This is a genomic window from Collinsella sp. TF12-2AT, from assembly GCF_003436735.1.
Classification (GTDB): Bacteria; Actinomycetota; Coriobacteriia; order Coriobacteriales; family Coriobacteriaceae; genus Collinsella.
In genome coordinates this window covers 1-57,671 of the sequence record NZ_QSQK01000013.1, presented here as the reverse complement: position 1 = coordinate 57,671, position 57,671 = coordinate 1, and the positions used below count along the sequence as shown (strand labels likewise).

The 57,671-nt window shown below is 60.7% G+C and carries 45 protein-coding genes and 2 tRNA genes; 15 read left to right on the top strand and 32 right to left on the bottom strand.

The features are described from left to right. Positions 1–216 precede the first annotated feature (216 nt). A complete protein-coding gene (locus tag DXD24_RS08675) occupies positions 217–918 on the bottom strand; it encodes a 4Fe-4S dicluster domain-containing protein (RefSeq protein WP_233502373.1) in 702 nt (233 codons plus the stop codon). Between the two features lie 682 nt (positions 919–1,600). Further along, a complete protein-coding gene (locus DXD24_RS08670; RefSeq protein ID WP_117646548.1) occupies positions 1,601–3,850 on the bottom strand; it encodes a DEAD/DEAH box helicase in 2,250 nt (749 codons plus the stop codon). A 507-nt stretch (positions 3,851–4,357) separates the two neighbouring features. Between DXD24_RS08670 and DXD24_RS08665 the strand changes: the two genes are divergently transcribed. The 6 genes from DXD24_RS08665 (at position 4,358) to DXD24_RS08640 (ending at position 11,741) form a co-directional block, all read left to right on the top strand. Further along, a complete protein-coding gene (locus DXD24_RS08665) occupies positions 4,358–5,320 on the top strand; it encodes an FHA domain-containing protein (RefSeq protein WP_117564224.1) in 963 nt (320 codons plus the stop codon). 171 nt (positions 5,321–5,491) lie between these two features. Beyond that, on the top strand, positions 5,492–7,576 hold the full coding sequence (locus DXD24_RS08660) for a DUF6273 domain-containing protein (RefSeq protein WP_158550176.1): 2,085 nt from the start codon (positions 5,492–5,494) through the stop codon (positions 7,574–7,576). A gap of 491 nt (positions 7,577–8,067) precedes the next feature. After that, positions 8,068–10,407, top strand: coding sequence for a cation-translocating P-type ATPase (locus tag DXD24_RS08655; protein ID WP_117564222.1), 2,340 nt, complete (start codon positions 8,068–8,070; stop codon positions 10,405–10,407). A gap of 147 nt (positions 10,408–10,554) precedes the next feature. Beyond that, positions 10,555–10,776, top strand: coding sequence for a heavy-metal-associated domain-containing protein (locus DXD24_RS08650; RefSeq protein ID WP_006235338.1), 222 nt, complete (start codon positions 10,555–10,557; stop codon positions 10,774–10,776). Positions 10,777–10,814: 38 nt separating this feature from the next. Continuing rightward, positions 10,815–11,087 carry a metal-sensing transcriptional repressor gene (locus tag DXD24_RS08645; RefSeq protein ID WP_006235337.1) on the top strand — a complete coding sequence of 91 codons (273 nt, stop codon included), beginning with the start codon at positions 10,815–10,817 and terminating at the stop codon, positions 11,085–11,087. Between the two features lie 180 nt (positions 11,088–11,267). Continuing rightward, positions 11,268–11,741, top strand: coding sequence for a hypothetical protein (locus DXD24_RS08640; protein ID WP_117564221.1), 474 nt, complete (start codon positions 11,268–11,270; stop codon positions 11,739–11,741). Between the two features lie 132 nt (positions 11,742–11,873). Here the strand turns inward: DXD24_RS08640 and DXD24_RS08635 are convergent, their stop codons facing one another. From DXD24_RS08635 to gltB, 5 genes are all read right to left on the bottom strand, one after another. Next, positions 11,874–13,244, bottom strand: a complete 1,371-nt coding sequence (locus tag DXD24_RS08635; protein WP_233502372.1) for an amidohydrolase family protein — start codon at positions 13,242–13,244, stop codon at positions 11,874–11,876. Between the two features lie 296 nt (positions 13,245–13,540). Further along, a complete protein-coding gene (locus DXD24_RS08630) occupies positions 13,541–14,629 on the bottom strand; it encodes a hypothetical protein (protein ID WP_147324142.1) in 1,089 nt (362 codons plus the stop codon). 267 nt (positions 14,630–14,896) lie between these two features. After that, positions 14,897–15,604 (bottom strand): hypothetical protein, encoded by a 708-nt coding sequence (locus DXD24_RS08625; RefSeq protein ID WP_117564218.1) that lies wholly within the window; start codon positions 15,602–15,604, stop codon positions 14,897–14,899. A gap of 424 nt (positions 15,605–16,028) precedes the next feature. Next, on the bottom strand, positions 16,029–17,510 hold the full coding sequence (locus DXD24_RS08620) for a glutamate synthase subunit beta (protein ID WP_117646546.1): 1,482 nt from the start codon (positions 17,508–17,510) through the stop codon (positions 16,029–16,031). A 5-nt stretch (positions 17,511–17,515) separates the two neighbouring features. Continuing rightward, positions 17,516–22,210 (bottom strand): glutamate synthase large subunit, encoded by a 4,695-nt coding sequence (gene gltB / locus DXD24_RS08615; protein WP_117564216.1) that lies wholly within the window; start codon positions 22,208–22,210, stop codon positions 17,516–17,518. Positions 22,211–22,776: 566 nt separating this feature from the next. On the opposite strand from gltB, the gene gpmA reads away from it, so the two are divergent. Together gpmA and DXD24_RS08605 are read left to right on the top strand one after the other, a co-directional pair. Further along, complete coding sequence (gpmA, locus tag DXD24_RS08610; RefSeq protein WP_199407896.1) at positions 22,777–23,523, top strand: 2,3-diphosphoglycerate-dependent phosphoglycerate mutase; 747 nt, start codon at positions 22,777–22,779, stop codon at positions 23,521–23,523. A 75-nt stretch (positions 23,524–23,598) separates the two neighbouring features. Next, entirely contained in the window at positions 23,599–24,855 is a 1,257-nt protein-coding gene (locus tag DXD24_RS08605; RefSeq protein WP_117564214.1) for an Nramp family divalent metal transporter, read from the top strand. Between the two features lie 388 nt (positions 24,856–25,243). Here DXD24_RS08605 and DXD24_RS08600 read toward each other — a convergent pair whose 3' ends face one another. The 6 genes from DXD24_RS08600 to DXD24_RS08575 form a co-directional block, all read right to left on the bottom strand. Continuing rightward, complete coding sequence (locus tag DXD24_RS08600) at positions 25,244–25,387, bottom strand: rubredoxin-like domain-containing protein (protein ID WP_055251878.1); 144 nt, start codon at positions 25,385–25,387, stop codon at positions 25,244–25,246. An 89-nt stretch (positions 25,388–25,476) separates the two neighbouring features. Continuing rightward, positions 25,477–25,980, bottom strand: coding sequence for a flavin reductase family protein (locus DXD24_RS08595; RefSeq protein WP_055251877.1), 504 nt, complete (start codon positions 25,978–25,980; stop codon positions 25,477–25,479). Positions 25,981–26,186: 206 nt separating this feature from the next. Continuing rightward, the gene (smpB, locus tag DXD24_RS08590; protein ID WP_117564213.1) at positions 26,187–26,657 is read right to left on the bottom strand and encodes an SsrA-binding protein SmpB; all 471 of its coding nucleotides are present in this window, start codon (positions 26,655–26,657) and stop codon (positions 26,187–26,189) included. Continuing rightward, complete coding sequence (locus tag DXD24_RS08585) at positions 26,647–27,564, bottom strand: hypothetical protein (protein WP_117564212.1); 918 nt, start codon at positions 27,562–27,564, stop codon at positions 26,647–26,649. The genes smpB and DXD24_RS08585 overlap by 11 nt, the downstream gene beginning before the upstream one ends. Positions 27,565–27,661: 97 nt before the next feature. After that, positions 27,662–27,738 (bottom strand) — tRNA-Glu (locus tag DXD24_RS08580). 17 nt (positions 27,739–27,755) lie between these two features. Continuing rightward, positions 27,756–27,829, bottom strand: a tRNA-Gln gene (locus DXD24_RS08575). A gap of 266 nt (positions 27,830–28,095) precedes the next feature. On the opposite strand from DXD24_RS08575, the gene DXD24_RS08570 reads away from it, so the two are divergent. Continuing rightward, on the top strand, positions 28,096–28,506 hold the full coding sequence (locus DXD24_RS08570) for a hypothetical protein (protein WP_117564211.1): 411 nt from the start codon (positions 28,096–28,098) through the stop codon (positions 28,504–28,506). Between the two features lie 134 nt (positions 28,507–28,640). On the opposite strand, the gene DXD24_RS08565 is transcribed toward DXD24_RS08570, so the two are convergent. The 19 genes from DXD24_RS08565 to DXD24_RS08475 all read right to left on the bottom strand — a co-directional run bounded on the left by DXD24_RS08565 (position 28,641) and on the right by DXD24_RS08475 (position 52,870). Further along, positions 28,641–29,000 carry an arsenate reductase family protein gene (locus DXD24_RS08565; protein ID WP_117564210.1) on the bottom strand — a complete coding sequence of 120 codons (360 nt, stop codon included), beginning with the start codon at positions 28,998–29,000 and terminating at the stop codon, positions 28,641–28,643. 92 nt (positions 29,001–29,092) lie between these two features. Beyond that, a complete protein-coding gene (locus tag DXD24_RS08560; RefSeq protein ID WP_117564209.1) occupies positions 29,093–30,145 on the bottom strand; it encodes a MupG family TIM beta-alpha barrel fold protein in 1,053 nt (350 codons plus the stop codon). 117 nt (positions 30,146–30,262) lie between these two features. Beyond that, positions 30,263–31,693 carry a PTS transporter subunit EIIC gene (locus tag DXD24_RS08555; RefSeq protein WP_117634809.1) on the bottom strand — a complete coding sequence of 477 codons (1,431 nt, stop codon included), beginning with the start codon at positions 31,691–31,693 and terminating at the stop codon, positions 30,263–30,265. Positions 31,694–31,750: 57 nt separating this feature from the next. Beyond that, complete coding sequence (gene murQ, locus DXD24_RS08550; RefSeq protein WP_117564207.1) at positions 31,751–32,674, bottom strand: N-acetylmuramic acid 6-phosphate etherase; 924 nt, start codon at positions 32,672–32,674, stop codon at positions 31,751–31,753. Positions 32,675–32,684: 10 nt separating this feature from the next. Continuing rightward, positions 32,685–33,536, bottom strand: a complete 852-nt coding sequence (locus DXD24_RS08545) for a MurR/RpiR family transcriptional regulator (RefSeq protein ID WP_117564206.1) — start codon at positions 33,534–33,536, stop codon at positions 32,685–32,687. 204 nt (positions 33,537–33,740) lie between these two features. After that, positions 33,741–34,322, bottom strand: coding sequence for a VanZ family protein (locus DXD24_RS08540; protein WP_117564205.1), 582 nt, complete (start codon positions 34,320–34,322; stop codon positions 33,741–33,743). A 105-nt stretch (positions 34,323–34,427) separates the two neighbouring features. Further along, positions 34,428–35,033 (bottom strand): recombinase family protein, encoded by a 606-nt coding sequence (locus tag DXD24_RS08535; RefSeq protein WP_117564204.1) that lies wholly within the window; start codon positions 35,031–35,033, stop codon positions 34,428–34,430. A 177-nt stretch (positions 35,034–35,210) separates the two neighbouring features. Further along, on the bottom strand, positions 35,211–37,346 hold the full coding sequence (locus DXD24_RS08530; RefSeq protein WP_117564203.1) for a ribonuclease R family protein: 2,136 nt from the start codon (positions 37,344–37,346) through the stop codon (positions 35,211–35,213). A 135-nt stretch (positions 37,347–37,481) separates the two neighbouring features. Next, on the bottom strand, positions 37,482–38,402 hold the full coding sequence (ftsX, locus tag DXD24_RS08525) for a permease-like cell division protein FtsX (RefSeq protein WP_099432018.1): 921 nt from the start codon (positions 38,400–38,402) through the stop codon (positions 37,482–37,484). Then, complete coding sequence (gene ftsE / locus DXD24_RS08520) at positions 38,389–39,609, bottom strand: cell division ATP-binding protein FtsE (protein WP_117646545.1); 1,221 nt, start codon at positions 39,607–39,609, stop codon at positions 38,389–38,391. Before ftsE ends, ftsX begins: the two co-directional genes overlap by 14 nt. 451 nt (positions 39,610–40,060) lie before the next feature. Continuing rightward, a complete protein-coding gene (locus tag DXD24_RS08515; protein WP_117564201.1) occupies positions 40,061–41,002 on the bottom strand; it encodes a transketolase family protein in 942 nt (313 codons plus the stop codon). Position 41,003: 1 nt separating this feature from the next. After that, a complete protein-coding gene (locus DXD24_RS08510) occupies positions 41,004–41,834 on the bottom strand; it encodes a transketolase (RefSeq protein WP_117646544.1) in 831 nt (276 codons plus the stop codon). A gap of 208 nt (positions 41,835–42,042) precedes the next feature. Next, positions 42,043–42,933, bottom strand: coding sequence for a YitT family protein (locus DXD24_RS08505; protein ID WP_117646543.1), 891 nt, complete (start codon positions 42,931–42,933; stop codon positions 42,043–42,045). A gap of 131 nt (positions 42,934–43,064) precedes the next feature. Continuing rightward, complete coding sequence (gene prfB, locus DXD24_RS08500) at positions 43,065–44,213, bottom strand: peptide chain release factor 2 (protein WP_117646542.1); 1,149 nt, start codon at positions 44,211–44,213, stop codon at positions 43,065–43,067. Next, a complete protein-coding gene (secA, locus tag DXD24_RS08495; protein WP_117646541.1) occupies positions 44,213–47,020 on the bottom strand; it encodes a preprotein translocase subunit SecA in 2,808 nt (935 codons plus the stop codon). Before secA ends, prfB begins: the two co-directional genes overlap by 1 nt. Positions 47,021–47,327: 307 nt before the next feature. After that, positions 47,328–47,753, bottom strand: a complete 426-nt coding sequence (gene rpmE, locus DXD24_RS08490) for a 50S ribosomal protein L31 (protein ID WP_006235303.1) — start codon at positions 47,751–47,753, stop codon at positions 47,328–47,330. A gap of 186 nt (positions 47,754–47,939) precedes the next feature. Continuing rightward, positions 47,940–49,748, bottom strand: coding sequence for an ATP-binding cassette domain-containing protein (locus DXD24_RS08485; RefSeq protein WP_117564196.1), 1,809 nt, complete (start codon positions 49,746–49,748; stop codon positions 47,940–47,942). A gap of 153 nt (positions 49,749–49,901) precedes the next feature. Beyond that, positions 49,902–50,642 carry an ATP-binding cassette domain-containing protein gene (locus tag DXD24_RS08480; protein WP_158548930.1) on the bottom strand — a complete coding sequence of 247 codons (741 nt, stop codon included), beginning with the start codon at positions 50,640–50,642 and terminating at the stop codon, positions 49,902–49,904. A 5-nt stretch (positions 50,643–50,647) separates the two neighbouring features. Beyond that, positions 50,648–52,870: a hypothetical protein gene (locus DXD24_RS08475; protein WP_117564194.1), complete on the bottom strand. Its 2,223-nt coding sequence runs from the start codon at positions 52,868–52,870 to the stop codon at positions 50,648–50,650. Between the two features lie 135 nt (positions 52,871–53,005). Here DXD24_RS08475 and DXD24_RS08470 point away from each other — a divergent pair, with 135 nt between their 5' ends. The 6 genes from DXD24_RS08470 (at position 53,006) to DXD24_RS08445 (ending at position 57,615) form a co-directional block, all read left to right on the top strand. Next, positions 53,006–53,518, top strand: coding sequence for a DUF2975 domain-containing protein (locus tag DXD24_RS08470; protein ID WP_006235293.1), 513 nt, complete (start codon positions 53,006–53,008; stop codon positions 53,516–53,518). Positions 53,519–53,527: 9 nt separating this feature from the next. Then, positions 53,528–53,779, top strand: coding sequence for a helix-turn-helix transcriptional regulator (locus DXD24_RS08465; RefSeq protein ID WP_006235292.1), 252 nt, complete (start codon positions 53,528–53,530; stop codon positions 53,777–53,779). A gap of 18 nt (positions 53,780–53,797) precedes the next feature. Continuing rightward, entirely contained in the window at positions 53,798–54,505 is a 708-nt protein-coding gene (locus DXD24_RS08460) for a site-specific integrase (protein WP_255413113.1), read from the top strand. A 396-nt stretch (positions 54,506–54,901) separates the two neighbouring features. After that, entirely contained in the window at positions 54,902–55,189 is a 288-nt protein-coding gene (locus DXD24_RS08455) for an ACT domain-containing protein (protein ID WP_006235289.1), read from the top strand. 77 nt (positions 55,190–55,266) lie between these two features. Continuing rightward, the gene (locus tag DXD24_RS08450; RefSeq protein WP_117646540.1) at positions 55,267–56,685 is read left to right on the top strand and encodes a citrate synthase; all 1,419 of its coding nucleotides are present in this window, start codon (positions 55,267–55,269) and stop codon (positions 56,683–56,685) included. 87 nt (positions 56,686–56,772) lie between these two features. After that, positions 56,773–57,615, top strand: a complete 843-nt coding sequence (locus tag DXD24_RS08445; protein ID WP_117646539.1) for a Cof-type HAD-IIB family hydrolase — start codon at positions 56,773–56,775, stop codon at positions 57,613–57,615. Positions 57,616–57,671 lie beyond the last annotated feature (56 nt).

The following is a 57,671-nucleotide window of genomic DNA, read 5'->3' as shown; positions in this document are numbered from 1 at the left end:
TACGGGAGCTATTGTAGACAAGCCCAAAGCCAGAATAGTCATTATGACCGGTGAGCGGTATTTTTTCTTCGATAAACGGTATTTAGGCAGCACTTGGGGACGTTCCTTTTCTGCCGGCACTCGGGGACACTCCTCACTCTGGTGCATTGGGGACAGGTTTGTTTGCACCAGGTTGGTGCAGATTAACCTGGCCCCATTGCACCAATTTCGTATGCGCTAGACAAAGAGCTCGCATTCCTTCCGCACGACGCAAACCTTGCTCAGCATCTGGGAAACAGCGGATAGCTTGTTGGGATCAAGCTTACGAGCGCCTCGCGGGCATACGGCAATGCAGCGCATGCAGGAGATGCACGCCTCGCCAGCTGCTCGTTTGGGGTCACCCTTGTCGATAGCACAAACGGGGCACGCCGCGGCGCATGCACCGCAGGAAACGCAATCCTCTGTTGCCTCAGGTGCCATGCGGTGACCTCTGGCTTGTTTGTAAGGACGATTGCCGGGAATAGAGGGCTCGGATGTATCCTCAGCCAACAGCTTTTGCTGAATTTGCTGCGCAAACTCTGCGAGCTGCGCCGCATCCTGCGCATCCGGTCGCCCAGCAGCAAACTGTCGCGCAATGGAATGTTCTGCAATGGCTGCAACTGCCGCGATTACCCGGAATCCCGCATGCTTCGCAACGTCCTCCAGCTCTACGAGCGTGTCCTCAAACGCGCGGTTTCCGTAGACGCACACCAGAACGGCCCGCGCTCCGTTGCCGTGAACCATGTTCAGTCGGTCGACCACCACGGCAGGGACTCTGCCGGCATACGCTGGCACGGAGATAACAGCCACGTCGTCCTTCGTCATCGAGACCTCGTGGAAATCCAACCCGCTATCGGTCAGATCGACGGTAACGGTATTCTTGTCCAGCGCTCCAGCCACAAGGCAAGACACCTTCTCCGTTCCACCCGTCGGACTAAACACAATTTCAAATACGCTCATCTAGACACCCTCCCCCTACGCTCAGCAACGCGTCAAGCCGTTTTCACATCCAGCCAGAGTATACGGCACGTGGGGTCCCCATTTTGGCGCACCAAGCACCCCAATGCACCAACCCTACGCTGCCTGCCTCTTCGTTTTGTATAAATTACGGTACAGATTGTATATATTTACGGGATGCTGCCGTGTTCTCCCAAGGTACCCCATCCTGGCCCGTGCAAAAAAACGGAGTATTCTGCAACGTGACCGCGCCAGCACCGCCGCGGGCGGGCAAAACTGTAGGGCGCTGCGTCATTTAGGGTTCCGACATAGCGAGAATGACGTACCTTTGCTTCGAAAAACGGCGAAATCTAACTCAAAACGCTCATAGGGAGTATCTGAAGGCCACCGTTGGCAATACCGAATCGTATGCAGCCAGCTAGAGCTGCTGAATACTCCAAAAAATGCACGGCGCACCCCATGGGACCCATTGCCGCATGGCAGGAAACAGGCCCACGGCATCCTCTAGATGCATTCCCGAGGAAATCACATTTGAACTAGCGATCGGATACGGCAAACAAAAAGGGCCCCGAGCGTAGTTGCTCAGGGCCCTTGGTTCACCTCGCTCTAGTGGGCGATGCGTATGCTATTTGCGCTTGCCGCCGCCGTCACCGGGACGACGGGAGCTGCCGCCGCGCTTGCCGCCACGGCTGTTGCCATAGCTGCCACGGTTATCGCGACCGCCGGCGCGGCCGCCGCGGGAGCCGGCCTGGTTGCCGCCACGCCCGCCACGATAGCCGCCACGACGCTCCTCGCGGGTATCGTCGTAGTTGCGCCAGTCATCGCGACGATCGCGGCTGGCACGCGGATCACGACGATCGCGCGACTCGTTAGAACGGCCAGCGCCGCTGCGGCCGCCATTGCCGCGAGCACCCTCGCGACGCTCGCCGCCGCGGCTACCGCGCTCTTCAAAGCACTTGCCGCCACGGGACTCACCGCCACGGGCACCTCGCTCACCGCGACCCTCGCCGCCGCGACGCTTATCACGGCCACCGCGCTCGTCATCGCGACCGGAACGACGACGGTCGCCCGAGCCGCGCTTGCCGCCACGCGAGCCACGGCCCTCGTCCTCGCGCTCGACACGACGACGGCCACCGCGGTCCTCGTCCTCGCGGCGACGGCGATGCGCCTCGCCCTGGAACTGCTTGGCACGACGCTCGGCACGGTTACCGCGCGGGGCCTGCTCGACGGCGGCAGCACCGCCGCGCTCCTCGGCAGCCACCTCGCGGGCCACGCTCTCCACAGCCTCGTCCACGCGAGCCTGAACGCCCTCGCGCACGCGGGTCTTGCCGCCGCGCTTGGGACGGCTCGGACGCTCGCCGTCGCCGCGGCGCTCGTCGCGACCGCGGTTGGAACGACCAGCCACGTCGCCGTAATCGTCGCCGTTGCGCTTGCCGTCGCGACGCGCTTGCTCGAGTTTCTTCTTGCTCTTGGACTTGCCGCGCTTGGTCTTCTTCTTCACCTTAAAGGCGGCAGGATCGCGCTCGGGGTCAACGGCGGGCGGGTTGGGACCCACGTGCAGGTCGCCCGCTTCGTAAATATCGGCCGTCTTGTCCATGAGCTTCTCAATCTCGTAGAACTCGTCGACGTCCTGCTCGGTCACAAACGTAATGGCCCAGCCCAGCTCGCCGGCGCGGCCCGTACGGCCAATGCGGTGGATATAGTCGGTCGGCTCGGCCGGCACGTCGAAGTTCACGACGTAGCGCACGTCGCTAATGTCGATGCCGCGGGCGAGAACATCGGTTGCCACCAGCACGTCGACGGTGCCGTCGCGGAAGGCAGAAAGCGCGCGCTCGCGCTGGGCCTGGCTGCGGTTGCCGTGAATCGCGGCGGCCTTGATACCCTTGCGCTCAAGGCGACGGCAGCAGCTGTCGGCGCGGTGCTTGGTGCGCATAAAGACGATGGTGCGCTCCGGGCCCTCCTTTTTGAGGAACTCAGGCAGCAGGTTGTTCTTTGCCTCGATGGACACCGGGAACACAAACTGATCGACGGTGTCGGCGGTCGACGTGGCCGGCGCGATCTCCACGCGGGCCGGGTCGCTCACCAGGTCGGTGATCTCGCCCACGGCCTCCTCGTCGAGCGTCGCCGAGAACAGCAGCGTCTGGCGCTCGGCCGGCGTCTCGCGCACAATGCGGCGGACGGCGGGCAAAAAGCCCATGTCGAGCATGCGATCGGCCTCGTCGAGCACCAGCACCTTGACCTCGTCCAGGTGGCAGGCACCCTGCTCGATCAGATCGACCAGACGGCCCGGCGTGGCGACCAGGATGTCGCAACCGCACTTGAGGGCAGCGGTCTGGGGCTTGTAGCTCACGCCGCCCACGACGGTCACGGCAACATGGCCGGTGACGTCGGCGATTTTGCTCGCGACCTCGTCGATCTGCTGGGCAAGCTCGCGCGTAGGGGTGATGACGAGCATCACGGGGCCACGGCCGTTGCCCTCGGGCTTCTTGGCACCGCGACGGCGGTTGCGGCCGCCGCGCTCACGCACGGGTTTGGGCGGAGCAATGTGCTCCAGGTTGTTCATGGTCGGCAGCAAGAAGGCGGCCGTCTTGCCGGTGCCGGTCTGGGCGGCGGCAAGCAGGTCGCGACCCTCGAGCACCACGGGGATGGAGCCGGCCTGAACGGGCGTGGGCGCCGTGTAGCCCAGATTCTCGATAGCACGGAGCATCTCGTCCGAAAGCCCCAGCTCGTCAAAGGCGGGCAGGCTCTCGGTAGCGGACTCGACGGCTTGGGCGGCATTGGCCTCATCGGCAGCATCGAAGGCAGCCTGGGTCATGGCCTCGCGGGTCTCGTCCAGAATCTCGGCGTCGGTGACGTCGGATACAGAATTACGCATATGTTGTTGTTCCTTATCTGCACGCGCAATGGGCACGGCATGCGGCCGCGCGGGCGTGCTTGGTAGTGCGCTAATACATACAAAAACGGGTGCGCACAGAGAGGACGTTGCTCAGCACGCTGGCGATCGCTTTGGCAGCCCTATCACGCGCCGTCCAGACGCAGCAGCACTAAGCGATGGAGCAGATTCGCCGCGGGTTAGTATACCCGTGCTTCGCATGCCCCCACGTAAACCACAGATGACGAGGCGGACGCGGCGGGCCCGGCTGATTGTCTCAATCTGTAACGGCTGCGAAGCAAAACCGGCCCTAAATGTTACAGAACAAGACAGAGGGGGATTTCCGTCCAGTCCAAACCAAATCTCTCAGTCTTCCTGCAATTTCGAACATGTGGCCTATAATGTTGCTTTGGTTACGCTATATATTGCGCAGCCATTTAATACGTCGCCCACCGGGGGCCATTAATTCCTATCGCCTTATTGGCTAGGAAGCAATCAAAGGAGGTATCCGTGGCAGCAGAGACGCCTTGCTCGGTCCTCTATAACGATATTCGCTCGTTCGGCGGTCTTAAACATCTCGAGATCGCCCGAATGCTCATCAATGGAAACTCTTATCTCGGCAGTACCCTGCTCGAGAAATGCTCTTCCAACCGCTCGTATCTCACCCGTTACATCGTCCATCGCGAGCCTGACCAGTGCGCGCCCGCCATCTACAGCGACTTTGCCGTCACCACGCTCAATCTTTCCGCGGCAATCTGCAGCAAGCTCGGCGGCGGCGAGTCCGCCTATCAGGCAATCGCCGAGCACTATCGCGGCCCGGCCGCCAACGAAATGATGTCGGCTCTCGCCAGCTACAAGCTGGACAGCCGCCTATATGCAAATGCCCTCAATCACATCGACAACTTTGACGGCAATGCCGTGCGCGAGAAGAGTACGCTTTACCTTATGCTCTTTGTGGCAACGGGGGCGCTCGCTGACCCCATCCAAGGCGTGGCCACCGTCGAGCGCTTTTGCAATAGCAAGACTGGCGGGCATTTTGGCACCACCGAGACCACCGTCGGCCGTGGTTTTTTGAGCAGCTTGGATCAACCGCGCACCGTCGCCCCCAACCTCGGTCTGCTCAGGACACATGCCGACAACTGCGTCGACATGCAAATCCATCCCCTCACACGCGATCCGCGCGGCACCGTGATTGGTTCTTTGCCCAAAACCTCGCCCAGCATCACCGATGTGGGCGCCGACGCATCGCGCGAGCATCTTCGCATTTGGCTTGAGGGTGAGCACTGGTACGCCCAGGGCCTTGGATCGACCAACGGCACAGTGCTCGAATCGGGCGCGGGCGACGGCTATATTGTGATTGAGCCGCCGCGCGACCAACGCGAGCCCGGCAAGATCTATCCCCCGGTTGAAATCGAAAACAGCGACAGGCTCCATCTGGGTCTCTACACGACATTCCTTGTCATTGTGGATTAGCGCGGGCGGTGATCGAAAGACGGTCGCCGTCCGTCTTTCGTCTTCTACCTTCTGCGTCGTAAACGACAATACTCAGCGGCATACGTGGACAGTGCGGTTATCATGGTATTTTACCGATATCCGCACTGCCCACGTATACGCGCGGCAACCCATGCCAGACAAAGGAACGCCATGGATACTACCGATAGCGCCTATGGCGACAAACTCATTCGTCTTGACACGTTCGACACCGCCGTGGCGGTCGACCCCAGCGCCAAGGACGACGCCAAGCGTCGGTTTATGACGCTTATTCTCCAGACGGCCCACCGCGACAACGGCAACATCGGGCACGTGCTGCGCGCGACCAACACGAGCGGCGAGGTCTTTGCCGTCAAGCTACTCAAGGACAACGCCATCCTTTCCCCCGCTGCCCCCGACCGCTCCGCCGAGCAATCGGCCGCGCACCTGGCCAACACCGCCGCGCTGTTCGAGGAGTACCGTCATCTGTGTACCGTCTCGCACCTGCGCGGATTTCCGCGCGTCTATGGCTACGGATCGTGCGAGAACAACCCGCTCATCCTCATGGAGTGGGTCGAGGGCACCTCACTCAAACAGGCGCTGCCCCTGCTTCCGCACGACGCCTTGGGCGGGCTAACCACCCAGATGGTGGCCGCCGTTGGAAACGCCGTGCTTCGTGCGCTCTTGATGACCCAAGGCCTCGTGAATCCGGTCATCCATCGCGACCTGTCGCCTGCCAATATCATGTTCCGCACCACCAGCCGAACGCTCGAGCAGCAGATTGCCGATTGCTCCTTTGACCCCTGCCTCATCGACATGGGCTCCGCGACCATGGCTCTCGGCGACGCCACAATCACCCGGCGCGCCGACATCTGGCGCTTTGCCACGCCCGCATACGCCGCGCCCGAGATGCTCACGCAGGATATCGAAGGAATCGCGGCCCTTCGCCGTTCGCCGGCAATCGACGTCTATGCGCTTTCGAGCATTCTGTACCAGCTCTACAGCGGTCGCAAACCGTTTGACTTTGAGTCGACGGACGCCGCTGCAACCGGCTCGTTCTATCTCGTAAAGACCAAGACCAATCCGGCACCGCTCGAGCCGCGCTGCGAGGGCGATGAAGCGCTCGTCCAGATCATCATGAAAGGCATCTCGGTCGAACAGGGCGATCGCCCTACCGAGCAGCAGATGCTCGAGGTGCTCTCGGCATACCTCACCGACGCCGAATCCGAGGGCCGCGAAGGCACAGGAGACGAGGCTGCAATTGATATCGATTCCGGCACGCACCTTAAGGTCGACGTCGCCGGCGAGCGAGCGCGAGAGATTCTGGAGCAGGCCCGGCACGATGCCATGACCCGCCGCCGCTTTATTATCGGTGGCGTTGTCGCAGCCGTTGCGGGGCTCGGCGTTATCGGAGCCGCAACCCATGGCTTCGGCATCCCCGACTACCTGGACGGCATCCGCGGTACGCTTGACGACTACACCTGGGATCAGCTGCAAGAGATTTCGCTCAAGATTAAGGCGGCGAAGAGCAACGCCGAAGCTCGCAAGATCGCCAAGCGTTATCATCTGCTCGACGACGACGGCCGTATTCCCTACCCGAGCACCAAGCGCGTTACGCTCACCAACGGGCTGGAGGTCGGGGCGCAACTCGTGGGCATTCTTCACGACGACCTGGCGGATACCAACGGCAAGGCCGGTCTGTCATTTATCTTTGACGCAGGTATTGCCGAGCGCGATGCCTCAGAGCACCCGCTCAACGGTGGCTGGGAAGACTGCGAGCTGCGCACATGGCTCGATGAGGACGGCATTAAGCTGCTTCCCAAGGAACTGCAATCGGTTATCAGTCCGGTCAAGAAGATCTCGAACAACGTCGGCGCCACCAAAAGCACTTCGTGCCTGAGCGAGCTGCCCGCGACCCTTTGGCTGCCCGCCATGGTCGAGCTCTGCGGCGGACAGGCGCCCAAGGACTTTAGCGAGGACTGCCATTACCTATCCGGCATCTACAACGGCGAGGGCAAGGAATACCAGCTGTTCCGCGAGCTTAAGGTGAGCCCCTTTACCACGAACAGCATGACGATTCGCCAGTGGAAGGGCAAGGATGTCTGTTGGTGGGAGCGTACGGCGAGCCCCGACACGTCGGAGAACGAGGGCACGCTCTATATGAACCGCGTGGGCGACGACGGCGATGTCTTTAATTACGCCACGTCTGCAAGCAAGCCCGATAAACGGACCTGCGTGATTCCCGGATTCTGCATCTAGGCGGCGGGCGTCTTGCCGTGACGGGACCCCTCCCCGGCAATTGTCTCGATCTGTAACATTAGCTCGGCAGATACAGGTCTAGATGTTACAGAACGAGACAAACCCCAGCCCCGCGAGACAACATCTCAATCTGTAACAGTATGGGGTCAAAAACCTCTCTTGATGTTACAGATCAAGACATTTGAGTTGGCCGCGGGCGGTCTGTCTCGATCTGTAACAGTTAGAGGTCATATTTGCTGCTAGATGTTACAGATTGAGACATTGAGTTTTCTGCCAACTGTTTGTCTTGATCTGCAACAAATACTCGGTAAAACGGGGTCTAGTTGTTACAGATCGAGACGTTTGGCAGAGACGGCCACCGATTGAGCAGCCACCCTCATCTGTAATGAAAAGTCATACATTCCAACCATTACTGGACACCCCCAGGGGGTATGGGTGTATAGTATCAGCAGGTTAACAATTCCAACAGCGAACCACAGAAAGGAGAAGCCATGGCTCAAGATAAGTTCGACGTGGGTGGCATGACATGCGCCGCCTGCCAGGCGCACGTGGATCGTGCCGTGAGCAAGCTCGACGGCGTCGAGAGCGTCGCGGTCAATCTGCTCGCCGGCTCTATGCTGGTGGACTACGACCCCGCGCAGGTCACCCCCGACGACATCTGCACCGCCGTCGATCGCGCTGGCTACTCGGCCTCACCCGTCAGCACGGGCACCGACGCCGCCCAAAGCGGCAGTACGCAAGCCAGGTCCGGCGCCGCCCATATGGAGTCGCCCACCAAAAAACTGGAGGCCGCCGCCTCTGCCATGCGCACTCGTCTCATCGTCTCGATCGTATTCCTCATCCCACTGTTCTACATAGGCATGGGGCACATGCTTGGCTGGCCGCTGCCCGGCATTTTCACCGACCATACCCACAGCATGACGCTCGCCCTCACCGAGCTCGTCCTGCTTATCCCCATCGTCTATGTCAACGACGCGTACTTTATCAACGGGTTTAAATCGCTCGCGCACGGCGCGCCCACCATGGACGCCCTTATTGCCGTGGGCGCCACCGCTTCCGTCGCCTGGTCGTTCTATGCCATGTTTATCATGGCCGACCAGCTGGCCGCCGGGCAAATCCACGAGGCCATGATGACGAGCATGGGCAACCTGTATTTTGAGAGTGCGGGCACGATCCTGTCGCTCGTCACCGTGGGCAAATACCTCGAGACACGCAGCAAATCCAAGACCGGCGGCGCCATCGAGGCGCTCATCGACCTGGCGCCCAAGAGCGCGACCGTCGTGGCAGAGGACGGCACCGAGACCACCGTCGACGTCGACAGCATCCTTCCCGGCCAGGTTCTGCGCGTACGCCCCGGAGAGTCCATCCCCGTCGATGGCGTGGTGCTCGAGGGCAGCTCGGCCGTGGACGAGAGTGCGCTCACCGGCGAGTCTATCCCCGTGGAAAAGACCGCCGGTGCTACCGTTAACGCCGCCACGGTCAACCGCACGGGCTCGTTTACCTTCCGCGCCACGCGTGTGGGTGCCGACACGTCGCTCGCCAAGATTATCCAGCTCGTCGAGGACGCCAACGCCACCAAGGCGCCCATCGCCCGCATGGCCGACAAGGTCGCCGGCGTGTTCGTGCCCGTGGTGTTTGTAATCTCGGTCGTGACCTTTGTAGTGTGGATGGCACTGACCGGCAGCATGAACGAGGCGCTCACCTCCGCCGTGGCCGTGCTGGTGATCAGCTGCCCGTGCGCACTGGGTCTGGCCACGCCCGTCGCCATTATGGTGGGTACCGGCAAGGGCGCCGAGATGGGCATTCTGTTCAAGAGTGCCGAGGCGCTGGAGAATCTGCGCAGTGTGGGCACCGTGGTGCTCGACAAGACGGGCACGGTCACCCGCGGCAAGCCTGCCGTGACCGATATCGTAGTAGCCACGCGCGCTGACGGCTCGCCCGCCATGAGCGAAAAGTCGCTGCTCAAGCTGGCCGCCGCGTTGGAGCGCTCGAGCGAGCACCCGCTGGCCGAGGCGATTATGGCCGAGTGCGAGGCACGCGGAATTGTCGCGCGCATGGTCGAGGACTTTGCCGCCGTGCCCGGTCGTGGCGTAACGGCGCGCGAGGGGCAGAATGTCATCGCCGCCGGCAACGTACGCCTGATGAACGAGTTGGGCGTTACCGTGCCCGCGGGTCTTACCGAGCAATTTGCCGCCGAGGGCAAAACACCGCTGTTCTTTGCCAAGAACGGCGAGCTTGTCGGCACCATCGCCGTGGCTGACGAGGTCAAAGAGACGAGCGCCGGGGCTATCGCCGCGCTCCGCAAGCTCGGCGTCGACGTGCGCATGCTCACCGGCGACAACCGCGTGACGGCCGAGGCTATCGCCCGCCGCGTGGGACTCACCAGCGAACAGGTCATCGCCGACGTCCTCCCCGCCGACAAGGAACGCCACGTGCGCGAACTGCAGGATGCGGGCGGCAAGGTCGCCATGGTGGGCGACGGCATCAACGACTCCCCCGCCCTGGCGCGCGCCGACGTGGGCCTTGCGATCGGCACCGGCGCCGACATCGCCAAAGAAGGGGCAGATGTGGTGCTCATGCGCAGCGACCTCATGGATGTTGCGCGCGCCATCGAGCTTTCGCGCGCCACGATCCGCAACATCAAGCAGGACCTGTTCTGGGCGCTGTTCTACAACGGCATCGGCATTCCGCTGGCGGCAGGCGTGTTCTTCCCCCTCACCGGTTGGCAGCTCTCGCCGATGTTCGGCGCCGCGGCCATGAGCCTGTCGAGCGTGTGCGTCGTAAGCAATGCGCTGCGCCTACGAACCTTTAAGCCTAAAGTGGCAAAATAGGTTCACCCTTAAGTCCATTTAGAACGGGTTTTCCAGGTGCCCGAGATTGACCTGAAAGAGGAGCGACGCGTACTTTGGTACGCGAGCGACGGCTTGAAGGTCAAGGTCGGGTGCCTGGGAAAGCCGACACAACAGAGAGGAATACCCATGCGTTACACAATCAAGACTTCCGGCCTCATGTGCGGCCACTGCGACGCTACTGTCGAGACGGCACTGCTCAACGTGGCCGGCGTGACCGACGCCGACGCCGATCACGAGACCCAGACCGTCCAGGTGGAGTGCGCCGACACCGTGACCGCCGAGCAGCTCGCCGCCGCCGTCGAGGGCGCCGGCGAGAAGTTCCACGCCCTGTCCGTAACCGCCGCGTAACGACCCACGCGCACCCCGACCAGAAACGAGGACCCGCCATGATGGCAGACCATAAATCGGTGACCCGCATGCTCAAGACGGCACGCGGTCAGATCGACGGCATCCTGCGGATGGTCGAGGAGGACCGCTACTGCGTCGATATTTCCACGCAGCTTATGGCAACGCAGGCGCTCATTGCGCGCATCAACGCCGACGTGCTCAAGGCGCATATCGAGGGCTGCGTGACTTCGGCAATCGAATCGGGCGACGAAGACCTCAAGGCCGCCAAGCTCGCCGAGATCGAACGCGTCGTCGACAAGCTCTCCAAGTAATTGGGGCATTGGGGACAGACTTCTTTGCACCATCTTGGTGTATCGGGGATAGGTACGTTTGCACCATCTTGGTGTATCGGGGATAGGTACGTTTGCACCACCTTGGTGCAGATTAACCTGTCCCCCTTGCTCTAAATCGGGTATAAAGGCGTGCAGCATATCGAACGAAAGGCAATTTGCATGAATGACTTTATGAAGGGTCGCAATGGTGCCGATGAACTCACCATCGTGATGGGTTTTGCCGGCATTGTCATCGCGATGATCGGATCGATAGCCCGAATCCAGTGGCTCAGCTGGATCGCTATCGCCGTCATCGTGATTGGCGTGCTGCGCGGCCTGTCCAAAAACATCGACGCACGTCGCAAGGAGAACGAGGCCTTTGTCGCCGCGACCGCGAACGTCCCCGGCTTGGGCAAGTTCGTCTCCAGCTTGGGCGGTGGAACTGCAGCGGCCGGCACCTCGCGCGCGGCTGGAACGAGCAAGGAAGACTTTGAGCGTGCCAAGCGCACGGCCAAGAAGATGTGGAAGGGCCGCAAGACCACGGCATACCTCAAGTGCCCCAACTGCGGCCAGATGCTCTCCGTCCCCAAGGGCAAAGGCAAGATCCGCGTCACCTGCCCCAAGTGCCACGCCAAGATGGAAACCCGCTCCTAGCGCCCGCACGCGGGACAAATTAATCAGGTTTGTTTGTCTCAAATCTTAAGTATTTGTTCGATAAAAAAGCCGAGGCCTCGTGTTGAGCCTCGGCTTTTTGTATGCGGCAACGGAGCTGCACCTTTGTCACACCTACGCCACGCCGTCGCGGGCCAGCTCCTCGGCAAGCGCTTCTGCAGGCATGGCCATAATCGTGTCGAGCTCGGCGTCCACCTCGGGAATACGTTTCACCTTGAGCTTGCGTACCAGATCACCGCGACACATCACATGCGTCGGCTCACGCAGAGCGCACAGGTCATCGAGCGGATTCTTGCGCGTCACCAGGATATCGGCGGCCTTGCCGCACTCGATCGTACCGGTCTCGCCGCCCAGCCCCAGGAGCTCGGCATTGACCTGCGTAGCCGTATGCAGCACGAAGGCGTTGCTCACGCCGACATACTTGGCAAAATAGGCCACCTCACGCCACATGTCGTACTGCGTCACGAACGGGCAGCTCGAATCTGTGCCAAGGCCCACCTTAACGCCAGCTTCCAGCGCCGCACGAGCACTCTCGATAATGCCCGAGCACACGATGTCGCCGTTCTTCTTTTGCGTGTCAGTCGAATGGGTCTTCTCCGGATCGAGCAACACAAACGGCAGCGCCGGGCTGATCGTGCAGGTAACGCTGGGCGCACGATCCTCAAGCTGCGTGCCCGCGGCGCCACGGTACAGCTCCAGGATCTCGGGCGTCATCGGGGCACCGTGCTCGATCGTGTCGACCCCGGCCTCAAGCGCGGCCTTCACGCCCTCGGTGCTCTCGACATGAGCCATAACCGGCAGGCCCACCTCGTGCGCCGCCTTGCACGCCGCCGCGGCAACATCGATCGGCATGCGCAGCACGCCCGGCTCGCCAACTTCGGTCGCGTCGAACACGCCACCCGTCACGAACAACTTGATGACGTCGGCACCACGCGCGTACAAGTCGCGCACCTGTTCGGCCGCCTCGTCGGGCGTATTGGCGACCTGCGCGAACAGCCCCGCGCCGTGGCCACCCGGCACTGTAACGCCCGTTCCCGGCGCTACCAGACGCGGACCCTGATACTTGCCGGCATCGATAGCATCGCGCACGGCGATGTCGGCAAACAGCGGGTCACCCGCACCGCGCACCGTAGTCACGCCGCTTGCCAGCTGCTGCTGGGCGCTGCCTTTGAGGATGTGGCGAACGATGGCGCGGCCCACGGGATTGTCGAGCTTCTTCATCAGCGCGCCCGCATCACCCGCCGAGACCGGCATGCCCGAACCGCACAGATGCACGTGCATATTGATGAGGCCCGGCATGAGATACGCCCCTGCCAGATCGATGACCTCGGCCCCCGCTGGAGCTTGGGCCACAGCGCTCGGTCCCATCCAGGTGATGATGCCACGCTCGACGACCACGGCCATATCGGGCTGCGGCTCCATATGCTCCGAACCATCCAGAACGGTCGCATTGATAAACAATGTGGGACGATCGGCAGATGCCATATCGAGCTCCTCCCTCACGATTAACTTGAACATTTGTCCATTATCACCTAGTCCCGCTGGATTGCTGCAGACGCATCGGTTAACGGAAGGAAGAGGGGATGTGGGGAGACGGAACACGTTGCAGTCCCACCCCAGCGACACCAGGGAAATATCTCGATCTGTAACAGCTACAGGGTTATTAGGCCCCTTGATGTTACAGATCGAGACATTCGGTCGACGTTTCACCGGCTTGTCTCGATCTGTAACAATTACGAGCTCAAACAGCCTCTAAACGTTACAGATCGAGACAAAACCTCTCAGCGCCCATACCACTGGCATCTCCACTCCTCAGCCAATTCAACCTGCCGAGGAATACCCGCCAGCCTCATTTTCTCGATCAGCTTCCCCGGATTCTTGAGCTCATCAAACGTAAACCGAAGCACCTTATGCCCGAGCATTGTCAGATGAGATTCCCGCTGACGCTCTGCCACGAATGGGTCAGCCGACTCCCGACCCTCGCCGCTCTGCAAGGTGTACTTCCCCTTTCCGTCGAGCTCGCCGATGACACACGTCCCGTCCTCGAGCCGCCAAAAATAGTCGACACGAAACACCTGGCTCGGATCGAGCGGGTCGCAAAACTCCACCTGCAGCTCCGGAACCGGAAAGCCGTACGCAATAAAGAATGCTCGGAACCGAGACTCGCCGCCGTTTTCAGACAGCCCGTCCGCATACGACGCAATCACCTGTGCCCTGCGATACCCTCGCCTGCCCTCGCAATCGGCGCGGAGGCGCTCGCACAAATCCCCACGTGATACGCCTTTCGCCCGCAGTGCAGAATCGGCAATCGCCAACCCGTAGGAGAACGGTGCACGCAGTAGGCAATCCTCCACCGTGCGCCAAAACGACGTCACCTGCACGCCGTCGACTTGTTCAAGTGCGCCCGCCGCCTGCGGACGCAACAGCCGACATCCTGCACTCAGCGGCACCGAGCAACCTGTCTTAACAAGATATCGTGGCCCAAGCAGATCATTCGGCACCTCCAGACCCCACAAAAGTGCCGCGTCATAGCCCCAAAACGCCCAATCGGGATGAAACTCCGCAAGCCCTTTGATGGCCCGCAGCGCTCGCTCCGTCGGCGTCAGCGCATCCCAATCATGTTGAAAGCAGAACAAATACGGCTCGGGTTCCGCGATATCGTCGGTTCCAACATGACGCCGCAGCCACATGAGCTCGGCATTGTCATGCGTTGCGAGCAGCGCACCTTGCTCGGTCGCCTCCGTGAGTCGCGCGAGCATCCTATTCCGCGCCAACGTGTTGCGAGTCGTATGCTTGTGCTTGAAAACGGTATTAGACACTTCCATCACCACCACATCGGACAAATGGACCATCGTCACCGTTGCCTCCACCGACAAACGTCTTGATCTGTAACAAGAAGAACGATTTTTGGACTGTAGATGTTACAGATTGAGACATTCCCCCCCAGCCAGGTGCCAAACGTCTCGATCTGTAACAGTTAGACGTTCTCCAGGCCCCTAAACGTTACAGATTTAGACAAACCAGCGGCGCCCAAGCATTCGTCTCGATCTGTAACAGGTAGACCGGTGTTTTGCCCCCAAACGTTACAGATCGAGACAAAAAGGCAAAAGGCAAGGCAGGCGACAACTACCCATCCCCTACTCCCACTCCTGCTCGTAGATGTTGAGCGACTTTACGTACCGCCCCTGGGCGCCCATGATGTCGCGGACCAGACGCAAGAAGAAGCAGATGCACGAGGTGTCAAAGCCGTCCTGCAGGTCCTCCGGATGCACCGCACCCGGCCCATCGACCGCCGTATCGCTCAGCCGCGCGATGTCATACAGGTAGAGCTGTCCCGCCGTAAGCCAGACATCATCGACGCAGGCGAGGCGCACCGCAATCGCGCCGTCACTCCAGTGCTCCTTCTGCACGATATGCGGATCGTAGACATCAAAGCGATGATCGGTGCGCGTGTCCTTCAGCACGACCATGCCGGACGCAGGATCCTTGTCCAAAATGCCAAAGCGCGAGAAATACTGCGTGTCGCGTACCTGCTCGAGCCGCTTGAGCGAGGCAGGCGAAAGCGATGCCGGCGGCTCGTCAACATATAGCTCGAGCAGCGTTTTGCCATGGCGATAGGGGCGCTCAAACAGCAGCCAATCGGTAAACGCCATGTTGTAGGCCATGATTTCGTTTTGCGAAGGCTCGGTGCAATAGCTGAGCCACGGGTCGACAATGATCTCGAACTGTTCGCGCGCCGGCTCCAGGAATTGAAACTTCCGCAGCATCCAAAAGTGAGCCATGTCGGCAATATCGTTGCCGACGGCTTCAGCCAGCTCTGCTCGGTCAAAAGCGTGGTCAGTCATGGCATCCTCCTCAAACTGATGGACCTCAATTTGAGCTTACGAGGAGGGTGGGCAGCCACGACCAGCGCGGGCAAAATAGGCCTCCGGCTGCAAACCAGATGCTGACCAAACACTTGACGAAAAGCTTGACCGAAAATGCGCGCCGCAACAAAACCGCAGGTAAACATCGACGGCCAACCCGCCCTTTTGAGCCAGATGCCCGCAGCCACCACAGAAACAACAGGTGACCACAGCCCAAGAAGTCGACAAATGAACGCCCGTACGTCGACAAACGAGCAAACTGCTCGCAAATCCGCAAGGAGTGTCCCCGAATGCCGACAGAAAAGGAACGTCCCTAACTGTCGGCACTTAGGGACGTTCCTTTTGTGCCGGCAGTTAGGGACAGCCCTTGCCGATTCGATTGTTGAATATCTCCGTGACTACTTTACAGCTCCAGCGCGTCGGCGACTTCGGCAGCGCAGGCCAGGGCGTCGGCCATGGCGTTCACCACGAGCGAGCTGCCGTTGCGGGCATCACCCGCCACATACACCGGCGCGGCATCCGCGGCGACACCCTCCGCGCGAGCCGCGAGATGCGAGCCCTCAGCAGCCATCACCGGCAGCGGACGACCGGCGGTGGCAACAGGCACGCTCACCGCATCGAACACGCCATGCTCGGGACCCGTAAAGCCGCAGGCGATGAGCACCAGCTGCGCCGGCGCCTCGTGCTCGGAGCCCGCGATGCGCTCGGGCTTTCCCGCCGACCAGTCCAGATCGACCACGCGCAGGCCCGCGGCCGCACCCTTCTTGTCCAGCAGCACCTCGAGCGTATCCACGCCCCAGGCACGCATCTCACCACCCATCGCAGCGATAGCCTCCTGCTGGCCGTAGTCGGTCTTCTTCACGTTGGGCCACTGCGGCCAGGGGTTGCTCGCCGCGCGCTTATCGGGCGCAGCCGGCAAGAACTCAAACTGGCGCACGCTGCGCGCGCCCTGACGCACGGCGGTACCCACGCAGTCGTTTCCAGTATCGCCACCGCCAATGACCACGACATCCAGGCCGCGCGCGTTCACCGCGGGCTCGCTACCATCGAGCACCGAGACGGTCGAAGCCGTCAGGTAGTCCACCGCGTACACCACGCCCGGAGCGTCAATGTTCGCAGCCGAAAGCCCGCGCGGGGCACGGGCACCAGCAGCCACCACGACGGCGTCAAAGTCGTCGAGCCTGGCGGTAACCTTGGGATCGCTCACGTCAGCACCCAGCTCGAACACAATGCCCAGCTCACGCATGAACGCCACGCGACGCTCGACCACGGACTTCTCGAGCTTCATGTTGGGAATGCCGTACATGAGCAGACCGCCCGGGCGGTCGTCGCGCTCAAACACCGTCACGCGGGCGCCACGACGTGCAAGCTCCCATGCCGCCACCAGACCAGCAGGACCGGAGCCCACCACGGCAACCGCGGGTGCGCCCTCCCCTGCCGGCTCAAAGCGACGCGGACCGCCATTTGCCCACTCATGGTCGCTGATTGCACGCTCGTTGTCATGGATCGTCGTGGGCTGGCCGTCGACCGAACCCAGGTTGCACGCGGCCTCGCACAGCGCCGGGCACACACGGCTCGTAAACTCGGGCATGGGCGATGTGAGCGACAGGCGCTCGGCAGCCTCGTCCCAGCGGCCGCGGTACACCAGCTCATTCCACTCGGGAATCAGGTTGTGCAGCGGGCAGCCACTCGGGCGTGCCTTGCCAAAGCTCGCGCCCATCTGGCAAAACGCCACGCCGCACATCATGCAGCGGCTCGCCTGGGCGCGACGTGCATCGTCATCGAGCTCCACGTACAGCGGATCAAAATCATGGCTGCGCTCCTCCACAGGGCGCAGCTCGTGGGTCACGCGATCGATATCAAGAAAAGCACCGGGCTTACCCATGGCACTTACGCCTCCTTCTTGGTCGAAGCAACAGAGCTGGTAGCGGCCACGGGCGCAGCACCCGCAGCACCGCCCGCAGCATCAAAGCGGGCAACATCAGCAGCGTCGGCGCGACCGGTCACGATGTCAAACGCCAACTCCTCGCCCTGCGCATGTGTCTTGCCGGCAGCCTCGCTCGCAGCGACAATCGCCAGCACACGCTCGTACTCGGTCGGAATGACCTTCACAAAGTGCTTGCTCATCGTCTCAAAGCTGTAGAGCAGCTTGATGCCGCGCGGGCTCTGCGTCGCGTCCACGTGCTCCTGGATGAGCTCGCGAATCTGCGCCAGCTCGCCGGCAGTCGGGGCCTTGAGCTCAACGCTCTCGTGGTTCACGCGGGCATCGAGCGTGCCGTACTGGTCAAAGACATAAGCCACGCCACCCGTCATGCCGGCAGCGAAGTTCTGCCCGACCTCGCCCAGGATGAGCGCCAGGCCACCCGTCATGTACTCGCAACCGTGGTTGCCGCAACCCTCGACCACCACGGTGGCACCGGAGTTGCGTACGCCAAAGCGCTGGCCGGCCAGGCCGTTGATGAAGCCACGGCCGCTCGTGGCGCCAAAGAACGCAACGTTGCCCACGATGATGTTTTCGTCGAACTTATAGGTCGCATGCGGGTTGGGGCGCACCGACACCTCGCCGCCCGAAAGGCCCTTGCCAAAGTAGTCGTTGGCGTCGCCGCACACGTTGAGCGTAATGCCGCGCGGCAGGAAGGCGCCAAAGCTCTGACCGGCCGATCCATCGCAATCGATGGTGATGGAGCCGGCGGGCAGGCCCTCGGGATGTGCCTTGGTCACCGCGTTACCCAGGATGGTGCCCACGCAACGGTTGACGTTGGCGATGTCGGCATGGAAGCGAATCGGACGCAGGTGCGCACGGGCATCGGCCGTATAGGGCACGAACAACGTGGAGTCGAGCGTCTTGTCGAGCTCGCTGTCGGCAGCCATCTGCGGCAGGAAGTGGCGACCGTCGGCACCCGGGATATGGGCACCGAACTCGCAGGTCGCGCTTGCCAGCACGGGCGACAGATCGAGCAGGTTGGCCTTGCGGTTGCCCGGGACCTCGATCTGGCGCAAGCACTCGGGGTGGCCGACCATCTCGTCGACGGTGCGGAAGCCCAGGCTCGCCATGACCTCGCGCAGCTGCTCGGCAACAAAGAGCATAAAGTGCTCGACGTGCTCGGGCTTGCCGCGGAAGCCGCGACGCAGGCGGCAGTTTTGCGTAGCGATGCCGGCCGGGCAGGTGTCCTGCTGGCAGTCGCGCTGCATGAGGCAACCCATGGAGATGAGCGGCATGGTCGCAAAGCCAAACTCCTCGGCGCCCAGCAAGCAGGCGACGGCAACATCGGTGCCGTCCATAAGCTTGCCGTCGGCCTCGATCACCACGCGTGAGCGCAGCCCGTTTTGCAGCAGCGTCTGCTGGGCCTCGGCGAGGCCAAGCTCCAGCGGCAGTCCCGCATGCCAAATGGAGTCGCGCTCAGCGGCACCCGAGCCGCCATTGTGGCCGCTGATCAAGATCTTGTCGGCAGCGCCCTTGGCAACGCCGGTGGCGATGGTGCCGACGCCGGCCTCGCTGACCAGCTTGACCGACACGCGTGCGCCGGGGTTGGCGTTCTTAAGATCGAAGATCAGCTCTGCCAGGTCCTCGATAGAGTAAATATCGTGATGCGGCGGAGGCGAGATCAGGCCGATGCCGGGCGTGGACTGGCGGACCTCGGCGATCCAGGGGTAGACCTTCTTGCCGGGGAGGTGTCCGCCCTCGCCGGGTTTGGCGCCCTGGGCCATCTTGATCTGAATCTCGAAGGCACTGCACAGGTAGCGACTCGTCACGCCAAAGCGCGCACTTGCTACCTGCTTGATGGCGGAGTTCTTGGAATCACCGTTGGCCAGCGGGGTCTCGCGACGCGGATCCTCACCACCCTCGCCCGAGTTGGAGCGTCCATGCAGGCGGTTCATGGCGATGGCCATGCACTCATGCGCCTCTTTGCTGATGGAGCCATACGACATGGCGCCGGTGTTAAAGCGGCGGACGATGTTGAGCGCGGGCTCCACCTCGTCGAGCGAAACCGGCGTGCGGCCGCTGGCATTAAAGTCGAGCAAGTCGCGCAGGCGCACGGCACGGCCGGTGCGGTGCAGGCGGGCGCTGTACTCCTTAAAGGTGTCGTAGCTGTCCTCACGGCAGGCGGTCTGCAGCAAGTAGACAGTCTGCGGATCGATGAGGTGATCCTCGCCGCCGAGCGGGCGCCACTTGGTCAGACCCAGCGTGGGCAGCTGATCGGGAGCCGGGCTCTTAAGGATAGCGAGCGCGGCGTCGTAGCGCTCGTTTTGCTCGCGCTCAACGTCCTCGACACCCATACCGCCCACACGGCTCACCGTGCCGGCGAAGTACGCGTTGACGAACTCCGGCGTAAAGCCCACGGCCTCGAAGATCTGCGCCGAATGGTAGCTCTGTACCGTGGAGATGCCCATCTTGGACATGATGGAGACGATGCCGGCGGTCGCAGCCTTGTTGTAGTTGGCGATGCCCTGCTCGGCCGTCACGTCCAGGTCGCCGTGTGCCGCCAGATCGCGGATGCACGCATGCGCGTTATACGGATAGATGCCGCTCGCGGAGTAGCCCACCAGCGCCGCAAAGTCGTGCGGGGACACGGCGTCGCCGCACTCCACCACGATATCGGCAAAGGTGCGCACGCCGGCACGGATCAGATGGTTGTGCACGCAACCCACGGCGAGCAGCGACGGCACGGGGACCTCGCCCGCAGCGGCGCGATCGCTCAGCACCACGATGTTCACGCCATCGCGCACCGCAGCCTCAACGTCCTCTGCAAGCTGCTTGAGCGCAGCCTGCAGCGCACCCTCGCCGGCATTGCGGCGGTACACGGCACGAAAACGGCGGGTCTTAAAGCCCACGCGGTCGATGGCGCAAATGCGGTCAAACTCCTCCTTGCTCAGCAGCGGTCGCTCCAAGCGAACCAGCTGGCAGGCCGTACGGGAGTCCTCGAGCAGGTTACCGTGGTTGCCCAGGTAGAGCGTGGTCGAAGTCACCATGTGCTCGCGCAGGGCGTCGATCGGCGGGTTTGTGACCTGAGCGAACAGCTGATAGAAATAGTCGTAGAACGAGCGCGTCTTTTTGGACAGGCAGGCCAGCGGCGCATCGATGCCCATCGAGGCGAGCGGGGCCTTGCCCTGCTGGGCCATAGGGCGCACGACCTCGTCGACATCATCCCAGTGATAGCCGAGCTTGGCCATGCGCACGGCGGCGGGCACCTCGGCATCCTCGGCGGGCGCGGAGGGCTCATCGAGCGCGTCGACGGTCAGTGTCTCCTCGGCAATCCAGTCGCGGTAGGGCTTCTCCTTGGCATAGCGGGCGCGCAGCTCGTCGTTGTAGATCACGCGGCCGCGGGCAAAATCGACCTCGAGCATCTGGCCCGGTCCCAGGCAGCCGCTCGTCAGGATGTTCTCGGGGCTCACCTCGATGGTGCCCACCTCGCTTGCCAGCATAAAGCGGCCATCGCGCGTCACGTAGTAGCGGGCGGGGCGCAAGCCGTTGCGGTCGAGGGCGGCACCCAGGGTACGGCCGTCGGTAAAGGCGATGGCCGCCGGGCCGTCCCAGGGCTCCATGAGCATGGACTGGTAAGCGTCGTAGGCGCGGCGCTCCTCACTCAGGCTATCGTTGTGGTCCCACGGCTCGGGCAGCAACATGGACGCGGCACGCGTGAGCGGGCGACCGTTCATGACCAAGAATTCGAGCACGTTGTCCAGAATCGCGGAGTCGGAACCCTCGCGGTTGATGATGGGCATCACGCGCTCAAGATCGTGCTGCAGCACGGGGCTGTACAGGTTGGGTTCGCGGGCGCGAATCCAGTTGACGTTGCCCTTGAGGGTGTTGATCTCGCCGTTATGGATGATAAAGCGGTTGGGGTGCGCACGCTCCCAGCTGGGCGTGGTGTTGGTGGAGTAGCGCGAGTGGACGAGCGCCACGGCCGTTTTGACGGCGGCGTCGTTGAGGTCGATGAAGAAGCGGCGCATCTGTGTGGCGACCAGCATGCCCTTGTACACGATGGTGCGCGAGCTCATGGAGCACACGTAGAAGATCTTGTCTCGCAGGGCAAACTCGGCATCGGCCTTCTTTTCGATGGTGCGGCGGCACACGTACAGGCGACGCTCAAAGGCATCGCCGGCGGGCGTGTCGTCCGGACGGCCCAGGAAGGCCTGCAGGATAGTGGGCATGCAGGCGCGGGCCGTCTCGCCCAGGTCGTGCGGGTCGACGGGCACCTCGCGCCAAAAGAGCAGCGGCACGCCGGCCTCGGCACAGCCCTCCTCAAACACGCGGCGGGCATCCTCTACGCCCTTGTCGTCCTGCGGGAAGAACAGCATGGCCACGCCATAGTCGCCCTCTGCCGGCAGAATCTGACCGCACTTTTGAGCCTCTTTACGGAAAAAGTGATGCGGAACCTGGAACAGGATGCCAGCGCCATCGCCGGTATTCTTCTCGAGTCCCGTGCCGCCGCGGTGCTCCAAGTTGACCAGAATGGACAGCGCATCGTCCAGAATCTGGTGATGGCGCTCACCGTTGATATCGGCAAGCGCGCCGATGCCACATGCATCATGGTCGAATTCGGGGCGATAAAGGCCCTGCTGCTGAGCGGAATCTGCCTGCATCGCGATCCTCCCCTAGTTATTTAGACAGTCAGTTGAATAGGCATACTAGGAGCATCGCCGGCCCGTTGTGTTTCCCACCCGTTTCGAAACAATCGCGTAACGCACGCCCTACGAGCGGACACCGCCGACCTCAAGGGCGACAACATAGGCCCCAAGTTCGGCCTGTTAGCTCACCACTTCAAACATCTCAATCTGTAACAGGAAGGCCCAATTACGACGACTAACTGTTACAGATTGAGATGTTTTCGAGAGACAGTTCCGAATGTCTCGATCTGTAACACAAAGGGCCGGTTTTGGCGGCAAACTGTTACAGATCGAGACATTCCATAGGACCATTTCTTCCTGTCTCGATCTGTAACACCTAGGCCCAATTTCCATCCCTCGTTGTTACAGATCGAGACATTTCGGCAGCCCCCTTTCACCATCCCATTCAAATACAACAATTTTGTTAGTCTTGCTTAACTTTTAAGCTTAAAACGGGTATCCTTTGCGGCGTCAAGCAAACGGCACGCACACCGTGCCAGATCAAGGAGGCCCCTATGGCGCACCAAGCAGACCAGCAGACGATGCAACTTGTCCTTATCCGTCACGGAGAATCCGAGTGGAACAAACTCAACCTGTTCACCGGCTGGACCGACGTAGAACTCACCGACACGGGCCGCGAAGAAGCCGCAGCAGGCGGTCGAGCCCTCAAAGAAGCCGGTTTCGACTTTGACGTCTGCTACACCTCGCGTCTCAAGCGCGCAATTCACACCCTCGACATCGTGCTCGGCCAAATGGATCGCGAGTGGTTGCCCGTCATCAAATCCTGGAAGCTCAACGAGCGCCACTACGGAGCGTTGCAGGGTCTCAACAAGGCCAATGCCGCGGCGGAGCACGGCGACGAGCAGGTGCTCATCTGGCGCCGCTCCTTCGATGTCTGCCCGCCGGCGCTCGAGCCGGACGACGCGCGCGATCCCCACACCCAGGAGCAATACCGTGATGTCGCGCCCGATCAGCTGCCCTATACCGAGTGCCTCAAGGACACGATCTCCCGCGCCTGGCCTTATTTCGAAGACGAGATTCGCCCCCAGATGCTCGCCGGCAAGCGCGTACTCATCGCCGCACACGGCAACTCCCTGCGCTCACTCGTCATGAAGCTCGAGCACCTCACGCCCGAGGAGATCCTCAAGGTCAACATCCCCACCGGCGTGCCGCTCGTCTACACCTTCGACACCGATTTCAACGTCCTCGACAAGCGCTACATCGGCGACCCGGCGACCATCGCCGCCAAGATCGACGCCGTGGCCAATCAGGGCAAAGCACACAAGTAGCCCCAACCCAAAACCGACGCGTGGCGCCGCACGGCCCAGATGCGACGTCACGCCGCCCATACACAGGAGCGCACCATGCTCAACCATCTCAAACAACACTTTGGTTCCCGGCGCACCGGCGGTCACGGAGGCCTAGACATTGCGCGGCATATCGGCCCCGGGCTGCTCGTGACCGTCGGCTTTATCGACCCGGGCAACTGGGCCTCCAATATGGCCGCGGGCTCGCAGTTTGGCTACGCGCTGCTGTGGATCGTCACGCTGTCCACGATTATGCTCATTGTGCTGCAGCACAACGCGGCGCACCTGGGTATCGCCACGGGCGCCTGCCTTGCCGAGGCCACGACACGTTACCTCCCCCGCTTCGTTGGACGCACGGTACTCGCCAGTGCCTATCTCGCGACTGTCGCCACCGCCATGGCCGAAGTCCTGGGTGGCGCGATTGCCCTTCAAATGCTCTTTGGGCTGCCCGTGCGCGCGGGCTGCGTCATCGTGGCGGCAGTATCGATGGCGATGCTCATGACGAGCTCTTACAAGCGCGCCGAACGCTGGATCATCGCCTTCGTAGGCGTGGTAGGACTCTCGTTTTTGGCCGAGCTTGCACTAGTCAAGGTCGACTGGCCGCAAGCCGCCGCAAGCTGGATCACGCCCAGTATGCCCACTGGCTCTGCCGCGATTATCGTGAGTGTCCTGGGTGCGGTCGTTATGCCACACAACCTTTTTCTGCACTCCGAGGTCATCCAATCCATGCACTTCGAAGGCCAAGGCGAGCAGGTTATCGAAGAGCGTCTGCGCTACGAGCTCTTCGACACGCTCTTTTCGATGGGCGTGGGCTGGGCAATCAACTCGGCCATGGTCATCCTGGCCGCAACGACCTTCTTTGCGCACGGCATGGTCGTAGACGACCTCGCCGTCGCAGCGGCCACGCTCTCCCCCATTCTGGGCCCGGCGAGCTCGACCATCTTTGCGGTAGCGCTGCTGTTCGCGGGACTATCGAGCAGCGTGACAGCGGGCATGGCGGCGGGGACCATCACTGCGGGCATGTTCGACGAGGAATACGATATCCACGACCGACATTCCTCGATCGGGGTGGCGGCCTGTTTCGTCGGCGCAGTGACGGCGTGCCTGGTCGTCCCAAATCCTTTTGAAGGTCTCATCTGGAGTCAGGCACTGCTGTCGCTTCAGCTACCGATTACGGTCTTTGTGCTCATACGGCTCACCAGTTCACCCCGCGTTATGGGCAAATACGCCAATTCGCGCCCGCTCAACGCGCTGCTCGTAGGGATTGGTGCCATCGTGACGATTCTCGATGTCGTGTTGCTAACGGGGATGTAATGAGACGGGGCACCTACCCAGGCAAACGTCTCGATCTGTAACATCTAGACCCGCTTTTGATGTCTAGATGTTACAGATCGAGATCATTCCGAGGGACAGCTCCGTTTATCTCAATCTGTAACAAGTGGACCCAATTTCCACCGTTAGATGTTACAGATTGAGATCTTCTTCCGGACGGTTTTGGTTTGTCTCGATATGTAACAAGTGGGCCCAATTTCCACCGTTAGACGTTACAGATTAAGACAAAAGGTCGGCCGGACTCACAACAGACAGGATCGGCCAACAGCAACCGTGATCCCTTAGGGGCGGAGGAAAAGGGCCCCGGCCGAGAATTCGACCGGGGCCCTTGGACAGAGCTATGTGTTGCCGTGAGCCGCGTGCCGACGAGCTACTCCTCGACGAGCTCAAACTGATCGGGACCGACGCCGCACACCGGGCACACATAATCCTCGGGCAGCTCGGGCGTATCGACCTCAACCTCGTAACCGCAAACGACGCACACGAACTTATACGTCTTCTTCTCCTCAGCCATGATGTTCTCCTCTCAAACGCGACTGGTGATGTACTTCATTTATCAGTATAGATTCTCAATAATATAATGCAAGTATTTTTAAAACATTTCTAGCCTTGATACGAGGACGCCTTCGGAGGCGTCTTGCCCTTCAGGACCTTATGGTAGTAATCGTAGGTGAGCGGCGTCTCGTCACTCAAGCGCTCGGCATCCTCGACCTCGCCGATAAACAGTAGATGCGTGCCAACATCCACAGTGTCGATCAAATGGCAGCTAAACAGGGCCGCCGCGTGCTCGGGCACATAGGGCATGCCCAGAGCCGTCTCGCGGGTCTCGTATTTGGCAAACTTGTCATAATCGCTGCTAGTGCGGAACCCAAAGTTACCGATGTAGAGCATATCGGCGGTCTGATCGATCACGGTCAGCGCGAACGCTTTGGCCGAAGCGATGACGCCCGAGGTGACGTTGTCCTTGTTCACGGCAACCGAAATGCGCGGCGGCATGGACGTCACCTGCACCGCTGTGTTGATGACGCAGCCGGCGCGCAGCCCGTCTGCCGCGGCGCTCACCACGTACAGGCCGCTCGGCATGGTAAAGAACGCAGTTTTGTCCATAACGATCACTCCCCTAGCTCGGGTTGGAACCTCATGGATGTATGTACCCACAAAAAAGGCAGCGCCCATAGCGGACGCTGCCTTTGAAACATATGTGTCAGAACAGTAAGAAAGATGAGACGCCCGCAGTTGCGGTGAAATAAGGACTGAATAGCCCCTCAAACAGGCAAAACAGTCCGTATTCCACCGCAACTTATACAGAACGCCTAGCGATTGCGCTCCTTGAGGGCGCGGTCGATCTCGCGCTGGACATCGCGCTTGGCCATATCCTCGCGCTTGTCGTAAAGCTTCTTGCCGCGGCCTAGGCCCAGCAGCAGCTTTACGCGGCCGTCGGTATTAAAGTAGAGCTCCAGCGGCACCAGCGCATAGCCGCGGTTGCGAAGTTTGCCGTCAAGAAAGTCGATCTCCTTGCGGTGCAGCAGCAGACGGCGCCGACGGTCGGGATCGCGATTCCACACGCCACCATGGCTATAAGGGTGGATATGCAGGCCGACGAGCCAGCACTCCCCACCACGAATCAGTGCGAAGGTATCGGTAATCTGGCACGCGCGCTCGCGAATCGACTTGACCTCGGTACCGCTCAGCTCAATACCGCACTCAAACGTCTCATCGATAAAGTACTCGTGATGTGCCGAGCGATTCTTGGAAATGAGCTTGCGCTCGCGCTTACTGAGCATCGCCGGCCTCCTTGGCGCCATCGGCGTTTGAACCCGCAGCCTCGCGCTTTGCCCTGCGCTCGGCATTAAGCTCGGCATCGCTCTCGCGCACCAGCTTGATAATCGCCGCGCATGCCTCCTCGCCCACCAGGTCGCGGGCACGGACCGTCAGACGCGTAGCCTCCTGCTTGTCGCCGTCGCTTGCAGCATCGGTCGCGCACATGATCAGGCAGATGGCGATCTCGGCCGAAGGCGAGGTCGGCACGCCCTGCAGGGCGAGCTCACCCATCACATGGTCGTCACTCTCGTCCGCGGCATCCGGATAGGTGGTATGGATCTTGTTGAGCAGGCGCGTCGTATGCGCATCATTGGGCGCCAGGCGCAGCGCCAGACGCGCGCAGCCCACGGCTGCCGAAATGTTCTCGGTCTCGGGCTCCAAGAAGTACTGACCCAAGTTGGTGTAGGCACGTGCGGCGCACTTACCGTCGCTCGCGCGCTCCAGCACCGAGAACGAGAGCGATGCCCACTCCTGCTTGTCCTCGAGCGCGCGGAACAGCTCGGCCAAGTCCAAGCGATAGTTGCAGTTCATGGGATCCCAACGCACGGCCTGCATCAGGGCATTCCGAGCACTCACATAATCCTGCTGGCGAATGTAGGCAAACGCCATGTCGGAGTACAGGCGGTCAAAGGGAACCTCGACCTGCACCAGCTCGCGCGGATCCTTCTCCACGCGGCGATAGGCCAGGCGCTCAAACTTGCTGTCGAAGCTAAAGTACTGGCGCTTCTCCTCCGTCTTGCATTCAGCGTCGATATACTCCTCGGCAAGCTCCACCAGACGCTCCAGCAGCGGCGTCGCCGTAGCCAGGTCGCCCTGCGCCAGATAGTTCTCGGCATACGTGATGTCTTCCAAGCTGATAGGCAGGTCCATGACAACTCCTCGGTCCGGGCGGCAGACTCAACGCGCGCCTTAAATATCGGTCAATACACAAAACCCGGGTCTCTTACGAGGCCCGGGCGTTCAATTTTGGTAGCCCGTACCAGATTCGAACTGGTGATCTCCGCCTTGAGAGGGCGGCGTCCTAAACCGCTAGACGAACGGGCCATATGTAGCAAATGCAATGGCTGGGATGGAGGGAGTCGAACCCCCATTGACGGAACCAGAATCCGCTGTCCTGCCATTAGACGACATCCCAATGACTGCATCGCTGCGCTCGGCTGTGCCTTTGCGCAAGAAAGAAATATACGGGAAGTCCGGCCGTGACGCAAGCCCCAATTTTGACTTTTTTGAAATTCAGTCAAATACGGCCAACACGTGAAGGACCTGTGAAGTCGACCGCTGCACACGAAGGGCAAAACGCCGCGAGCGGTAGCCGTCAACCGTTGGCAGATTCTACCGCGAAAACGATAGCACCAGGCAACACAATCGAAGTATCAATGATCACGTAGATATCGAGGCGCCATGGACGAAGAGCTTGATTACCTATGGGAGACCCTGGGCCTCGAGATCACTGCTGACCTTTGGCCCGAACGGGACAAAATCCATCCCACTCTGCGCCCCGCCATCACGGTGATGCAGGCAAAATACCGCCGTGCATCCTTTTTGATCATGCGGATGTCATGGCACGCGGGACTCCCCGACCTTAAGCGAATCCAGGCAAGCCTCGTCGAGCTGTCCGGTATGCCGACCGTCATATCCGAGGCGCACCTGGAGCAGCGCCAGCGCGAGCGACTGCAACAGCAGCGGATCCCCTTTATCTGCCCCGGCGTTCAGGCATATCTGCCCTTTATGGACGAGGAGTACTGGAGCGGCAAGCCCAACAAGCACGTAAAGGTCTACGATCCGCACGAATGGGCGCAGTTGGAGGACTGACTGGGGCAAGCCTGCCGGCGGAAAGTGCGTCCCAGATTTCAAGCTCAAACCGGTCCCCACTTTCCCATCGAGCCCTCAACCGGAAACCGTATCCCGTAATCGAAGCTCAAAACGGGTCGCACTTTCCGCAGCCGCTACAGCAACGCCTCGACCCAAGCCGATTCCCTAAAGCCGGGAATCGCAAAGTCGTCGCCCACCAACAGCGGACGCTTGACCAGCATGCCGTCGGTCGCCAGCAGCTCGTAGCACTCCCGATCCGTCATGCCCGCATCTAGACGCGCCTTCAGGCCCAGCTCTCGATATTTCATGCCCGACGAATTAAAGAAGCGCCGCACCGGCAGTCCCGAACGAGCAATCCAGGTCGCAAGCTCATCAGCCGTGGGATTGTCCAAAACGATATCGCGGTCGATATACTCTACCCCGTGTTCGTCCAGCCATGCCTTGGCCTTCTTACAGGTCGAGCACTTGGGATATTCAACAAACAGTACGGTCATGGAAATCCTCCGAATATAGATCGGTCAACGCAGACACACGCCACACGAGGCGCCTTCGCATGATGGGCCAATTGTAGCCCACGGGTCACACGCTAAACGAACCGTACCCCGAATCCGCGTTTGATGAACGGCAGCAGCTCCATTGCCTCGGGCGTGATATGACCCGCAACGTTCATGCGCTCGTCACCGGGAAGATCGACCCGCGCAATCTCAAGCTCGCCTTCGTAGCGCCCATAGCCGCTATTGCTCACAGCGATCGACCCCGTCTTTCGTGACAGGCCGGCACCGGCATCCATCGGCACGGAATCCGGCTTAAGCGTCGTACGCGACTCCTGAGACCTAAAGATGAGGGTGCTCGAATCGGGTCGGTCGTGATGAATCTGCCCACGTACATAGGCATAACCGGGCTCAAGCTCGCATTGCAGGTCCACGTATCCGGTGGAAACATGAGCAAACTGCGTCCAGCCCGCATCGGAAAGATCGGGGTCGCCGACCAACACAATGTCGCAATCGGCGCCATGTGCAAGCTCAAGCATATTGAGAGCAACCTTTGACGCGCGACCGCGCTGCGCCTCGACCGTCGGCAGTCCCTCGAATACCGGCCCGCGAACGTTAGCATCACCCGGCACAAAAGCCATGATTTCGAATCCAAGCGCCGCAAGACGAAGATTCACCCGAGCAATGTCCTCCAGAGCTAAACCGGTATAAGGCTTGGGGTAAAAATTGTGGCAGGCGGCAAAACGAGTCACATCGGCACCGGCCTCACGCCACGATGTGATTTCATCAGAACTCACCGTCGATGCATTGACCACAATGCGAAATACACCGGACAGCTCCGCGACCCGCCGGGCGCTAAAGCCATAGTCCAAACGAAGGTATTCCAACCCCAGATCGCGCAGGTCCTCGATGCGCTCAAGCCCGAGCAAATCGCACGTGCGCGGCCCCACATCGGCAATGAGCGCAATGCCGCGGGCGGAAAGCAGCGACAGCACATGACGGACCTTATCGGCATACGCCGCTCCCCCATCCTCGGGAATATGCAGCGAGGTGAACGCATAGCGCGCACCCGCCGCGGCACCGTGTTCAATCGTCCGCTCAATATCCTGCAGAGGGCTGGAAAGATAAATCGAAATACCCGTTTTCACGCTTCAACACTCCTTTAAAAAAGGCCGGCGGAGCAGTTAGCCCCGCCGGCACAACCATAGCATCAAGAAATCTGCCGCGCGCCGCGAGCCCTAAGCAACACGGCTCGCGATATCAAACTACTCGCCAAAGAACTCGTTGATCTTCTGCTCGTCGACGCCAAAGAACCACGTCAGGACAAAGCCGGCGGCATAGGCAAGCAGCATAGCGGCAACGTAACCGAGCTGCTGGCCAGGAACGACGATCAGCAGGCCAAACAGACCGGAAACGCCCTGAGAAACCGTGCCGATGTGAAGCAGCGCCGCGAGCGCGCCGCCAAATCCGGCACCCAGGCAGGCCGTCACAAACGGACGAACGAGCGGCAGCGTAACAGCATACATCAGAGGCTCGCCCACACCCAGGATTCCAACGGGAATGGACTCTGCGACGTACTTCTTGAGCTTGGCGTTCTTGGTCTTAAAGTACAGCGCCAGACCGGCACCGACCTGGCCGCCGCCAGCCATCATAAGGATGGGGAGCAGGTAATTGATGCCCTTGGTAGCGCCGTCGGGATCGTTGAGCATAGCGTGGATCGGCGTGAGCGCCTGATGCAGGCCGACGGAAACCAGCGGCAAGAAGCCTGCCGACAGGATATAGCCGCCCAGGACGCCCAGCTTCTCGAAAATAAAGGTCAAAACGCTAAAGATGGCAGTCGTCAGCCATGCGCCAACCGGCTGGATGACGAGCATCAGAGCAAAGGCGCCGATGATGAGCACCAGCAGCGGGGACAAAAACGTGTCGAGTGCGTTGGGCATAACCTTGCGAATCTGACGCTCCATCCAGGCAAAAAATGCGCCAGCGATAAGAGCCGCGATCATGCCGCCCGCTGCGGGGTTGTACTGCGCATTGGTGAGCGGCAGCAGAATGGCAGTGGCAGGATCAGCCGCGCCAGGCGCAAGCAGGGGCATGGCACTGTTGGCGATACACATCATGCCGGCGATGCCGCCCAGCGCAGCGGAGCCGCCAAACTCACGTGCCGCGTTATAGCCCACCAAGATGGGCAGATAGGCAAACAGGGCCCAGCCCATGGAACGAATGCCCTGGTACCACCACTCGCCTGCAAGCGCGCCTGCCGTCGAGACGTTAATGACGTTGCAGATACCGTTGATGAGGCCAGCCGCAATGATGCCGGGAAGCAGGGCGACGAAGACATTGGAAATCTTCTTGAGGAAGGCCTGAACCGGCTTGGACTCGTACTTTGCCTTCTGCGCGGCCTTGTTTGTGGCCGCAGCGTCAACCACGCTCTCGTCGGCAACGCCTTTCGCAAGGCCGGTGAGCTTGGAGAACTCCTCGAGCACCTTATTCACCTTGCCCGGCCCCAGCACGATCTGCATCGTGTCGTCCTCGACCAAGCCCATCACGCCGTCGAGTGCCTTAATACCCTCCGTGTCGACGCTGCCCGTGTCTTTGACGGTCACGCGCAGGCGCGTCATGCACGCCGCGTTTGCCAACACGTTGTCTTTACCGCCCAAAAGGTCCAGCAGCTTTTGAGCCAGCTCTTTGTTCGTCATAACTCCTCCTTGTATTGGGTATCTCGTCTGGATGTCATATCAGCTCACGCCGCGCACCTATTGGGCATCGGCATTGCTCTTCTCATGGCCACTCACCGCAGCACGGACATGGCCTCTCGCTCGCTCAAGAGCTACCGCAGCCTGCTCGGCATCGCAGCCCAGCAGTACCGAGACAATAGCGGTTTTTACGTGGCCGCCGGCATCTGCAAGCGCCTGAATAGCGCGCTCGCGCGTGCAGCCGGTCGCCTCCATCACGATGTTCTGGCCGCGCACCACCAACTTCTCGTTCGTCTGCTGCACATCGACCATCAGGTTTTGGTATACCTTGCCGATCTTGACCATGGCACCGGTCGAAATCATGTTGAGAATGAGCTTTTGAACCGTTCCCGCCTTGAGCCTCGTTGAGCCGGTCAGCACCTCGGGACCGGGCACGGGTTCAATGGCAAGATCTGCGCTCTCCCCGATCTTCGACCCTTGGTTGCAGGCAATTGCAATGGTCTTGCACCCAGTTGCCTTGGCGTACACAAGGCCGCCCACCACATAGGGAGTACGACCGCTTGCCGCCAGGCCAACGACAAGATCCTTGTCCGAGAGTCCACGCTCCCGCAGGTCGCTCGCGCCAAGCTCCTCGCTGTCTTCGGCACCTTCGACAGCCTTGATAAACGCCGTCTCGCCTCCGGCAATGAGCCCGACAATCAGATCGGGTGACACGCCAAACGTGGGCGGACACTCCGAAGCGTCGAGTACGCCCAGACGACCGCTGGTGCCTGCGCCCATGTAAAAGACGCGCCCGCCGCGCTCGAGTGCCTCAGCAGCCCAGTCGATTGCTGTGGCAACCTGGGGCAGCACTTTTGTGACCGACTGGACGGCACGAAGATCCTCATCGTTCATCGTCGTAACGATTTGCAGCGATGTCATCGTATCGAGGTCCATAGACCTTTGATTACGCTTTTCGGTCGTGAATTTTGTTAAATCGAGCATTTCATTCACCTCATCTTTCCTGTTTCTCGATGTAGTTTTGCTTAATGACATGCGTCGCCCGTTCGTAGTCGCTGGCAACGTAAGCAGCGTACAGGGCATCGACAACCATAAGCTGGGCCATACGCGAAGCCATGGCACCGCTGCGGACCAAGGGCTCACTCGCAGCGACGCCGAGCACGGCATCGGCCATGGTGGCAAGCTTGGATGATCCATCTACTTTGGTCACGGCCACAACGGGACAGTTGTGACGTTGGGCCTCGGCGGTGCAGTCCAGCACCTCTTGCGTCAAGCCCGAGTAGCTAAAGGCGATTGCCATATCGCCCTCATGCATGTTCTTGGCACACAAGAGCTGATCATGCCAGTCGTCGTACAGATGGCACTCTTTGTCGACACGCATGAGCTTTTGCGCCAGATCGTGCGCGACCAAACGAGAGGCACCGATACCGAACAGATTGACTGCGCGTGCCCGCTTAAGATAGGCCGCGCATCGCTCCAAGACGGTGTAATCGAGCGTTCGCGCCGTCGCTTCGATCGTGCGCACGTTGCTTTTCATCACCTTCCCCACGATACGTTCGACGCTGTCATCCATGGAGATGTCCTCGAGGGCTACGTCTTTCTTGTCACCTAAGAGCGCCAGCTCGGCAATCAGTTCGCGCTGGAACTCCTTGTAGCCCGCAAAACCCAAACGCTTGCAAAAGCGCAAAATGCTCGAGGGCGAGGAGAACGTGGCATCGGCAAGACCGCGGACGGACAGCCCGACCACCTCGTGCGGATGATCGCTCACATATGCGATGACATTGCGTTCCGCCGGGCTCGCGCTGAGCTCACGCTCGCGAAGCCGCAAAAGCAATCCGTTTGCCATCTCAAACACCTCCGTTGAGAAGAATTAAAGACCAACGAATGATTCGTACCGGATACAAACAGCTTTTACGGTACATTGTGCCGCATCGTGGCGCACAAAGGGCGAGCGTTCTACCGCTCGCCCCTCAAATCCGACCGCTCGGAAATACGCGCGACACAAAATAATTCAACAAGGTCGCATGATCAGAAACGGGTTTGTTACCGGCTAGCGCCTCGCATGGGCGCCGATCGGCCGAGTCGCATAGCGCACCAACGCCGCTGCCAGCAATACCAACAGCATCGCGGTAACATAGCCCGCAGCATCGAATCCTAAATCGATAACGTCGAAATGCCTGCCGGGAACAAAGATCTTATGTACCTGATCGCCAACGGAGCAGACGGCGCAAAAGAGCAACACGGGCACGCAACGGGAGCATACGCTCCACGGACGCCTGGAAAAGCAAACCACGACCACCGAGGCGAACAATCCGACGAAGAAAAACTCTACGGTATGGGCAACGCGACGGACGTTCGCGCCCACCCACATGCGAATGGAAGCAAGTCGGCCAGACCGGACATTCGAAGCAGCCGAATCGGTGCCCCCGGTCATCCCGTTCTCGGTCTGAGCTTCACCCGTGGCATCGGCAGCCTGTACGCCCGTAGCCTGACCCTCCACCACACGCGCGGTGGACTCGCTCAGCAACGACGTCTGCACCGCGTTTTGCTCCGTCAGCACCCAGATGCCCGCCAGCGTTGCGACGAACAGAGCGATCGCGGTCCATCCGATTATTTGTTTTACGCGTGCCAAAGGCCAACCTCCGTTTTTTGAATATCAGCGAGTGTAGTCCAAAATGGCATCGTCACCGTATCAAAATTTGAATCGCAACAGGAAGCAACAAAGCGACGCAAACTCCTACCCCGCCTCGCGCATCCAGCGATCGAACGTCCCCACGCACACGCCCAGGCACTTTGCTGCCTGGCTGCGGGTAATATCGCCTGCCTCATAGCTATCGCGCACCAGCTCAAACTGAGGAGGGCACGGCTTGCGAGGTCGACCGAAACGAACCCCTCGCGCCCGCGCCGCTGCAATTCCCTCCGCCTGGCGCCGATGGATATTCTCGCGCTCCACCTGCGCCACGTAGCTCAGCAGTTGCAGCACAATATCGGCAATCAGGATGTTGGTCACATCCGGCGTGCCGCTGGCCCTGGCGCGCGTGTCAAGCAATGGCATGTCCAACACCACAATGGCAACCCCGAGCTCCTTGGTAATGCGTCGCCATTCCTCAAGAATCTCGGAGTAATTACGACCAAGTCGGTCGATAGAAAGCACCACTAGCACGTCCCCGTCTCCCAGGACGTGCAGCAGCTCGCGATAACGCGGTCGATCGAAGTCCTTGCCGCTCGCATGGTCGGCATAAATATTCGCCGAGCCCACGCCATAGGCGCCCAGCGCATCCAGCTGCCGATTAAGATTCTGATCGCGCGAACTCACCCGCGCATAACCATACACCGTCGCCATCTCATCCCCGCTTTCTTGTAAACCTGCCAAAAAGGGACAGGTTTATTTTGGTAGGTTTTACCTCTCCAATAGCAGGCAAGCAGGCGGCCGAGCAGACGGCAAGATAGCCACGATTCAAATGCGAAGGGCGGTCCCGAAAGGCCGCTCTCCGCCCCCACACCATGAGTCGGAATTTGGCTAATGGATAAGCTTAAAGTCCAAGTGCCCGCGCGTGGTATTGACGCGTGAGACCTCGATGATCACACGCTGCCCCAGTTCATAGCGGGTCCCCGTGTCGACACCTGTGAGCGTGAGCGCGTCCTCGTCAAACTCGAACCACTCGTTGCCCAGGCTCTTGATCGAAACCAAGCCTTCGACCTGTGTCAGGTCCAAGCGTACGAACAGGCCCATACTGCTGACCCATGAGACCGTTCCGGCATAGCGCTCGCCCAGGCGATCCTCATAGTACTGGGCAATCTTGATCTTTTGCGTCGCATGGCTAGCGGCATCTGCCGCGCGCTCGGCATCGCTGCATGCGCGGCAGATCTGCGGCAGAATGCGCGGCAGCGACTCGCGCCCCTTGCCGATCAGCCGCGGCGTACGGACCAGGGCGTCCTTGCCGCCGAGCTGCTCATAGGCCAACTGCAGTTTGAGCACGCGGTGCACCACCAGATCGGGGTAGCGACGGATGGGACTCGTAAAGTGACAGTAGCACGGCGCGGCGAGCGCAAAGTGGCCCTCGTTGCGCGGCTTGTACAGTGCGCGCTGCATGCTGCGCAGAAGCAGCGTGTTGACGAGCGGTGCGTTGGCCGTACCGGCGGCAGCATCAACTGCAGCCTGTAGCTCATCGGGACTCCCCAGGGCGATACCGGCAGCACGGCGATCGTCGATGATGCCTAGCTGCGCCAGCGCAACGGCGGCACCGTGCAGGCTATCGGGGCTCGGATCCTCATGCACGCGATAGCAGGCCTCGATATCACGGTCTGCCAGCCACTCTGCAACGCACTCGTTGGCGAGTAGCATGGCTTCCTCGATAAGCGACGTGGCACACGAACGCTCGCGCGCCACAATCTGCACGGGTACTCCGTCCTCATCCAATAGAGCGCGAATCTCGGCCGTGTCAAAATCGACTGAGCCGCGGGCACGACGAATACGACGGCGAAGTTCGGCGAGTTCGTTGGCGGCGACAAGGAAATCGCCGAGGTCGACGTTATAGCCGCGAGCAGTTTCCTCGCACGCAAGACCGCGCTCAAGCGCCTCCTCGCGCGAGGCCTCAGCAGCCGCAACATCCTCAGCGGCGCCTTCCAGCACCGAATACTCAACCGCGCCGGCACGCACCAGCAGCGCCTCGGCGCCGTCATAGTCCATACGCACACGCGAGCGAATCACGCTGGGGTAAGGATCGTAATGCCGCACGCGACCCTGCGCATCGAGCTCAATGTCAACGGTAAACGCAAGACGGTCCTCGTCAGGGCGAAGCGAGCATAGGTCACAGGACAGGCGTTCGGGCAGCATGGGAAGCACGCGATCGGCCAGATACACCGATGTCGTACGATGGCGAGCCTCAAGATCGATATGCCCGTCCCAAGCCACATAGTGAGAAACGTCAGCGATATGCACACCCAGCTTGTAGCCACCCTCGGGCGTGCGCTCAAGCGAAATGGCATCGTCAAAGTCGCGCGCGTCGACCGGGTCGATCGTGATGACAAAGCGGTCGCGCAGATCGCGGCGGAGCGGGTCCTTAAGCGCCGCGGACACATCGAGCGAAAGCCCCTCGGCCTCGTCCAGCGCGGCCTCGGGATAGCTATCGGTATAGCCGTAACGCGCCATCACGTATTGAACGCCCAAATCGGGCGCGTCATCTCCGCCAATGCGGCGTTCGATCGTCACGGTGCCCGATTCCAGGCGCGTCGGGTAGGTCAAAATGCGCGCGACAACGGCATCACCCGGGTGGACGCCCAGACGATCCGCCGAGGCATCCTCGGACAGAATGAAGAAGTCGGCCTTCAGGCGCGAATCGAGCGGCTCGATCACACCGAGCGGACCAGCGGTCTGGTACGTACCCACCACGCTTATGGCTGCGCGCTCAACCACGCCTTCGATCACGGCGCGCCGCTCACCGTGCGGGCTGTTCTTAATGCTCACGGCAACGGTATCGCCATCCATGATCTCGCGCTTACCGCGGCCCATAACCTTGTAGTCGCCGCTCTCGGTTATGACATAGGCGCCATGCTCATGGAGCTGCACGCGCCCGGTCAGGCTCAGACGGCGTTCGCTGCGCACCGGCCCACGCTTATTGCGAGCACCGCGCTTATGCTTGTTATTGCGCCCCATGGCGCCTCCTTGCTATCGATGACGAACTCCAAAGAGTCTACCCAAATGATTCGCTTTCCTGCCGTCCCCTAGAGATCAAAAAACGGGCCGCCCCATAAGAGACGACCCGTTGGAAGGGATGAATTCCAGGCATGCCTACACGCGCAGGTAGCGGCGCATGGCTATGGCAGAACCAAAGAGACCGATAATCACACCGACCAGAATCAGCGCAGCATAGGTCACCAGGTAGTACTGCATCGGCAGGGCAAACGACATCCAGCCGATGCTCTCCTGCAAACGCGGAATCATCAGATTGCGCAGCAGCTCCAGAACGCCGATGGAAAGCAGCGAGCCCAAAATGGCCTGCAGTACGCCCTCGGTGATAAACGGGCCGCGAATGAAGCCGTTGCTGGCGCCGACCAGACGCATAATCGCAATCTCACGACGACGCGCCGTGATGGACAGGCGAATCGTGTTGTTGATGAAGATGAATGCGATAAAGGTCAAAAGGCCAACGAGCACCACGGCGGCGATGCGGATGTAGTTGGTCACCTGGAACAGGCGGCTCACTTCCTCTTGGCCGTACAGCACGCTCGCGTTGACGTCGCCGTCATCCGCGATCTTCTGGAAGTCGGCGTTCTTCTTGAGCTTCTGGGCCGTGCTCTCGACCTTGGACGGATCGTCCATCTCAATTGCAAACGAAGCCGGCAGCGGGTTCTGGCCATCGAGCGCGCTCATGGTGGCGTCGGCGTTGCCCGACATCTTGCTCGTATACTCGGCCAGCGCGTCGTCCTTGTCCTTGTACGTCACGGACTTGACGTTGCTCCACGTCTTGAGCTCAGCCTCAAAGGCCTGAACATCTGCCTGGTCGGCGTCATCGCTAATAAAGGCGTTGATGACGACCTGATCCTCGACGGTGCCGATCACGGAGTTCAGCATCGCGGAGCCCATGATGAACAGGCCGATGATAAACAGCGAAAGGAAGATCGTGATGACGGCGCCGAGCGAGGTAGTCCAGTTACGGAAGAAGTGACTGATTGCCTCTTTGAAGGAGTAGCCCACGTTAGTTGGTGCCATAGTTGCCGTAACCTCCCCTCTCCTGGTCGCGGATAACGTGGCCGCCCTCGAGGGCGATCACGCGACGGTGCATGCTATCGACCATCTCGCGGTCGTGCGTGGCGACGATCACGGTGGTGCCGGTGCGGTTAATACGCTCGAGCAGCTTCATGATGCCCAGCGAGATCGCCGGGTCGAGGTTACCCGTGGGCTCGTCGCAGATCAGCAGCGGCGGACGGTTGACCATAGCGCGGGCGACGGCGACGCGCTGCTGCTCGCCACCGGAAAGCTGGTCGGGCAGCGAGTCCATCTGATCGGCCAGACCGACCAGACGCAGCACCTCCGGCACCTGGCTGCGAATGACGCCCTTGGGCTTGCCGATGCACTGCAGGGCAAACGCCACGTTTTCGTAGGCGGTCTTTTGCGGCAGAAGCTTAAAGTCCTGGAACACGGCGCCAATCTGGCGGCGCAGGAACGGAACCTTGCGGTTCTTGATCTTCATGAGGTCCTGACCGGCAACCAAGATGCGGCCGCTCGTCGGCTTGACGTCGCGGTTGAGCGTCGACAGCAGCGTGGTCTTACCCGAGCCGGAATGACCGACCAGGAAGACGAACTCGCCCGGATAGATCTCGATGTTGATGTCGTCGAGTGCAGGCTTGTTGGGCTGTGCCGGATAGATCTTGGTGACATGCTCCATAAGGATGACGGGCTCGACACCGGCCTGCTTGGCCATCTTCTTGCGGTTGGCTTGCGGATCGATGGGCGCAAACACCGACGTAAAATCGGGGTTGTTGAGCGCGTTATCGAGGCTTGCGACCTCGGCGGCCTGATCGCTCTCGACCACCGAGGCAGCAGGCTGCGTGGGATCGGGAATAGCGGCAAAGAGACCGGACTGCGCAGGCTGAGGAACCGGCGTCGCAGGGGCCATGGGGTCGGGAATGCCGGCCATGGTAGGCTGCGGCGTGGCGGCGCCAGCCTGAGGCTGCTCCACGCGAGCGGTCACGGCCTGAACGGGCTCAAAACCCGCCGTGCCGGAAAGCGCGACATCGCTGGTGGGATTGTAGGCAAAGGGATCGGATGCCGGCTGTGCCTGATCTGCCGGCTGAGCGGGGGCCTGAGCAACAGGCTGGCCCTCTGAATCCGGAGTGGCGAAACGACTGCCCTGGACGCCCGTCTGCGTCTTGGGGGCATCATCGCCCGCACCGGAGGTACGGAAGTGGTTACCCACTGGTGCTCCTTATCGTCGTGCGTTTAAACTACATGAGCGCTTAGTATTTTAGCAGCATTAGCTTTGCTGCACATAAGAAGCATGGCGGGCTTTGGGATCCCACCGGCCGGGCGCAGGGTTACCTCCCAAATCGTCCTCGCGCATGGCCGGCATTTGTCCTGCTCCTGCGGAGCTGCGGACAAACGCCGGCCTGCGCTGCGGAAAGATTTGGGAGGTAACCCTGCGCCCGGTCTGCGGCTACTATGGGGCCGACGCACCAACTTGAGATGCTGCGCATACAAAGTTGGAAGGGTCTGAATTGCACTTTGTTGGGATGGGCCCGTTTCCCCATGGGAACTTTGCTTGGCAGGACTCTAATTTAAATTCAACAAAAACAGGGGCGCCCTCTTTGGGGATGCCCCTGTTCTGGCTTGGATGTGGTTGTTGAGACGATACTTTGCCTCGTCTTGCCTTATGCCAAGAACTCCTTGGTGGTCGCCACGATGTTGGCGGCGTCCAGGCCGTACTTGTGCAGGAGCTCGGCACCCGGGCCGGACTCGCCGAAGGTGTCGTTGACGCCAATCTTCTTGAGCGGCGTCGGGCACTGCTCACACAGGACGTCGGCAACGGCGCTGCCCAGGCCACCGATCACAGAGTGCTCCTCGACGGTCACGACGTGGCCGGTCTTGGTGGCGCTCTTGACGATCAGGTCGGCATCGATGGGCTTGATGGTGTGCATGTTGATGACCTCGGCGTCGATGCCCTCGGCAGCGAGCTGCTCGGCGGCCTCGAGAGCCTCGCCGACCATCAGGCCGCAGGCGATGATGGTCGCATCGGCGCCCTCGCGCATGACAATGCCCTTACCCAACTCGAACTTGTAGGTCTCGGGGTCGTTGATAACCGGCGAGGCCAAACGGGCGAAGCGCATGTACACCGGACCGTCGCACTCGTAGGCGGCGCGCGTCACGGCGCGGGCCTCCACGTCGTCGGCGGGAACAATTACGGTCATGCCGGGGATGACGCGCATGAGGGCGATATCCTCGCAGCACTGGTGCGTGGCGCCGTCCTCGCCCACCGAGATGCCGGCGTGCGTGGCACCGATCTTAACGTTGAGGTGCGGGTAGCCGATGGAGTTGCGGACCTGCTCAAAGGCGCGACCGGCAGCGAACATGGCAAAGGTACTCGCGAAGGCAACACGACCAGTGGTCGCGATACCGGCGGCGACGCCCATCAGGTTGCTCTCGGCGATACCCACGTCGAAGAAGCGGTCGGGGCAAGCGGCCTTAAACTTACCGGTCTGCGTGGCGGCGGCCAGGTCGGCGTCGAGGACCACAAAGTCATCGTGCTCGTTGGCGAGCTCGACGAGGGCCTCGCCGTAGCTTACACGCGTGGCGATTTTCTTGACGTCTGCCATCCTAGAGCTCCTCTCCGGCGGCCGTGAGCTCTGCCATGGCCTGCTCAAACTGTTCATCGTTGGGGGCCTTGCCGTGCCAACCAACCTGGTTCTCCATAAAGGACACGCCCTTGCCCTTTGTGGTCTCGGCGATAATGGCGGTCGGCTGCCCCTTGGTGGCGCGAGCCTCGGCAAAGGCGGCGCGGATCTGGTCGAAGTCGTTGCCGTCGGTGAGCTCAACCACGTGGAACTTGAAGGCGCGGAACTTGTCGGCGAGCGGCATGGGGTCGTTGACCTCCTCGACGGGGCCGTCGATCTGCAGGCCATTGTGGTCGACGATCACGCAGAGGTTGTCAAGCTGCTGGTTGCCGGCAAACATGGCAGCCTCCCAAACCTGGCCCTCCTCGCTCTCGCCGTCGCCCAGCAGGGCGTAGGTGCGATAGCCGTCGCCCCAGTGCTTGGCGGCAACGGCCATGCCCACGGCGGCGGAGATGCCCTGGCCGAGCGAACCGGTGGACATATCGACGCCCGGGGTGTCGTTCATGTTGGGGTGACCTTGCAGGTGGCTGCCGATGTGGCGCAGCGTCTCGAGATCCTCCTTGGGGAAGAATCCGCGCTCGGCGAGCACGGCGTACAGACCAGGCGCGCAATGACCCTTGGAAAGCACGAAGCGATCGCGGTCGGCCTTGCGGGGGTCGGCCGGGTCGACGTTCATTTCCTCAAAGTACAGATAGGTCATGATGTCGGCAGCGCCGAGCGAACCGCCCGGATGGCCGGACTTGGCAGCGTGCACGCCGGTGACGATGCCCTTCCTTACCTCGTTGGCAACCTTTTTGAGCTCTTCGTCGCTCATTGTGCCTTCCTTTCATCCTCTTAAGACAAGATGCGCACGGCACGGAAAGGTAGTCCCAACACAGCCGCGATGCACGTACGTCATTCATTATGCTGGAAACTGATGGCTTTACCAGACTTTTTATCATTATTTGAGCAATTTAGCAGGCAGTCCCGCAGATGAAACGGTTTATCAATGTGAACGTCTTTTGGATGGAACGCAGTCGGCCCTACGCGTTAATGTCCTTGAATCCCTCACCGAAAGCTTCCGTAACGTCGGCGACCGTCACAATGGCGTGAGGATCGCGCTCGCGCACGATCGTTTTGAGGGTGTTGAGCTCGCGGCGGCTCACAATGACCATGATCACCGGCTTCTCGGCGCCCGAGTACATGCCGGTCGCCTTAAACTTGGTGCAGCCGCGACCCAGGCCATACATAATATCGGCAGCGATATCAGGGAACTTGTCCGAGATGATGAGTACCATACGGCGCCTGTTGCCGCCGTCGACCACGGCATCGATCACGTAGCCGCTAATGACCATCGAAAGGCCCGCATACAGCGCGTTTTCGACCGAGAAGACCGGGGCCGACAGCGCGCACACGGCAACGTCGATCGCCATGACGGTGGAGCCCACCGGTAGTGACGTATTGCGCGAGATAATCTGACCGATGGTGTCAGAGCCGCCAGTGTTGGCACCGGCGCGTAGCACCATGCCGTAGCCAATGCCCGTGATAATGCCGCCCCACATAGCGGGCAGCATCAGGTCGGCATGTGCCAGCGGCGCCACAAACGGAGCGAACAGGTCGGTGAAGAAGCCCAGCAGCACAAAGCCCGTCGCCGTCTGGACCACGTAGAACATGCCCCCCTCGCGCATAACGACCAGCAGCAGCAAGGCATTCATCACGATGGTTTGAATACCGACAGGCAGCGAGATGCCATGCGAGGCGCCGACCGCCTGGATAATCGTGGCGAGACCCGTAACGCCGCCGGCAGCAAGACCGTTGGGAATCAAAAACAGATCCGTCGCGATAGCTGCCAGGGCGCAGCCAAACATGATCTTGGGCAAGTCATGAAAGAAGTTCAGCGAAAGAATGCGCTTGATGTCCAGACGATATGCCATGCTGCCTCCCTCAAAAAAGCGCACCCAAACGAGTGCGCTTTGAACTTCTTACTGTATTCGATTCTACCGATTCACCGAGCAAATACCACCCCCTGCGAAGTGTTTGCATCGACCCGGAGCCAACCATGTGCCTAGGCGTCCGAGCCTTCCGCACCGGCGTTGCCGGTAGCCCAACGGTGATAGCCAATTACAAACGGATCCAGATCGCCATCGTCAAGAACGGCCTCGACATTGCTAGTCTCCACACCCGAGCGCAGGTCCTTGACCATCTGATACGGGTAGAGCACGTAGCTGCGAATCTGGTTACCAAAACCGATCGTGGTCTTGGGTCCACGAATCTCGTCGAGCGCCTCGGCGCGCTTCTCGAGCTCGATCTCGTACAGACGGGCCTTGAGAATCTGCATGCACGCGGCCTTGTTTTGAATCTGGCTGCGCTCGTTTTGGCAAGTGACAACGATGCCGCTGGGAAAATGCGTCACGCGTACGGCGGAGTCGGTGGTGTTGACGCCCTGTCCGCCCGGGCCGCTCGCGTGGTACACGTCCACGCGGATGTCATCGGGGCTGATCTCGATATCGATATCATCGGGTAGCACGGGGATGACCTCGACGCCGGCAAACGTGGTCTGGCGGCGCTTCTTGTCGTCGGTGGGGCTAATGCGAACCAAGCGGTGGACGCCGGCCTCGGCGCGCAGCATGCCAAATGCGTCCTTGCCCTCGACGGTAAAGGTCGCGCGGTCGATGCCGATGACCTCAGCGGCGGGGCAGTCGTTAATCGTGACCTTCCAGCCGCGACGCTGGCAGTACTTCATGTACATCTTAAATAGCATGAAGGTCCAGTCCTGGGCCTCCAGACCACCCTGTCCGGGCTTGATGGTCACAATGGCATCGCCGTGATCGAACTCACCGGTAAACCAGCTCGAAAGCTCAAGCTCATCGATGGCACGGGCCAGGCGCTCAGCCGTGGCTGTAGCCTCCTCGCGAAGGGCGGCGGCATCGGGGTCATCCCCCATCTCCTCGGCAAGCTCCAGCGCGGCGCGGGCATCGGAAAGCTCGCCGCGCGCGTTGTCCACGGCAGCGATATCTTCCTTGGTGCGCGCGATTTCCTCCATGGTGGCACGGGCGGCGTCAGCGTCATCCCAAAAGCCGGGGGCCACGCTTTTGGCCTCGAGCTCGGTCACGCGCGTGCGCTTTTCGTCCAAGTGGAGATACGACTCGACCTCGCCGAGCCGGTCCGCAAACGCGTCCAGCTCGGCGGGCGTTACCTCTAAAGCCTCAGCCATTAACGATTCCTGCCGTGGCAGTACTTAAACTTCTTGCCGCTACCGCAGGGGCACGGGTCGTTGCGGCCCACGTTGACGTACGGATCGTCGCTCTCGGACTTGCGATAGGTGGTCACCTTGCCACCGTTGTTGACGGCAGCCGGACCACCCTGGACAGCCGTGCGGGCCTGCACCTGCGCCTGCTTGCGCAGCACCGAGTCGCCGTTGTCACCATCGACCTCGGCAGGACCGGAGAAGTGCGCACCCTCGAGCGCGGGCTCCTCCTTGTGCTCCACGGCACGCGGGGCAGCCTTGATCTCGATGCGCAGAACCGTGCGCAGGTAATCCTCGTACATGGTGTCGACGAGGATCTGGAACGCGCCGTAGGCCTCGGTCTTGTACTCGACCAGCGGGTCGCGCTGGCCAAAGCCGCGCAGGCCGATGCCGGTCTTGAGATAGTCCATCTCCTGCAGGTAGTTCATCCAGCGGGTATCGATGACGCGCAGCATGACCTGGGTGTTGAGCTCGCGCATCAGGTCCTCGCCCAAGCGCTCGGCCTTCATGTTGTAGCACTTCTCTACGTAAGCCAGGACATCGGCAGCCAGAGCCTCATAATCCTCGTCGGGGAACTTCGGCGTATCGATGTGGCCGGTGAGCTCCACAACCCACTTGCGCAGGCCCTCCAGGTCGCGCTCGCCATCGTGACTGTCCTTGGTGCAGAACTCCTGAACGCAGCGGTACACGGTGTCGTGCATGACCTCGGTGATGTGGTCGGTCAGGTCCTTGCCGTCCAGAATCTTATTGCGCTCAGCGTAGATGACCTGGCGCTGCTTGTTCATGACGTCGTCGTACTCAAGGACGCTCTTGCGCATGGAGAAGTTGATGCTCTCGACCTTGTGCTGGGCGTTCTCGACGGCCTTGGAGATGATCTTGTGCTGGATGGGCATGTCGTCGCCCATGTCGGCGGTGACCATCATCTTGGAGACACGGTCCATCTTGTCGCCGCCGAACAGGCGCATGAGGTCGTCCTCGAGCGACAGGTAGAACTGAGTCTCGCCCGGATCGCCCTGACGACCGGAGCGGCCGCGCAGCTGGTTGTCGATACGACGGGACTCATGGCGCTCGGTGCCGATGACGGTCAGACCGCCGGCGGCAAGCACGCGCTCGCGCTCGGCCTTGCAGGTCTCCTTGGCCTCGGCGTTAAACTGCTCGAGCTGCTCGGGTGTCACGTCCTCCATGGTCAGGCCCTCGTACTCAAGGCGCTCGCGCACCAGCTCGTCGGGGTTGCCGCCCAGCAGGATGTCGGTACCACGACCGGCCATGTTAGTAGCGATGGTCACGGCGCCGTAGCGTCCGGCCTGAGCAACGATATGAGCCTCGCGCTCGTGGTGCTTGGCGTTGAGGACCTCGTGCGCGATGCCGCGCTTGGTAAGGGCGGCCGACAGTTTCTCGGAGCTTTCGATGGAGACGGTGCCCACCAGGACCGGCTGGCCCTTGGCGTGACGTCGCTCGACGTCGTCGGCGACGGCGTTGTACTTGGCCTGGATGGTGCGGTAGACCAGGTCCTCGTGGTCAACACGCTGCACGGGCTTGTTGGAGGGGATGACCTCGACGGGCAGCTTGTAAATCTCGCGGAACTCGGCGTCCTCGGTGAGTGCCGTACCGGTCATGCCGGAGAGCTTGTCATACAGACGGAAGTAGTTCTGCAAGGTGATGGTGGCCAGCGTCTGGTTCTCCTCGCGCACGAGCACGCCCTCTTTGGCCTCGATGGCCTGATGCAGGCCCTCGGAGTAGCGGCGGCCTTCCATGATGCGGCCGGTGAACTCGTCGACGATCTTGACCTCGCCGTTGGTGACCACGTACTGCTTGTCGCGGTGGAACATGTACTGGGCCTTCAGCGCCTGCTGCAGGTGGTTGACCAGCTGACCGGAGAGATCGGCATAGATGTCATCGATACCCAGGCGGCGCTCAATCTTCTTAAGGCCGCGCTCGGTGGCGGCGATAGTGTGCTTGGCCTCGTCCATGACGTAGTCGCCCGTGGGCTCGACGTCCTCGGTGGCGGTGAGCATGTCGTGCGAGACATCCTCGCCGCGCTCAAGGCCGCGCACGGCACGCGCGAAGTCCTTGTAGGTGCTGGCGGACTTGGTGCCGGCGCCCGAGATGATGAGAGGGGTACGTGCCTCGTCGATCAGGATGGAGTCGACCTCGTCGACGATGGCGTAGCTGTGGCCGCGCTGTACGCGCTGCTCGGGGCGGGTGACCATGTTGTCGCGCAGGTAGTCGAAACCGAACTCGGAGTTGGTGCCGTAGGTGACGTCTGCCTGGTAGGCCGGACGCTTGAGCTCGAGCGGCATGTTGTTCTGGAGCAGACCGACGGTCATGCCCAGGTACTTGTAGATGCGGCCCATCCACTCGGAGTCGCGCTTGGCAAGGTAATCATTGACAGTAACGACGTGCACGCCCTTGCCGGCAATAGCGTTGAGGTAGCCGGCCAGCGTGGAGACGAGCGTCTTGCCTTCGCCGGTCTTCATCTCGGCGATATGCCCCTCGTGCAGCGCCATGGCGCCGATGAGCTGTACGTCAAAGTGACGCATGCCCGTGATGCGCTTGGAAGCCTCGCGCACGGTGGCAAAAGCCTCGGGGAGCATGTCGTCGAGCGACTCGCCGTTGGCGTAACGCTCGCGGAACTTATCGGTCTGGCCGCGGAGTTCCTCCTCGGTCATCTTCTCAAACTGGGGCTCAAGACCGTTGATCTGGTCGACGATCTTGTAGTAGCGCTTAAGGTCCTTATCGGATCCAAAGGACAGCAGCTTTGACATGAATCCCATGTGGTTTTCCTTTTTGGCCATCGCCCACGCCGTGCAGCTGCGGGCGAGTTAAACACAGATGATTGTACTTTAGCCAAACAAGGCACGGCCTATACGGTCGACCTCGACCGCCACGTAATAACTATGACCAACCTGCCACAATGGGACAGGTTTATTTTGGCAAGTTTTATCTGAGCAAACGCCGTCTCTCTGCCATTTGGTGCCACGGGGACAGGTTAGCTTGCACCAATAAAAAGAAAAGGGCCGCGCACCCAAATGGATGCACGGCCCTTATGCCATGAATGCGAGCGATTCCGCGGCGAGCTATTTACTCAGCAGCCTCGGTGGTCTCGGCCTCGGCAGCGGCCTCCTCGACGGGAGCCTCTGCGGGAGCCTCGGCGGCCTGCTTGGCAGCCTCCTCGGCGAACTTAGCAGCACGCTTAGCCTTCTCGGCAGCCTTAGCCTCAGCGGCGGCCTTGCGAGCGGCCTCGGCCTCAGCAGCCTTGGCGGCCTTGGCAGCCTTGGCCTCCTCAGCCTTCTTGAGCTGGGCGGCAGCGGCGCCACCGAACTTGTCGGCGAAGCGCTGGACGCGTCCACCGGTGTCGACGAACTTCTGCTGGCCGGTGTAGAACGGGTGGCACTCGTTGCAAAGCTCAACCTTCATCTCGGACACGGTAGCGTGCGTCTTGAAGGTGTTGCCGCAGGAGCACGTCACCGTGCACTCGACATACTGGGGATGGATACCCTGCTTCATGGTAGGACTCCTTATTGGTCAGGCGCTGGTTACCGATCAGCGCATAAGGCGTCTTGGTTTCCGACCAAGACAACAAACTCGGCTATGGTACCACGGCGCCGCGTGTCCCACAAAAGGTTCACGGTCTTTTCGGCACAACACGAGCTGGACCTTAAATATCAACTTCATCCGAACACTCCCCCACATTCATCTCTCGTATGTATCGAGATATTCCTGCTTGAGCGTCTGCGAGGACGACTTGATCTTTTCCACGAGCGTGCCGGCCTCGATGAAGTAGAACGAGTCGGTGAGGTCTGCCAGGTCGTCGAGCAGATGGCTTGAAATGAGCACGCTTCGTCCCCGCGCCACCTCGCTGCGCATCGCGTCGCAGGAGGTTTTCCGCTTTCCCGGATCGAGGCCGTTCAGCGGTTCATCGAGGATAAGGTACGGGCAATCGGTCGATATCGCCATGGCAAGCTTTACCTGCTGCTTCATTCCTGTCGAGAGTTTACGGGTCGGCTTGTCGAGATATGAGGAGATTCCGAGGGAGCTGCAGAGCGAGTCGATGTCGGTGGCCGATTTCCACGCCTCCCTAACGAAAGCAAGGTGCTCGAGGGCTGATAGCGTGGGGTAAAGATCCGTGCCGCCTGAAGAGCTCAGGTAGACGAGTTCTGCAAATTCGGCTGATTGACGTTGGCTGATTCCGTCTGCCACCAGGCTTCCCGAGTGGATACGGATGGGAAATTGGCCCGACAGCGCTTCAAGAAAGGTGGTTTTCCCCGAGCCGTTGGGAGCAATGAGGCCCGCCGCCGTTCCCGGGCTCAAGAAAAGCGATCCGATTGAAAGTATCGTCGTGCTTCCGTATCCCACGCTCACGTCCAGAAGCTCGAGCCCATGGCGCTTTTTCGCGGGTCCAGACTGTTTGGGCGAACGTGTCGCAACGGCGCCGACCGCAAAAAAGACCGCGACGTATATCAGGGCCACGGCAAGCATCGATGCACCGCTTGAACCGGAGCCAATGAATTCTGTTGGGAAGCATCCTACGTAACCCGTTGCCTCGATAGGCGAGAATACGGCCAGCGGCAGGAGATTGAGCGCGGCGTTATGCTCCAGTGCCGAATCGGACAGTAACGGGAATACCGGGGCCGCGACAAGCAGCGCGGAGGTAAGGGGGCCCGCGAGGACGCGCCTCGTTGCGGTCGATAGGACGACGGAACAAACGGATATTAAGGTTCCGCCCGCAAGAAGCGCGATAAGCAGGGCTGTGAAGACGTTTCCCGCAGTCGTGGTGGTAAGCGCGCCGTCATGGAAGAAGGCGATCGGGTACCCAATTTGCCCGAAGCCGTTTAGGGCCAAGGCGTAAATGCCCCCGGGTGCGAGGCCGGCGAGGAGCATCGCGGTCCCCGCGGCGATTATCGAAAACACGATCTGGATAAGGCGCCGGAATTTGGGCGCGGGCGCCTTTGCCGCCAGGGTCCCGGGCCTTGTGGCGCCGAGCACGAGTATCGACGAGAGAAGGAAGGGGATGAAGGGAAGGAAAGACGGCGCCGTGGCAATGGCGTAAGGCAGGAAGGAAAGGAATGGCAGGTCGTTTGCGGAGGCCGGGATATCCGTGATGCCGGAGCTGCTCAGGGCACGGCAATATGCGAGCGCTGCGTCATTGGTCTCTCGGTCTCCCACGATGGACCCGGATTGGAAGCCTTCGCCCATGAGCGCGTAGTAGCTCTCGGCAGAATCGAGAAAGGCGGCGTCGGTTTGAGCGGCAAGGGCGGCGTTCGCGTATCTTGCAAGCTCCGCGTCAGCTTGCTGCTCTGGCGATAGGTCTGTGCCGCTGGCCTGGGGCGCGCGCGTATTGAATGCGTCGACAAAGCCCTGCATGCCCTGCTTCATAAAGAAGGGCCCGTAGATGGGTGAATTGAACGCAATGGGGACGGAAAAGGCTGCAGCGAGAACGAGCGTACAAATCCATGCGGCCTTGTCTCTTAGGATCAGTTTGAGAAGAAGTCGACAGTACATTCAGAAGCACCTACGTTCCTCAAAGAATCGTTAGATTAAAAGTAACAGACCGGATGAAGATACGTGCGACGGGGGCGAGGCGAATGGCTGAGCGGTATCGATACGCGGGTTCAACGGCATCATATTGACCACATAGATTTTTAACTTGCATTTCTACCCGCCCTTTTCGTAGAGTCGCCGATACGTGCTTAGCGCACCCTCGGCGCGTCCGGCAGGCTTTGCGAAATGGGATCCAGGAGACTTCGGCGCAGCATCATCTTGCGGAATGCTTCTAATGAGCCTCCCATCCTTCAAAAACAGAATCTCATCGCACAGCCTATCGACCGAATCCAAGATGTGGGATGACATGATGATGCACGTACCAGAATCGGCCAGCTTCCTGAGAATCTCGGAATGCAAGTCCACCCTGCTGGGGTCGAGCGCGTTCATGGGCTCATCTAATAGAAGGTACCGCGCGCCCGTCGCATACGCAATCGCCAGGGTAAGCTGCTGCTTCATGCCCTGGCTCAGAGTGCGGGTCCTCATCTTCGCGAACTCGCCTATCTGCGTTTGTTCCACTATCTCTTCGATATCGCGAGCATGCGGCCACATATCGCAAACCATCTTGAGGTGATCTTCCGCACGCAATCCGGGATACAGCAGCGTCCCCTCACCAGGTGCATAGAAGATCATAGAACGGACCTCTCTCGCACCCGTACCCTGCACCTCATCCAGAACGATGCTCCCGTCCACGCGAGGACCCGGCAAACCTGCCATCGCACGCAGCAACGTCGTCTTTCCATGCCCGTTCGGAGCGACGAGACCGTAGACCGTACCCGGGGCAAACTCAGCGTTCACCGAATCTACGAGCACCTTCTTTCCATAAGAGATCGTCAGCGTTTGAAGGTCAATCATCGAGATCATCCCCTTTCGATCTTTGGAACACTCAGGCGCACCATCAACGGAGATACGGCGCCCAAGACCACCAGCAGAGCGCCCGATGCGCCGACGACCTCTCCAAAAGGCATCGCGTTCGTCCCTCGCCCAAGGAACCCAATCGTCCCCACCTGGGAAGCGGGATCAAACGAGGCGAATGGAGCCAGCAGCGCGACGCCCATGCCCACGCTTTCAACATGAGCGCTCAACGAACCCAACACCAAGAGAACCGCGCAAACCATTCCGGTGACAACGGGGTTGCGGCTAATCGCTGCTGTCAACGCAGCGACGACGGAAATCACGCCGTATGCCATGACCAGCAACGGAATACTGCACAACACCGCCTCCCCCACCATGGACGTTGTCGAAGCTCCCGCCCGAATGAGAGCGACGGGATACTCCGATCCACCCGCACCGTTCTTAATCACGGACACAACGACAGCGGGAACCATCGACACCAAAAGCAGCACCAAGCCAAGCAGGAGAGCCAGCGCAACAGCCGTCAGAAAACGCACATGCGCTGTTGCGGGGATCTGGAGAACCAGAAGGGAACGACACTGCAGGTGGGTGCACGCGAGCGATGTGACAACCACGGGCAACAGCAAAAATAAGGAGGGAAGCGCTGCCTGGAGATACGAAAGGAGGATTAATGGGGGCATCTTCGTACTTAACTCGTAAACCTTGGGGTCCGGCAAGCTCGCGATCGACTCAAGCAGAAGGGCGCGCGCCTCCGCACGAGAAGGAGTCTCCGGCTCGATTCCGATCGATTGCAGGAGAGTCGCATCTGCCGCGCCCAGCTCACCTCGAGCGCGCTCGTACGTCGCAAGGCTTCGAAACCCCTCCGCAGGCATAGGCGCGTACACGAAACCCGAAAGAGCATCCCGCATGTCTTCCAGGGCCGCTTTGCCCTCGACGTCCATATTCGCAGCGTTCTGCTCTAAATACCGATCTATTGAACGGAGCTCCCCATCCCTATACCGAACAGCGGAAACGTTATCAGCGTCAGGAAACATCTCGACCAGAGCCGGGGCCAGCATCGTCGTCGACATTGCAATCGCGCATACGGCGAGGGTAGGAGAACGCAGGAGCAGTTTCCCCATCGTTCTTACGTATGCAACGGCGGAGGCACAAGCGCTCGAACGAGTTGCCGTTCTCGATGCAGTGAAGGAACCTCTCTCAAGACAAATCGGGGATATCGGGCACGCGCAGCCGCTCTTTCCAGCAACGCAAAGCAGGCTAATTGCCAGCACCTCGATCCCGATTGCGCATACGAGGGCAATCGCGCCACGCTCGAAGCAAAGTCCAGGCAGATTCACTATCTGCGTTGTCGGGTACGGGCTATAGGCGCCGACGGTCAACTCAGTGTTCGCATACGTAAGGGGATTCAACAGGGCGAACTCACGTAAAGCGATGGATCTTCCGTAATACCCGGGAACCATCGTCACCCCCATCAGGGCACATACGAACACGATTCCAAGCGTAGGGTTATTGGCAATCTTCACGGCAAGGTGAACGACAAGCGAGATGAACGCTGCCACCAAGAATTGCAAGATGGCCGTCTGCGCGAACACCAGCCAAGCCGGTTTGATAACCGGAGTCGCATATTGAATGTAGCCTATCGGATAGAACGGCGAGCCCGGGCCATTCTTCACAAGCGCGGCGATTATCCCTGGAAGATTGATGGCGAGGACGGCAAGCATTGCAAAAACACTCGCCCATACGCTCGATGCAACAAGTCTACCCAGCTCGCCCATCGGCGCCTGGATGATGAGCTTTTCACGTTTGTTAAGACGCGCGGCAAGGAACGAGACGGCAACGGCCGTTGCGACCCATAGCAAGTACTCCTTCGATCCGTCATAATAGGTGTACTCTCCATCCGATATCTGCAGAAACGGAAGTAGGGGAGAGAGCGGTGCCAAGATAAGACGTCCCGCGGCAAGAGGGTACAGAAGCGCGGGCATGCTTGATGAAGAGGTGTAGACACCGTCCTCCCCCGCATTCACAAGCGCATCCGCATAGGATGCTGACAATTCCTGCTCAACACGGGTTATTCCCGACTCGAGGTATTCGACCCGTCCGTCGATGCCAGCCGCGCTCCTGAAGACGGGCAGAGCACAAAGAACCATCAACGCAACAACGGCAACACAGAGTGACCTGGAGGAGAGGAGCGACCTAAAGATTGCCTTCGAGATTTTGAGCATATTCATCGCCAACCTTAACCTCATCCAGTCGGAATAGAGGGGCCGAACAAAATGCTCGGCCCTTATTACTTGCCGGCAAAGTCAATTTAACATAAACTGTTAAAAAGTAACCTGAGTTTTTTAAATTCTTCGGAGGTTATTATGAGTTCCGACAATCGCACTCCCCGGCTTCATTCCTTCCGCATCGCATGTGCGATAGCCTCTGCGACCCTTTGCGCCACCGCCATCGCACAAGTGGCGTTCTCCTTAAAGCCAGCAATCGAAGTGCTCGACAACCCTGTAATTGCAGACTCCCCCGCGTATCCAGCCCTTGCGATCTCGACATTGGTCCCTGCCGTCATCGGTATCGCTACGACCATCCTCAGCGCCGTTCTCGTGTGGACGATCAAGAGCGGAGACCCCTTCAAGAAAGGGTCTGCGACATGCTTGAAGGTGCTCGGCATTCTCTTCGTTGTTCAAGCTGCCACCAGCCTCTACGCCGGCTCACTCAAAACCTCCGTTTCGATGTTTGGCGGCGAGGGGGCCGTCGGCGCCCAAGAGATCGCTTCATCATTCGATTGGACCTCTCTGGTTCTCGGCATCGTCCTGTTCATGCTTTCCCAGCTCTTCTTGTACGCCCGAGAGCTGTACCTCGACTCCGACGAGATTGCGTAAGGAAACGCCATGCCCGTAATTGTTCGCCTCGACAAGATCATGGCCGAGCGAAAGATTTCCTCGAACGAACTTGCCGAAAGGATTGGAACCACGCCCGTGAACCTGTCCCGTATTAAAAAAGGGCATATTCGCGGCATTCGCTTCAACACACTCGAGCAGCTATGCCTCGCCCTTCGTTGCCAACCCGGAGACCTTCTCGAAGTCATGAGCGAAGAGGATGCCCGAAAGGAGTTCGGACTCGATTGGTCCGCCGAGGATTAGAGGGCGGTCGTACTCGCCCTGCACACGGGGATGCGAATCGGCGAGGTCTGCGGCCTTCGGTGGTGCGATGTGGATTTCGAGACGGGCCTGATCTCGATCAGACACTCGGTGGCGTACGCGAAGGGAATGGGTTCGTTCATCAAGGACACCAAGACCCATGACGCCAGGGGCATCCCCATCGACCCGGTCGGCCTACTCCCCATCCTGAAGGAGACCCACGAGATCGACTGCGGAAAGCTGCGCTTGCGCGGCCTTACCGGAGCGGTCGAGATCGGGGACTGCTACATCCTGTCGGAGCCGGGCGCGACCTTCGCGACGACAAGCTATATCCGCAGGGCGTTCAAGACGTTCTCGGAGACCAACGGCCTCATGGGCACCAACGACGAGCTGATCACGTTCCACGGCCTTCGCCACACGTTCGCAACGCAGTGGATCCGCCAAGGCGGCGATATCAAGGCGCTCCAATCGATCCTCGGCCACAAGGACGCCATGGCGACGCTCAACGTCTACGCCGACATCGAGCCCATCTCCAAAATCCATAACATGCTGCGCGCCACGCCGTGCCTTTGGCGCGGGCACCTCGGGCCGAGGGTCGATCCGGGTCCCATGTTCCAACAGAGGATCCAGGAGTCCATCGAGACGCTCCAGGCGTTCGGCTACGGCATCACCGAGCCGGACGACCGAAATATCGCCATACGCGACGTGAAGACGAACAGTTGGCTCTAGCTCACCGAGTACGCGGCAGTGCTGGGCCCATCCCAACTGAGGTCACGGTGGTCCGATAGGGGCGCCGCCCGCGGCATGCGCCGCGGAGCGGTATCCCCTACCGAAGGGCGGGGATGCCCTCCGCTTCCAGTTCGGAATCAGCCGTCGGAGGCGTTCGGCTGACTGCGGGAACGGCCTGTCCGCTCAATGTGTTCGGCTGAGATCGGAAATCAACCCAACACGAGCCGGACACGCGCCAGACGGCTCTTCCCCGTGCGGCCTAACCCCTTACGCTCATGTTGCAGGCATGTAACGCCGCAGCGAGCGCGCCTTTTTTGCGCCAGACAGGTACAATGATGAACACTGTACCGTAGCGGAGCGCCCCGCGCGCGCCGCGACCACGCGAAAGGGTTTCCCATGGCCGAGATCTCGTCCTCCCGTATCGTCATCACCGTCCTTGGCAAGAACCGCCCCGGCATCGTCGCCGGCGTCACCCGTGTCCTGGGCGAGGCCAACGTCGACATCCGCGACATTACGCAGTCCATTATCGAGGACATCTTCACCATGACCATGCTGGCCGACACCGCTGAGTCCAAGCTCGATTTCGCCGAGCTGCAGAAGGCCCTGGCCGAGGCCGGCGAGCTTTCGGGCGTCAACGTGTCCATCCAGCGCGAGGACGTCTTTAACTTTATGTACCGCCTGTAGCGAACAAGCCGCTCGGGGCAGCTTGACGTCATATCGTCCAAGCGCGCCGCCCCAAAGCGGACCGGAGAGGAGCGCACATGGCCTACGACGCCAAGAAAATCTACTACCGCTTCGACGATCACCTGAGCCGCCTGGTTCTGGATTACGAGGCGAGCCGCCAGATTTCGTCTGAGAGCGAAAACCTCTACCACGGCCTGCCGACCGTCCCTTATGACGAGGGCCTGTTTGTCGAGCACAATGTCAAGCGCGGCCTGCGCAATGCCGACGGCTCGGGCGTGGTCGCGGGTCTCACTCGTATCTCGGATGTGCACGGCTACAACAAGGTCGACGGAAAGGTCGTGCCCGATCAGGGCAAGCTCACGCTTCGCGGCTACAGCATCGAGGATCTGGTCAACAATGCCCAGGCCGAGAATCGCTATGGCTACGAGGAAGTCGCCTATCTGCTTATCACGGGTTCGCTGCCCAACAAGGAAGAGCTCGACGGCTTTTGCGAGCGCCTGGGCGCCTTTAGACATCTGAGCGACGAGTACGTTAAAGAGTTCCCTATGACCACGGTATCGTCGAGCATCATGAACGTGCTCCAGCGCGCCGTACTGCTGCTCTACGCCTTCGATGCCGAACCAGACGTGATCACGCCCGAGCACGAAATCGACGTCGCCATTTCCATGCTCGCACGTCTCCCGCGCATCGCCGCCTTCGCACACATGGCCTCGGTCGCCAAGCTTCGCGGCTCCGAGGTTCACGTGCCGCACCCTACGCCCGGTCTCTCCACCGCCGAGACCATCCTACAGGTCCTGCGCGGCGGCATGGCGTTCACCCGCGATGAGGCGATGCTGCTCGACGTTATGCTCATGCTGCATGCCGAGCACGGCGGCGGCAACAACTCCACCTTCGCTTGCCGCGTGCTGTCGTCTTCGGCCACCGACCCGTATTCCGCCTACGCCGCGGCTATCGGCTCGCTCAAGGGCCCGCGCCACGGTGGTGCCAATGCCAAGGTCGTGTCTATGCACGAGGACATCCGCGCGCATGTCTCCAACTGGGAGGACGAGGACGAAGTCGCGGCCTACCTGGGCAAGATCCTCGACAAGCAGGCCTTCGACGGCACGGGCCTCATCTACGGCATGGGCCACGCCGTCTATACGCTCAGCGACCCGCGCGCCGAGGTCTGCCGTCGTTACGCGCGCTCGCTGGCAGCCAAGAAGGACTTGGGCGAAGAGTTCGCGCTCATCGAGCGCATCGAGCGCCTGGCACCCCAGGTCATGCGCGACCACGGCATGACCAAGCCCATCTGCGCCAACATCGACCTGTACACGGGCTTTATCTACAAGATGCTCGGCGTGCCCGAAACGCTCTTTACGCCGCTATTCGCCGTCGCCCGCATGGCCGGCTGGTCGGCACACCGCATGGAAGAGCTCTTCTGCGCGCACCGTATCATCCGCCCCGCCTATCGTCCGATGATCGAGCCGCTGGAGTACAAGCCGCTCGCCGACCGCTAGGACGCGGACCGTTATAGAACTCGAGCGTGGCCAGGGCATCACCGCCCTCGGCCACGCTTTTTATGCCAGTAGAAAGGGCTGCATCAAATGATTGTGTTTTCCGATATGGACGGAACGCTGCTGACGAGCGATAAGCAAATGAGCGATGCCACCTGGGCGATGCTCGACGAGCTCGCACGTCGTGGCATCGAGTTTGTTCCCTGCACGGGACGTCCACTGTCGGGCATCTTTGAGCCCATTCTCGCCCATCCCGCCGTGCATTACGCGGTCTGTGCCAACGGCGCCAGCGTCTGGCAGCTCGACGAGGATACGCCCACCGACGCCTCGCGCGCCACGTGCATCTTGAGCCGTCCGCTCGACCGTGGCATTGCCCACCGCATCCATCGCATTGCCGCCGGCCACGATGTGACCTTCGATATCTTCGCGGATGGGCAGTGCTTCCTCCCCCGCTCGCTATACGGGCGTCTGGATGAGTTCTGTGGCGGCGACCCCCACATCGCGGCTTCGCTCAAGCGCACACGAACGCCGATCGACATGAATATCGACAGCAAGATCGACGAGGTCGAGGCGCTCGAACGCATCGCTATGTACTGGCACGACCCGGCCGATCGCGACGCCATCGCGGCGGCGCTCGACACGCTCGGAGGCATTGAGGTCACGCGTTCGTACGCCATGAATATCGAGGTTATGGGCGAAGGCGCCACCAAGGGAACGGCCCTCACGTGGCTGTGTGAGCATCTGGGCGAGCGTCTCGCCGACGCCTGGGCGTTCGGCGACAACATCAACGACATCCCCATGCTGCAGGCAGCGGGCCATGGCATGGCCATGATCAACGCCGAGCCCGAAGATCGCGAGGCCGCCGACGCCATCACCGAATACGACAACGACCGCGACGGCGTCGCCCGCACCATCATGGCCGCCCTCGCCTAGTCATTGGTCAGTCATTGGGTGTTCCTATAGTTTTGTCAACCGTCGGGGCTACTCCC

Coding starts and splice junctions, on each gene's coding strand:
- DXD24_RS08670 (WP_117646548.1), bottom strand. CDS start 3,850: ATGCGTAATTCTGTATCCGACGTCACCGACGCCGAGATTCTGGACGAG.
- DXD24_RS08660 (WP_158550176.1), top strand. CDS start 5,492: ATGGATACTACCGATAGCGCCTATGGCGACAAACTCATTCGTCTTGAC.
- DXD24_RS08655 (WP_117564222.1), top strand. CDS start 8,068: ATGGCTCAAGATAAGTTCGACGTGGGTGGCATGACATGCGCCGCCTGC.
- DXD24_RS08650 (WP_006235338.1), top strand. CDS start 10,555: ATGCGTTACACAATCAAGACTTCCGGCCTCATGTGCGGCCACTGCGAC.
- DXD24_RS08645 (WP_006235337.1), top strand. CDS start 10,815: ATGATGGCAGACCATAAATCGGTGACCCGCATGCTCAAGACGGCACGC.
- DXD24_RS08640 (WP_117564221.1), top strand. CDS start 11,268: ATGAATGACTTTATGAAGGGTCGCAATGGTGCCGATGAACTCACCATC.
- DXD24_RS08635 (WP_233502372.1), bottom strand. CDS start 13,244: ATGGCATCTGCCGATCGTCCCACATTGTTTATCAATGCGACCGTTCTG.
- DXD24_RS08625 (WP_117564218.1), bottom strand. CDS start 15,604: ATGACTGACCACGCTTTTGACCGAGCAGAGCTGGCTGAAGCCGTCGGC.
- DXD24_RS08620 (WP_117646546.1), bottom strand. CDS start 17,510: ATGGGTAAGCCCGGTGCTTTTCTTGATATCGATCGCGTGACCCACGAG.
- gltB (WP_117564216.1), bottom strand. CDS start 22,210: ATGCAGGCAGATTCCGCTCAGCAGCAGGGCCTTTATCGCCCCGAATTC.
- gpmA (WP_199407896.1), top strand. CDS start 22,777: ATGCAACTTGTCCTTATCCGTCACGGAGAATCCGAGTGGAACAAACTC.
- DXD24_RS08605 (WP_117564214.1), top strand. CDS start 23,599: ATGCTCAACCATCTCAAACAACACTTTGGTTCCCGGCGCACCGGCGGT.
- DXD24_RS08600 (WP_055251878.1), bottom strand. CDS start 25,387: ATGGCTGAGGAGAAGAAGACGTATAAGTTCGTGTGCGTCGTTTGCGGT.
- DXD24_RS08595 (WP_055251877.1), bottom strand. CDS start 25,980: ATGGACAAAACTGCGTTCTTTACCATGCCGAGCGGCCTGTACGTGGTG.
- smpB (WP_117564213.1), bottom strand. CDS start 26,657: ATGCTCAGTAAGCGCGAGCGCAAGCTCATTTCCAAGAATCGCTCGGCA.
- DXD24_RS08585 (WP_117564212.1), bottom strand. CDS start 27,564: ATGGACCTGCCTATCAGCTTGGAAGACATCACGTATGCCGAGAACTAT.
- DXD24_RS08570 (WP_117564211.1), top strand. CDS start 28,096: ATGGACGAAGAGCTTGATTACCTATGGGAGACCCTGGGCCTCGAGATC.
- DXD24_RS08565 (WP_117564210.1), bottom strand. CDS start 29,000: ATGACCGTACTGTTTGTTGAATATCCCAAGTGCTCGACCTGTAAGAAG.
- DXD24_RS08555 (WP_117634809.1), bottom strand. CDS start 31,693: ATGACGAACAAAGAGCTGGCTCAAAAGCTGCTGGACCTTTTGGGCGGT.
- murQ (WP_117564207.1), bottom strand. CDS start 32,674: ATGCTCGATTTAACAAAATTCACGACCGAAAAGCGTAATCAAAGGTCT.
- DXD24_RS08545 (WP_117564206.1), bottom strand. CDS start 33,536: ATGGCAAACGGATTGCTTTTGCGGCTTCGCGAGCGTGAGCTCAGCGCG.
- DXD24_RS08535 (WP_117564204.1), bottom strand. CDS start 35,033: ATGGCGACGGTGTATGGTTATGCGCGGGTGAGTTCGCGCGATCAGAAT.
- DXD24_RS08530 (WP_117564203.1), bottom strand. CDS start 37,346: ATGGGGCGCAATAACAAGCATAAGCGCGGTGCTCGCAATAAGCGTGGG.
- ftsX (WP_099432018.1), bottom strand. CDS start 38,402: ATGGCACCAACTAACGTGGGCTACTCCTTCAAAGAGGCAATCAGTCAC.
- DXD24_RS08515 (WP_117564201.1), bottom strand. CDS start 41,002: ATGGCAGACGTCAAGAAAATCGCCACGCGTGTAAGCTACGGCGAGGCC.
- DXD24_RS08510 (WP_117646544.1), bottom strand. CDS start 41,834: ATGAGCGACGAAGAGCTCAAAAAGGTTGCCAACGAGGTAAGGAAGGGC.
- DXD24_RS08505 (WP_117646543.1), bottom strand. CDS start 42,933: ATGGCATATCGTCTGGACATCAAGCGCATTCTTTCGCTGAACTTCTTT.
- prfB (WP_117646542.1), bottom strand. CDS start 44,213: ATGGCTGAGGCTTTAGAGGTAACGCCCGCCGAGCTGGACGCGTTTGCG.
- secA (WP_117646541.1), bottom strand. CDS start 47,020: ATGGGATTCATGTCAAAGCTGCTGTCCTTTGGATCCGATAAGGACCTT.
- rpmE (WP_006235303.1), bottom strand. CDS start 47,753: ATGAAGCAGGGTATCCATCCCCAGTATGTCGAGTGCACGGTGACGTGC.
- DXD24_RS08485 (WP_117564196.1), bottom strand. CDS start 49,748: ATGTACTGTCGACTTCTTCTCAAACTGATCCTAAGAGACAAGGCCGCA.
- DXD24_RS08480 (WP_158548930.1), bottom strand. CDS start 50,642: ATGATTGACCTTCAAACGCTGACGATCTCTTATGGAAAGAAGGTGCTC.
- DXD24_RS08475 (WP_117564194.1), bottom strand. CDS start 52,870: ATGAATATGCTCAAAATCTCGAAGGCAATCTTTAGGTCGCTCCTCTCC.
- DXD24_RS08470 (WP_006235293.1), top strand. CDS start 53,006: ATGAGTTCCGACAATCGCACTCCCCGGCTTCATTCCTTCCGCATCGCA.
- DXD24_RS08465 (WP_006235292.1), top strand. CDS start 53,528: ATGCCCGTAATTGTTCGCCTCGACAAGATCATGGCCGAGCGAAAGATT.
- DXD24_RS08455 (WP_006235289.1), top strand. CDS start 54,902: ATGGCCGAGATCTCGTCCTCCCGTATCGTCATCACCGTCCTTGGCAAG.
- DXD24_RS08450 (WP_117646540.1), top strand. CDS start 55,267: ATGGCCTACGACGCCAAGAAAATCTACTACCGCTTCGACGATCACCTG.
- DXD24_RS08445 (WP_117646539.1), top strand. CDS start 56,773: ATGATTGTGTTTTCCGATATGGACGGAACGCTGCTGACGAGCGATAAG.